At 49.9% G+C, this 57671-nt stretch carries 51 protein-coding genes (2 of these 51 only partly in view); 40 read left to right on the top strand and 11 right to left on the bottom strand.

What is annotated here, in order from left to right:
* Positions 1-520, bottom strand: partial view of a TonB-dependent receptor gene (locus KJS94_RS16285; RefSeq protein ID WP_214448376.1) — the 5' portion only. Its footprint begins 2204 nt before the window's first position; 520 of the gene's 2724 nt are visible here — the first part of the coding sequence; it begins with the start codon at positions 518-520; its stop codon lies beyond the left edge, outside the window.
* A gap of 24 nt (positions 521-544) precedes the next feature.
* Complete coding sequence (locus KJS94_RS16280) at positions 545-1462, bottom strand: SAM hydrolase/SAM-dependent halogenase family protein (RefSeq protein ID WP_214448377.1); 918 nt, start codon at positions 1460-1462, stop codon at positions 545-547.
* A gap of 166 nt (positions 1463-1628) precedes the next feature.
* Here KJS94_RS16280 and KJS94_RS16275 point away from each other — a divergent pair, with 166 nt between their 5' ends.
* Together KJS94_RS16275 and KJS94_RS16270 are read left to right on the top strand one after the other, a co-directional pair.
* A complete protein-coding gene (locus KJS94_RS16275) occupies positions 1629-2900 on the top strand; it encodes a DEAD/DEAH box helicase (RefSeq protein WP_214448378.1) in 1272 nt (423 codons plus the stop codon).
* A gap of 5 nt (positions 2901-2905) precedes the next feature.
* Positions 2906-3709, top strand: coding sequence for an N-acetylmuramoyl-L-alanine amidase (locus tag KJS94_RS16270; protein ID WP_214448379.1), 804 nt, complete (start codon positions 2906-2908; stop codon positions 3707-3709).
* Positions 3710-3905: 196 nt separating this feature from the next.
* Here the strand turns inward: KJS94_RS16270 and KJS94_RS16265 are convergent, their stop codons facing one another.
* Positions 3906-7097 (bottom strand): VPS10 domain-containing protein, encoded by a 3192-nt coding sequence (locus KJS94_RS16265; protein ID WP_214448380.1) that lies wholly within the window; start codon positions 7095-7097, stop codon positions 3906-3908.
* A gap of 855 nt (positions 7098-7952) precedes the next feature.
* Positions 7953-11303 carry a methylmalonyl-CoA mutase family protein gene (locus tag KJS94_RS16260; protein WP_214448381.1) on the bottom strand — a complete coding sequence of 1117 codons (3351 nt, stop codon included), beginning with the start codon at positions 11301-11303 and terminating at the stop codon, positions 7953-7955.
* Between the two features lie 136 nt (positions 11304-11439).
* Between KJS94_RS16260 and KJS94_RS16255 the strand changes: the two genes are divergently transcribed.
* The 7 genes from KJS94_RS16255 to KJS94_RS16225 all read left to right on the top strand — a co-directional run bounded on the left by KJS94_RS16255 (position 11440) and on the right by KJS94_RS16225 (position 18813).
* Positions 11440-12438 (top strand): DUF2157 domain-containing protein, encoded by a 999-nt coding sequence (locus tag KJS94_RS16255; protein ID WP_214448382.1) that lies wholly within the window; start codon positions 11440-11442, stop codon positions 12436-12438.
* On the top strand, positions 12416-13591 hold the full coding sequence (locus tag KJS94_RS16250; protein ID WP_214448383.1) for a DUF1129 domain-containing protein: 1176 nt from the start codon (positions 12416-12418) through the stop codon (positions 13589-13591). The genes KJS94_RS16255 and KJS94_RS16250 overlap by 23 nt, the downstream gene beginning before the upstream one ends.
* Before the next feature lie 48 nt (positions 13592-13639).
* Positions 13640-14209 (top strand): hypothetical protein, encoded by a 570-nt coding sequence (locus tag KJS94_RS16245; protein ID WP_214448384.1) that lies wholly within the window; start codon positions 13640-13642, stop codon positions 14207-14209.
* A gap of 95 nt (positions 14210-14304) precedes the next feature.
* Positions 14305-15258 carry a hypothetical protein gene (locus KJS94_RS16240; protein WP_214448385.1) on the top strand — a complete coding sequence of 318 codons (954 nt, stop codon included), beginning with the start codon at positions 14305-14307 and terminating at the stop codon, positions 15256-15258.
* Positions 15239-16786: a vanadium-dependent haloperoxidase gene (locus KJS94_RS16235; protein WP_214448386.1), complete on the top strand. Its 1548-nt coding sequence runs from the start codon at positions 15239-15241 to the stop codon at positions 16784-16786. Before KJS94_RS16240 ends, KJS94_RS16235 begins: the two co-directional genes overlap by 20 nt.
* Positions 16787-16805: 19 nt before the next feature.
* A complete protein-coding gene (locus KJS94_RS16230) occupies positions 16806-18131 on the top strand; it encodes a vanadium-dependent haloperoxidase (protein ID WP_214448387.1) in 1326 nt (441 codons plus the stop codon).
* Between the two features lie 157 nt (positions 18132-18288).
* Positions 18289-18813 (top strand): hypothetical protein, encoded by a 525-nt coding sequence (locus tag KJS94_RS16225; protein ID WP_214448388.1) that lies wholly within the window; start codon positions 18289-18291, stop codon positions 18811-18813.
* A gap of 622 nt (positions 18814-19435) precedes the next feature.
* On the opposite strand, the gene KJS94_RS16220 is transcribed toward KJS94_RS16225, so the two are convergent.
* On the bottom strand, positions 19436-20149 hold the full coding sequence (locus KJS94_RS16220) for a hypothetical protein (RefSeq protein WP_239804197.1): 714 nt from the start codon (positions 20147-20149) through the stop codon (positions 19436-19438).
* Positions 20150-20505: 356 nt separating this feature from the next.
* Between KJS94_RS16220 and KJS94_RS16215 the strand changes: the two genes are divergently transcribed.
* The 10 genes from KJS94_RS16215 (at position 20506) to KJS94_RS16170 (ending at position 31406) form a co-directional block, all read left to right on the top strand.
* Positions 20506-21324, top strand: coding sequence for a penicillin-binding transpeptidase domain-containing protein (locus KJS94_RS16215; protein WP_214448390.1), 819 nt, complete (start codon positions 20506-20508; stop codon positions 21322-21324).
* A gap of 200 nt (positions 21325-21524) precedes the next feature.
* On the top strand, positions 21525-22523 hold the full coding sequence (locus tag KJS94_RS16210) for a VWA domain-containing protein (RefSeq protein ID WP_214448391.1): 999 nt from the start codon (positions 21525-21527) through the stop codon (positions 22521-22523).
* A complete protein-coding gene (locus KJS94_RS16205) occupies positions 22520-23146 on the top strand; it encodes a tetratricopeptide repeat protein (protein ID WP_214448392.1) in 627 nt (208 codons plus the stop codon). The genes KJS94_RS16210 and KJS94_RS16205 overlap by 4 nt, the downstream gene beginning before the upstream one ends.
* A 171-nt stretch (positions 23147-23317) precedes the next feature.
* Positions 23318-25348, top strand: a complete 2031-nt coding sequence (gene ispG / locus KJS94_RS16200) for a (E)-4-hydroxy-3-methylbut-2-enyl-diphosphate synthase (RefSeq protein ID WP_214448393.1) — start codon at positions 23318-23320, stop codon at positions 25346-25348.
* A 142-nt stretch (positions 25349-25490) separates the two neighbouring features.
* Entirely contained in the window at positions 25491-26453 is a 963-nt protein-coding gene (locus KJS94_RS16195; protein ID WP_214448394.1) for an aldose 1-epimerase, read from the top strand.
* A 24-nt stretch (positions 26454-26477) separates the two neighbouring features.
* Positions 26478-27242, top strand: a complete 765-nt coding sequence (locus tag KJS94_RS16190; RefSeq protein WP_214448395.1) for a hypothetical protein — start codon at positions 26478-26480, stop codon at positions 27240-27242.
* A 5-nt stretch (positions 27243-27247) separates the two neighbouring features.
* Positions 27248-27928, top strand: a complete 681-nt coding sequence (locus KJS94_RS16185; RefSeq protein ID WP_214448396.1) for a lysoplasmalogenase — start codon at positions 27248-27250, stop codon at positions 27926-27928.
* Between the two features lie 22 nt (positions 27929-27950).
* Positions 27951-29552, top strand: a complete 1602-nt coding sequence (gene nadB / locus KJS94_RS16180) for an L-aspartate oxidase (RefSeq protein WP_214448397.1) — start codon at positions 27951-27953, stop codon at positions 29550-29552.
* A gap of 87 nt (positions 29553-29639) precedes the next feature.
* Positions 29640-30566 (top strand): lysophospholipid acyltransferase family protein, encoded by a 927-nt coding sequence (locus tag KJS94_RS16175; RefSeq protein WP_214448398.1) that lies wholly within the window; start codon positions 29640-29642, stop codon positions 30564-30566.
* Positions 30567-30740: 174 nt separating this feature from the next.
* Positions 30741-31406, top strand: a complete 666-nt coding sequence (locus tag KJS94_RS16170) for a response regulator transcription factor (protein WP_214448399.1) — start codon at positions 30741-30743, stop codon at positions 31404-31406.
* A gap of 103 nt (positions 31407-31509) precedes the next feature.
* Here the strand turns inward: KJS94_RS16170 and KJS94_RS16165 are convergent, their stop codons facing one another.
* The 4 genes from KJS94_RS16165 to KJS94_RS16150 all read right to left on the bottom strand — a co-directional run bounded on the left by KJS94_RS16165 (position 31510) and on the right by KJS94_RS16150 (position 34889).
* Entirely contained in the window at positions 31510-32916 is a 1407-nt protein-coding gene (locus tag KJS94_RS16165; protein WP_214448400.1) for an MBL fold metallo-hydrolase, read from the bottom strand.
* 210 nt (positions 32917-33126) lie between these two features.
* On the bottom strand, positions 33127-33468 hold the full coding sequence (locus tag KJS94_RS16160; protein ID WP_214448401.1) for an ArsR/SmtB family transcription factor: 342 nt from the start codon (positions 33466-33468) through the stop codon (positions 33127-33129).
* A 109-nt stretch (positions 33469-33577) separates the two neighbouring features.
* Positions 33578-34252, bottom strand: coding sequence for a tRNA (adenosine(37)-N6)-threonylcarbamoyltransferase complex dimerization subunit type 1 TsaB (tsaB, locus tag KJS94_RS16155; RefSeq protein ID WP_214448402.1), 675 nt, complete (start codon positions 34250-34252; stop codon positions 33578-33580).
* 1 nt (position 34253) lies between these two features.
* Positions 34254-34889 carry a 3-hydroxyacyl-CoA dehydrogenase family protein gene (locus KJS94_RS16150; protein ID WP_214448403.1) on the bottom strand — a complete coding sequence of 212 codons (636 nt, stop codon included), beginning with the start codon at positions 34887-34889 and terminating at the stop codon, positions 34254-34256.
* Positions 34890-34953: 64 nt separating this feature from the next.
* On the opposite strand from KJS94_RS16150, the gene KJS94_RS16145 reads away from it, so the two are divergent.
* Positions 34954-35337, top strand: coding sequence for a RidA family protein (locus KJS94_RS16145; protein WP_214448404.1), 384 nt, complete (start codon positions 34954-34956; stop codon positions 35335-35337).
* 98 nt (positions 35338-35435) lie between these two features.
* On the opposite strand, the gene kbl is transcribed toward KJS94_RS16145, so the two are convergent.
* Positions 35436-36623, bottom strand: a complete 1188-nt coding sequence (gene kbl / locus KJS94_RS16140) for a glycine C-acetyltransferase (protein ID WP_214448405.1) — start codon at positions 36621-36623, stop codon at positions 35436-35438.
* Between the two features lie 157 nt (positions 36624-36780).
* Between kbl and KJS94_RS16135 the strand changes: the two genes are divergently transcribed.
* The 10 genes from KJS94_RS16135 to KJS94_RS16090 all read left to right on the top strand — a co-directional run bounded on the left by KJS94_RS16135 (position 36781) and on the right by KJS94_RS16090 (position 46134).
* Positions 36781-37005 carry a hypothetical protein gene (locus KJS94_RS16135; protein WP_214448406.1) on the top strand — a complete coding sequence of 75 codons (225 nt, stop codon included), beginning with the start codon at positions 36781-36783 and terminating at the stop codon, positions 37003-37005.
* Between the two features lie 134 nt (positions 37006-37139).
* Positions 37140-37625: an RNA polymerase sigma factor gene (locus tag KJS94_RS16130; RefSeq protein WP_214448407.1), complete on the top strand. Its 486-nt coding sequence runs from the start codon at positions 37140-37142 to the stop codon at positions 37623-37625.
* Between the two features lie 24 nt (positions 37626-37649).
* Positions 37650-38729: an anti-sigma factor gene (locus KJS94_RS16125; protein ID WP_214448408.1), complete on the top strand. Its 1080-nt coding sequence runs from the start codon at positions 37650-37652 to the stop codon at positions 38727-38729.
* Positions 38730-38755: 26 nt separating this feature from the next.
* Positions 38756-39592: an outer membrane beta-barrel protein gene (locus KJS94_RS16120; protein WP_214448409.1), complete on the top strand. Its 837-nt coding sequence runs from the start codon at positions 38756-38758 to the stop codon at positions 39590-39592.
* 160 nt (positions 39593-39752) lie between these two features.
* Positions 39753-40160 carry a DUF4332 domain-containing protein gene (locus KJS94_RS16115; protein ID WP_214448410.1) on the top strand — a complete coding sequence of 136 codons (408 nt, stop codon included), beginning with the start codon at positions 39753-39755 and terminating at the stop codon, positions 40158-40160.
* A gap of 39 nt (positions 40161-40199) precedes the next feature.
* On the top strand, positions 40200-40691 hold the full coding sequence (locus tag KJS94_RS16110) for a BON domain-containing protein (RefSeq protein WP_239804196.1): 492 nt from the start codon (positions 40200-40202) through the stop codon (positions 40689-40691).
* Positions 40692-40701: 10 nt separating this feature from the next.
* Positions 40702-41076 carry a LysM peptidoglycan-binding domain-containing protein gene (locus KJS94_RS16105; RefSeq protein WP_214448411.1) on the top strand — a complete coding sequence of 125 codons (375 nt, stop codon included), beginning with the start codon at positions 40702-40704 and terminating at the stop codon, positions 41074-41076.
* Positions 41077-41251: 175 nt separating this feature from the next.
* Positions 41252-41809, top strand: coding sequence for a L,D-transpeptidase family protein (locus KJS94_RS16100; protein WP_214448412.1), 558 nt, complete (start codon positions 41252-41254; stop codon positions 41807-41809).
* A 703-nt stretch (positions 41810-42512) separates the two neighbouring features.
* Complete coding sequence (locus KJS94_RS16095) at positions 42513-44675, top strand: T9SS type A sorting domain-containing protein (RefSeq protein WP_214448413.1); 2163 nt, start codon at positions 42513-42515, stop codon at positions 44673-44675.
* Positions 44676-44862: 187 nt separating this feature from the next.
* Positions 44863-46134, top strand: a complete 1272-nt coding sequence (locus KJS94_RS16090; RefSeq protein ID WP_214448414.1) for a 1-acyl-sn-glycerol-3-phosphate acyltransferase — start codon at positions 44863-44865, stop codon at positions 46132-46134.
* 37 nt (positions 46135-46171) lie between these two features.
* Here the strand turns inward: KJS94_RS16090 and acs are convergent, their stop codons facing one another.
* Complete coding sequence (gene acs / locus KJS94_RS16085) at positions 46172-48085, bottom strand: acetate--CoA ligase (RefSeq protein ID WP_214448415.1); 1914 nt, start codon at positions 48083-48085, stop codon at positions 46172-46174.
* A 114-nt stretch (positions 48086-48199) separates the two neighbouring features.
* Here acs and KJS94_RS16080 point away from each other — a divergent pair, with 114 nt between their 5' ends.
* The 10 genes from KJS94_RS16080 to KJS94_RS16035 form a co-directional block, all read left to right on the top strand.
* Positions 48200-48628 (top strand): IS1/IS1595 family N-terminal zinc-binding domain-containing protein, encoded by a 429-nt coding sequence (locus KJS94_RS16080; protein ID WP_214448416.1) that lies wholly within the window; start codon positions 48200-48202, stop codon positions 48626-48628.
* A gap of 103 nt (positions 48629-48731) precedes the next feature.
* Positions 48732-50132 carry a hypothetical protein gene (locus KJS94_RS16075; RefSeq protein ID WP_214448417.1) on the top strand — a complete coding sequence of 467 codons (1401 nt, stop codon included), beginning with the start codon at positions 48732-48734 and terminating at the stop codon, positions 50130-50132.
* A gap of 47 nt (positions 50133-50179) precedes the next feature.
* Positions 50180-51727, top strand: coding sequence for an MFS transporter (locus KJS94_RS16070; RefSeq protein ID WP_214448418.1), 1548 nt, complete (start codon positions 50180-50182; stop codon positions 51725-51727).
* Positions 51728-51745: 18 nt separating this feature from the next.
* The gene (locus tag KJS94_RS16065) at positions 51746-51991 is read left to right on the top strand and encodes a DUF6814 family protein (RefSeq protein WP_214448419.1); all 246 of its coding nucleotides are present in this window, start codon (positions 51746-51748) and stop codon (positions 51989-51991) included.
* A 64-nt stretch (positions 51992-52055) separates the two neighbouring features.
* Entirely contained in the window at positions 52056-52271 is a 216-nt protein-coding gene (locus KJS94_RS16060; RefSeq protein ID WP_214448420.1) for a hypothetical protein, read from the top strand.
* Entirely contained in the window at positions 52264-54975 is a 2712-nt protein-coding gene (locus KJS94_RS16055; RefSeq protein WP_214448421.1) for a sensor histidine kinase, read from the top strand. The genes KJS94_RS16060 and KJS94_RS16055 overlap by 8 nt, the downstream gene beginning before the upstream one ends.
* Entirely contained in the window at positions 54968-55342 is a 375-nt protein-coding gene (locus KJS94_RS16050; protein WP_214448422.1) for a response regulator, read from the top strand. The genes KJS94_RS16055 and KJS94_RS16050 overlap by 8 nt, the downstream gene beginning before the upstream one ends.
* A gap of 281 nt (positions 55343-55623) precedes the next feature.
* Positions 55624-55980, top strand: coding sequence for a hypothetical protein (locus KJS94_RS16045; RefSeq protein WP_214448423.1), 357 nt, complete (start codon positions 55624-55626; stop codon positions 55978-55980).
* A gap of 94 nt (positions 55981-56074) precedes the next feature.
* Complete coding sequence (locus KJS94_RS16040; RefSeq protein ID WP_214448424.1) at positions 56075-57652, top strand: SulP family inorganic anion transporter; 1578 nt, start codon at positions 56075-56077, stop codon at positions 57650-57652.
* Positions 57649-57671 carry the 5' portion of a carbonic anhydrase gene (locus tag KJS94_RS16035; RefSeq protein WP_214448425.1) on the top strand. 610 nt of this gene lie beyond the right edge of the window, so 23 of the gene's 633 nt are visible here — the first part of the coding sequence; it begins with the start codon at positions 57649-57651; its stop codon lies off the right edge, out of view. The genes KJS94_RS16040 and KJS94_RS16035 overlap by 4 nt, the downstream gene beginning before the upstream one ends.

Below are 57671 nucleotides of genomic sequence, written 5' to 3'. Positions count from 1 at the left end.
GTCCGCGCAGGGTAGCTGGGTCAATATGTTCGGTACCATCGGAGGCCGACTGGCGGTTACTCTGGAAAGAAGGCGCCATATAGGTCAGGGCCTGGTTCAGGTCATATTGGGGAAGGATGCGGGCTGCATTCCTGAAGTCGATCACATCCACCGGAACGGCGGTCTTGAGGTTGGTACGGTTCGCGCGGGTACCCACCACCGTTACTTCATTGAGCTGGTTATTGAATCGCTCCAGCTGGATCACCAGCAAGGGGTTCTCCGGGTTCACAATCTGGTCGAACTCCCGGTAACCCACAGCCGAAATGGTAATGGTCCTTCCCTGTGCTATGTCCAGGGGCAGGCTGAACTGGCCATTGTTACCGGTGATGGTTGCAGTCTTCTGTGTTTTGGCGGTTACGGTGGCGCCTACTACCGGCTCACCACGTTCATCTGTCACCCTGCCATTGACGGTGATGGTCTGTGCCGATAACACGCAAGGCGCTACCAGCAAGGCCCCCAGGGCAATTAATCTTGGTCGCATGCTGTTGGTTTTATGATTGCTTGATTATGGTTTAGGCTTTTTTGTAACGGTCACTTTCCACAGGGATCCACTCGACACTTTATGCTGCGAAGCAAAATTTCCCTGGTTGATGCCAAAGGAAAAATTGAGCAGGCTGTTGACATAGGCTACCGGTTTTCCTGGCGCTACTGCAGAAAAAGTAGTAGCAAAAGGCATTACACCTTTATACACCAATTTGTTGTCCACGGTAATGTTCACCTCCACCTGGTCCCCATACTGCAGGCCATTCTCCCGCAAAAGGCCAAGGGGGATATTGGTCCAGACATTTCCATACTGCACATCCAGTACGGGAATATTACCGGTAAAGCTGCCATTCTGGTACTGTGCGGCCTGGTAAGGTATCCGCACCACATTGGGTGGCAGCGCAGGTCCAACCTCATCATAACGGATCACCCCTGCAGCCAGCCGCGCGCCGGTGTAGGCATAAACATCACGACCATGGAAGGTGTAGGATTCGGACGACCCTTTCAGGCGGTTCCTGGTCTCATCGATCCGGCGGAGGGAATCGATGCCTATGGCATCGGCCAACAAGGTGAGGGTACCATTATCAGGGGTCACAATGAAATGACCGGACCTGGTTTTGGCTACCACTGACTTTCGTTCAGAACCCACTCCCGGGTCCACCACGGAAACGAAGACCGTTCCTTCCGGCCAATAGGGCAAGGTCTGCTGCAGGCGGTAAGCCGCTTCCCAGATATTGTAGGCAGGGATCTCATGGGTGAGGTCAAAAAACCTGATATCCCGGGATACCCCATAGGCCACCCCTTTCATGGCGGCTACTGCCCCCTCTTTCACCCCGAAATCTGTCTGGAAGACCAGTGCGCCGTTCTGCGCATAGCCATTTACGATTGTTACCAGCAACAGTAATGGTGCCAGTAAAGATTGCTTCGCTTGCTTGCCCATCTTCTACTTTTGAGTGGGCAAAACTACTACAGAATTCCTTTATTAAGTCTATTTGTTTTATAGACTTATAAAATTACTTCTCCCACAACCGCCGCTCTATTGCCATTCCATCGTTCGCTTTTCCTATATTCCCTATCTTTACCCATCTCCTAATTAAATCAGATAAGTGAAGTTTAGCGAATTGAACCTTGATCCGGAACTGATGGAAGGCATAGATGCCACCGGATATGTTACCCTAACCCCCATCCAGGAACAAGTAATGCCCCCCATTCTGGAGGGGAAAGACATCATCGCCTCTGCCCAGACCGGCACCGGCAAGACGGCAGCATTCCTGCTTCCCATACTCAGCAAGCTGATCGCGCACCGCCATGAAGGCCATATCAGTGCCATCATCATTGTGCCCACCCGCGAACTGGCCGTCCAGATCGCCCAGCACGTGGAAGGCATTGCCTATTTCACCCCTATCAGCTCCATTGCCATATATGGCGGTGGTGATGGCAATGCGTTTGTAACCGAGAAGAAGGCCCTCACCAATGGGGTTGATTTAGTGATCTGCACGCCGGGTAAGATGATCGCCCACCTCAATATGGGCTATGTATCGCTCAAGCACCTGCAATTCCTGGTGTTGGACGAGGCTGACCGCATGCTGGACATGGGCTTCCATGACGATATCATGCGCATCATCCGCCAGATCCCCGAGAAACGCCAGACCCTCCTCTTTTCTGCCACCATGCCGGAAAAGATCAGGTCCCTGGCTAAAAAGATCCTGCACCAGCCGGTGGAAGTGAATATCGCCATTTCCAAGCCGCCGGAGAAGATCGTTCAGAAAGCCTATGTGGTATATGAACCCCAAAAGCTTCCCCTGATGACCAACCTGCTGAAGGAACTTAGTTTTCGCAGTCTCATCATTTTCTGCTCCCGCAAGCAAACGGTGAAACAACTCACCCAGTCGCTCAAAAGGGCCAAGCTGAATGTATCCGAGATCCACTCCGACCTCGAACAGTCAGGCCGGGAAGATATCATGCTGGGCTTCAAGAGCGGCAGGATCCCCATACTGGTAGCAACAGATGTGCTCAGCAGGGGCATCGATATCGACACCATTGATGTGGTAGTCAATTATGATGTACCACATGATGGTGAGGACTATGTGCACCGTATTGGCCGAACGGCCAGGGCCGAAAAGGATGGCGTGGCCATTACCCTGGTAAGCGACAAGGAGATCAACCGCTTTGCCCGCATTGAAGCGCTGATCGGTAAAGAAGTGGAAAAGGCGCCGGTGCCGGAAGCATTGGGACCTGCACCTGCCTACCAACCTTCCCAGCGAAGGTCGCGCCCACAAGGCCAGGGAAGCCATGGAGGTCAGGGAGGCCAGCAAAAACGCAGGAACTTCAAACCCGGTAACAGGACAGGACAGCCAAAGGGTAAACCCCAACAGTGACCATTATGCGAAAAATAGTTGTTAGCATCGTCCTCCTGGCGATGGTGGCTATTGCCTGTAGCCCTAACCCCTATGCCCGCACCAACAAAGCCTATCGCAAACAGGCGAAAACCTATGCGGGAAGATTGAGGGAAATGCCTCCGGCCAATTCCATGGATGATGCCGCCTATTGGGTGGGCACCACCAATTTTTCCATGCGCAAGCCCAATTATGTGGTCATTCACCACACTGCCCAGAACAGTTGTGAACAGACCCTGAAGACCTTTACCCTCACCCGCACCCAGGTGAGTGCGCATTACGTGATCTGCAGGGATGGTACCATCCACCACATGCTCAACGATTACCTGAGGGCACACCATGCAGGTTTGGCCAGATGGGGGAATAATACAGACCTCAACTCCTCCAGCATTGGCATTGAACTGGACAATAACGGCTTCGAATCCTTCGATGAACGCCAGGTCAACAGCCTGCTGCGTTTATTGGACACCCTGAAGGTCCGCCACAATATCCCCGCCGCCAATTTCATTGGCCATGGTGATATTGCCCCCACCAGGAAGAACGACCCTAACTGGCGATTCCCCTGGAAGCAGCTGGCAGATAAAGGCTTCGGGCATTGGTACCGCGATACCACTGGATTGGTCGTACCTGAATACTTTGACCATTTACAGGCACTGAAGATCGTAGGCTTCGATACCAAAGACAGCAGTGCGGCCATCCTTGCTTTCAAAAGGCATTGGTTACAGGACACTATCCCAGGAATGACCGAACCGGCCAAAAAGATCCTTTATAGCCTTCAACAGCAATATTGACCTCAGGGATAAACAAGACGGGAGCAATTCATTTGTAACCGACTATACTTTTCCACCAACACTTGAGAAGTGATGGTAAACTTTTGGGAAGCACACTAAGTTGCTACCTCCCCAAATGAAAAATGGTTTGGTGTAAGAAGCAGTGATGGTTGTCACCACTGCCCTTCCACCAAACCATTGCTATTTCTATTTCAGCTTACTTAGGCAACAACACCTTATCCATGTTCAGGCTCCTGCATAATGCATTGAATGCGGTCAGGTCCTTGCTGATGATCTCGTTGTATCGGTCCTTGTAAGGCTTCCACTGACCCTGCAAGGCAGCCAGCTGCGCCTTTTGGCCTTCGGTCACATAGGGGATGTTCACATCCATCTCCCCTTTCAGGAAGATATAATCGGCACTGATCTTATTGACGAAGTTGATGATATCATCATTGCTTTCCGCCTTATTCTGTACCACATCATCTTCCCAACTGTTGATCTTCCTGAGGATAGCCTTGCCCTGCTTATACACTTCCGTATAGTTGGCATCCTTCTCCACCAGGTCAAGCAATTGACCCAGCTGTGCTTTTGCCTTGCGCATCTTCAGCACTGATCCATGGATCTCACGGATATCCTGTTCAACCGCCTGCAATACCTGGTGCTGTTGGGCATATTCTGCCGGGGTCGCTTTGATCCTTGAATCGGCCAGCACCTTGAAGTTTACCGTTTCGCTTTGTCCGCCTGCCTGGATGGTCACGGTATAATTTCCCGGCGGCACCTTATGGCCTTCATAGCTTCCTTCAATGAATACGGTGGGCACACCCGGAAGGATAGGATAGCGAAGGTCCCAGAAGAAGCGGTTCAATCCTGCCTTACGGGAAAGTGTTGGCTCAGGTGATGGCCCACCAGGGAAGCCTGTATAATCCTTATCGGCAGTATCAGCAAACTGCCTCACCAATTCTCCCTGTTCGTTGCGGATGGTGAGCAGCACCCTTTGGCTATCTGCCAATGCAGGCAACTGGTAGTACAAGGACAAACCTGAAGCAGCATTGATCCCACTGAACAGGTTGGATGGTCCATGCTCATCGATCTCCCCATCCAACTGGCTTCCCCCGCTCACCCGGTAAGCATCTTCCGGCTGGATCAGTTTCAGGGTCTTGGTACCGGCCAACTGATCCGCATAACGCAAGAGGTAAAGATCATCGAGTATCCAGAAAGAACGGCCCATGGTAGCTGCAACCAGGTCACCCTTATGAACCTTCAGGTCGGTAATGGGGGTAACGGGCAGGTTCAACTGCAGTTGCTTCCACTGGTTGCCGTTGTCATAGGAAATATAGAATCCTGTCTCTGTTCCGGCATACAATAATCCTTTGCGCACATCGTCTTCCCTCACCACACGCGTATAGGCACCGTTAGGAATGCCATTATTGATCCTTGTCCAGGTCTTGCCATAATCGCTACTGCGGTAAATAAATGGCGTAAAGTCATTCTCCTTGTACTTTGTACAGGCGATATAGACCGTTGCCTTATCATGCGGCGATACTTCAATGCTGTTCACCAGGCATTCGGGCATACCGGCAGGGGTGATATTGGCCCAGGTGGCCCCACCATCCCTCGTTATATGCACCAGGCCATCATCGCTACCTGTATACATCACGCCTTTTTCATGGGGCGACTCCACCACATACGATAAGGTCGCATAGTTCTCTCCCCCGGCGCCTTCATTGGTATAAGGCACCCCACTGATGCCCATCTTGCTGGTATCATGCCTGGTCAGGTCGGGCGAAACAACTGTCCAGCTCTTGCCCATATCCGTTGTCTTGAAAAGTCGGTTACCGGCATGGTAAAAGGCATTGGGTTCATGCTTCGAATAAATGATCGGCGCGTTCCAGTTGAAGCGGTACTTCATGTCTTTGGGCTGCAGTGCCTGGTATTGGATGGGCGCCACCATCACCCCCTTGCCTTCCCTGATCTCCTGGTCCAGCAATTCAATGGTACCCTGGTAGCTTCCGCCCATAACATACTTAGGGTTATCAGGGTCGAATGCCAGGAAGGCACTTTCACCACCGGCGGAATAGGACCAGTCATTCACGCCAATGGTATAGCCATTGAGGCTCCGGCTCGCGATCATCACGGAAGTATTATCCTGCTGCCCACCGTACACATAATAAGGGAAGCGGTTATCCGCATTCACGCGATAGAATTGCGCCGTAGGCTGGTTATCCTGGCGGCTCCAGATCTGGCCTCCATTGAAACTGATGGCAGCGCCACCATCATTGGCCACGATCATGTTCTTGCTGTTCTTAGGATTGATCCACAACTGGTGGTAATCACCATGGGTGCCACGGATATTGGTCCATGTCCTTCCCCCATCCGCCGATTTCAATCCGGGTGAATTGAACACATAAACAGTGTTCTCATTCAGCGGGTCGGTAGCGATCTCAATATAGTACCAGGCGCGCTGGGTCAGGCGATGGTCTTTGCTGATCCTATTGAAACTATTCCCGCCATCATTGCTCACAAATAAACCACCCTGCTCTTTCTCTGTATCACTCTCCACCAGCGCATATACTTTTTTGGAATTTGCCCTGGATACTTCAATGGCCATCTTACCCTGTTCCTTAGGGATGCCATTTTCCAAACGCTTCCAGGTCTGGCCGCCATCTACAGACTTATACAAACCACTGCCGGGGCCTCCACTCTTAACCTGCCAGGGTAAACGACGATGGTCCCACATAGCAGCATAAAGGATACGAGGATTATTCATATCCATGCTCAGGTCGGCACAGCCGGTGTTCTCATCGATATAGAAGATCTTTTTCCAGGTCTGCCCGCCATCGGTGGATTGGTAAATACCGCGGTCAGCGGAAGGTCCATGCAGGGCGCCTTGTGCTGCCACATAAATGACATCGGGGTTGTTGGGATGGATCCTGATCGCAGCAATATGGCGGGTCATTTCCAATCCCATCTTCTTCCAGGTATCACCGCCATCGGTCGACTTATACACCCCGTCGCCATAGGAGGTCATAACCCCACGCGGGGCGTGTTCCCCCATTCCTACGACCACCACATTGGGATCGGATTCCGCAACGGCGATCGCGCCAACAGAACCTGTAGTGAAGAATCCGTCTGAGATATTCGACCAGCTCATACCGGCATCGCGGGTGCGCCATACGCCACCGCCGGTGGTACCCATGTAATAGGTCTGGGGATCATTCACCACACCGGCAACAGCCACGGAACGGCCACCACGGAAGGGACCGATATTGCGCCATTTAACAGGCTTGAGCCATTGGGAATGATCAGGTGCCGGGGCAGGTGTTGCCGCTGCCGGCTGCCGGCCTTTTTTCGGTTGTGCCCCGGCCGTTAGCGCCAGGGTCAAAAGGGAAAGAGGGATCAGGGATTTCATACCTTATGTGATTTGGGCTATGAAGCTAGGGAAAAATGGGGAGGAGAGGATGAGAAGATGTGGAGACCCGCCTGCGCTTAAGCTCCGGCGGGCGAGGAGTGATTCTTACGTTAACCATAATACCTAACCGATGATTTCTTACGCTGATGATTTAGAATCCAGTATTTTTCTTTACCCCATCAGGGTCTCCCGAAGGGGACCCTGATGTATAAATGGCGAAATGATTTATGCATCCACCTGCTATGCTCATCTTCCAACTACCCGTTGGTCAGAAGACACAACGGGGGTGACGGGGGGCTATTACATATTATCACCACATAGGACTTCTCTTAGAGAGTCCCCGATTGATCTCAACCCTACCATTCATCAGGGTCCCCTTCGGAAGACCCTGCTGAGGTGAAAAGGCAAAATAGTTAATTCATCCACCAGATAAGCTCATCTTCCAACTACCCGTTGGTCATAAAACACAACGGGGGTGACGGGGAGTGTTAAATCTTTTCACCCTATAGTGGTACTCTTCAATAGTCCCCAATGAATTTTCATCCAACCATTCATCAGGGTCCCCTTCGGGAGACCCTGCTGAGGTGAAGATGTGGGTACACGGTAGCCCCGTCGTCCCCCACTGAAATAAAAAAAGAGCGCAAAGGATGTTCACCCTTTGCGCTCTTCCCGTATCCTTCACCTGCCGATGCTAAAGCTAAGGCAGGCAAAGCGTTACATATGCAATGGTTGGGCACCCCTTCTGGTTGGCGTAAAAATCACACCTTGTCTGCCGTAGCTTCAGCGAAGGCAGATTTCCACATGTTCACATTTCCACATTTCCACATGTGCCCTCGCAGCGCAGCGCAGAGGGCCTTACATGTTCCTCCTATACTGCCCACCCACCTCATACAACGCATGCGTGATCTGGCCGAGGGAACAATACTTCACCGTCTCCATCAATTCCGCGAAGAGGTTACCGTTATTGGTAGCCACTGCTTTCAACCGTTTCAAGGCTGCTTCACGCTTTTCATCGTTGCGCTTCCAGAAGGCATGCAGGTTCTGGATCTGCTGCTCCTTCTCTTCCTTCGTGCTCCTGATCACTTCATTGGGAATGGTGGTGGGTGAACCTTTCTTATTGAGGAAGGTATTCACGCCAATGATCGGCAGTTCACCGGTATGCTTCAGCATTTCATAATGCAGGCTTTCTTCCTGGATCTTATTGCGCTGGTACATCCTTTCCATGGCACCCAGTACGCCGCCGCGTTCCGTGATCCTGTCGAACTCAGCCAGTACCGCTTCTTCCACCAGGTCGGTCAACTCTTCAATAAGGAAGGAGCCCTGGATGAAGTTCTCCGTCTTTGCACTGCCCAATTCCCTGTTGATGATCAACTGGATGGCCATGGCCCTGCGAACACTCTCTTCCGTAGGCGTGGTGATCGCTTCATCATAGGCGTTCGTGTGCAGCGAGTTACAGTTATCATAGATCGCATACAAGGCCTGCAGGGTAGTGCGGATATCATTGAAATCGATCTCCTGGGCATGGAGCGACCTGCCCGAGGTCTGGATATGGTATTTCAATTTCTGGCTCCTGTCATTTCCCTTGTATTTCTGCTTCATGGCCTTGGCCCAGATCCTGCGCGCCACACGGCCGATCACACTGTATTCAGGGTCCATGCCATTGCTGAAGAAGAAGCTGAGGTTGGGGGCAAAATCATCGATATGCATACCCCTGCTCAGGTAATATTCCACATAGGTGAAACCGTTGGCCAGGGTGAAGGCCAGCTGCGTAATGGGATTGGCACCCGCTTCCGCAATATGGTAACCACTGATGGAAACACTGTAGAAATTGCGCACTTTCTGCTGGATAAAATATTCCTGCACATCACCCATCAGCTTCAGTGCAAACTCGGTGGAGAAGATACATGTGTTCTGTGCCTGGTCTTCTTTCAGGATATCGGCCTGCACCGTACCACGTACCTGGCTCAGTGCTTCCGCCTTGATCTGCTCATACACTTCCTTCGGCAACACTTCATCACCGCTCAATCCCAGCAAACGCAAACCCAGGCCATTATGTCCTTCCGGCAAACGTTCAGGGGCCGCAGGGTTGTAATACACGGGTTTGGGCAGGTGGGCATATTTTGCCGCCAGCACTTCATTCACCTTATCCCAGTAATTATTGGCCTCGATCCATTTCTCACAGGCCTGGTCAATGGCCGCATTCATGAAGAAGGCCAGCAGCATCGGTGCAGGGCCATTGATGGTCATGCTTACAGAAGTGCGGGGATCACAGAGGTCAAAACCGCTGTAGAGTTTCTTGGCATCATCAACGGTAGCGATGCTTACCCCGCTGTTCCCGATCTTACCATAGATATCCGGGCGATAAGCGGGATCCTCACCGTAAAGGGTAACCGAATCGAAGGCGGTGGAAAGGCGCTTGGCCGGCTGGTCATGCGATACATAATGGAAGCGCTTATTGGTTCTTTCGGGTCCGCCTTCACCGGCAAACATGCGCGTTGGGTCTTCTCCCTGGCGCTTCAACTCGAATACGCCGGCAGTATAGGGAAACTCACCCGGCACATTCTCCTGCAATTGCCAGCGCAGGATATCACCCCAATCCTTGTACCTGGGCAGTACCACTTTCTTGATAGTAGTGCCACTAAGGGAGGTGGTGGTCAGGGGTTGGCGAATCACCTTATCGCGCACCTGGTATTCAAAGAATTCCTTGTTGTATTGTTCAAGCTTCGCCGGCCAGGAGTCGATCAGGGCCTTGCATTCCGGATGCAGTTGCGATTCGAATTTTTGACGCAGGTTCAATAATTCCGGGATATGGCTGGTTTCCTTCTCACCGATCACGCCATTGACCTGGTATAACTTTGAAGCAATGGTACATTGCTCCTTCACCCATAGGTCGTAGTTGCGGTTATTATCGGCTATCTCAGACAGGTAGCGTACCCTCCTGGGCGGGATGATCTGCGATTTGGTAGTGGTATCGCTGGTATGGGCATGCAGTTCGATGGAACCAAACTGTACTCCTGTCTTCTTCTCAATGGTCACCAGCAACTTTTCGAACAGTTCATTCACGCCGCTGTCATTGAACTGGGCGGCAATGGTGCCCACGATCGGCAACTCTTCATCCTTTGCTGTCCAGAGGCCATGGTTGCGCTTGAATTGCTTGCGCACATCATGCAGCGCATCCAGTGCACCACTCTTGTCAAACTTATTGATCGCCACTACATCGGCGTAATCGAGCATATTGATCTTCTCCAACTGTGAGGCTGCACCATATTCGGGGGTCATCACGTAGAGACTAACATCGCAGTAATCAAGAATGGAGGCATCGCTCTGGCCCACTCCTGCACTCTCCAGTATCACCAGGTCGAAGCCGGCAGCCCGGCAAATTTCAATGGCATCCTGCACATAGGCGCTGAGGGCGGTATTATCATCGCGGGTGGCCAGGGAACGCATATAGGCCCTGGGGGAACTGATGCTGTTCATCCTGATGCGGTCGCCCAGTAATGCGCCACCGGTCTTCTTTTTGGAAGGATCCACGGAAACAACAGCAATGGTCTTATCCGTGAAAGTATTCAGGAAGCGACGAACGATCTCATCGGTCACAGAAGATTTACCCGCACCACCTGTACCGGTGATGCCCAGCACAGGCGCTTTGGTGGCAGTTTGCACTTCCCCAGTTTCCAGCTTCAATCCATTCTCGGCATTGGTGATCTTCCTGGCAATGCTGCGCACATCCTTCACCTCACCAAGGGTCATGGGATTCGCATACTGGCCATTGCCATTGAGGGAGAAGTCACATTGCCTGATCACATCCTCGATCATCCCTTCCAATCCCATATGGCGGCCATCATCGGGACTATAGATCCTGGTGATGCCATAATGATGCAGTTCCCTGATCTCTTCGGGCAGGATGGTTCCACCACCGCCGCCAAAGATCTTGATATGCCCGCAGCCATTCTCTTCCAGCAGGTCTTTCATGTATTTGAAGAACTCCACATGCCCACCCTGGTAGCTCGTAATGGCGATACCCTGGGCATCTTCTTCTATGGCAGCTTCCACGATCTCATGCACAGAACGGTTATGGCCCAGGTGGATGATCTCGGCTCCCTTTGACTGCATGATGCGGCGCATAATATTGATCGCAGCATCATGTCCATCGAACAGGGAAGCAGCAGTGATGATACGGACTTTATTGGTCAAAGAATACCCCATAATACAAGCAATTTCAATTGAAGGCCAAAGGTACAACAGCCAACCCAAACACGAACAACTGTTAGTATGGAATCCCTTTCAAGGCTGGGCCAAAGAAGATATATTTACAAAATCATTTATAATAACCTTAACCTACATGTCGCAAAACTTTTTTGAATCCATGCACCGGCAGGGGCTGGTCGGTGAGGAATCAATGGGGAAGGTCCGGCAATTCTACAGCCAGCCCAGGCTCAGGATCCACAATGAACTTCGGCTGTTATTATACCTTGGGGTACTGCTGGTGAGCGGGGGTACCGGAATACTGATCTACAAGAATATCGACACCATCGGGCACCTGGCCATCATTGGGCTGGTTGGACTGGCATCGCTGGGCTGTTTTGGCTACAGTTTCAAACATGCCCCGCCCTTTCAGTGGCAAAAGACCGAATCACCCAGTGTGCTTTTTGACTACCTCCTGCTACTGGGCTGCCTCCTGCTGCTCATATTCTTCGGCTACTTGCAATACCAGTACCAGGTATTTGGCACCCGGTGGGGATTGGCCAGTTTCATCCCCATGTGCCTGCTCTTCCTGGCAGCCTATTATTTCGATCACCAGGGGGTACTCAGCATGGCCATTACAAATATGGCTGCCTGGCTGGGCATTACGGTTAACCGGGCAACAGCATATGGGATCACTGAGCTGAACGACAACAGGACCATCCTAACGGCAACGCTCATGGGCATATCACTGATCGTGGTGGCCCACGTATTGGCAACCCGGAAATACAAGCCCCATTTCTCCCCTACCTATCACCAGTTTGGGACACATATCAGTTATATCGCCCTGCTCGCGGGCCTTTTCCACTTCGACAGGATCTACCTGCTGTGGATGTTGGGCTTGCTGGCCCTGGGCGCCTATCATTATTTCAAGGCCTTCCGCGAAGGCTCCTTCTACTACCTGGTGGTCACCGTACTCTATCTGTACATTGGCGTCAGCTATGTGGTGTCCGCTAAAATATTGGGCAGCCTGTCGAACGATGTCGGACTGATCTATGCCAACCTCTTCTATTACCTGGGCTCGGCCGCACTCCTTTCAGGTTTGCTCATAAAGCTCAACAAGAAAATGAAACAACATGATCGCCTATCCAGTCAATGATTGCCAAAACCTATTGGTCAGGGAAATGGTGGACAATGCCGTAAAGCAGGAACTGGTCAAGCCATTGGAGGCGGCCAATATCAAATTGCGGTATCCCGTAAGGCTCTACACACCCAACGTTTTTATCCGCGTCGGACTGGCTATCCTGACCGTGGTGATCGTGAGTGCAGCTTTTGGATTGATGGGAATGCTAATGGGGTTTGACAGCTTGGGGAAGGCTTTCCCTTTCATATTATCGCTCCTCAGTTATCTAGGACTGGAATGGCTGATCAGGAACAAATACCATTTCAAGTCGGGTGCCGATGATATGCTGTTGTATATGGGATTGTCCTACCTGCTGCTATTCTTCAGCATCACCTTCGGGTTTGAAAGCTCCCAGGCACAATTCCTTACTGGTATCCTTTCCTTCCTGGTATTTTCGGTTGCAGCCTACCGTTACCTCGACAGGCTTTGTGCGGTGGCCGCATTACTGGGACTATTGTATAGCCTGGGAATGCTTCACCTCGTAATCATGCCGGCCCTTCGCAACTTCCTGCCCTGGACAGTAGCGCTGGTCTTTGCGGCAATATTCTTCCTGGCAAGGAAACTCAGGGGGAGCAAGCATTCCCTGTTGCACCAGGACGTATTGTACTGGACTGAAGCAGCAGCTGCACTGATCGCCTATGCCGCACTGCATTACTTCTTGGTGGAAAGGCTCAGTTTAATGCTTAACACTGTTAATGGAGCGAACAGTCTTGATGAGCATGCAGTGCTTCCCTTGGGCTGCTTGTATTGGGCATGGGCCGGGATCATTCCTTTTCTTTTCCTTTATTTCGGGATAAAGCAACACGACAGGCTCCTGATCCGGTTAGGGATACTGACCCTGGTTGTGCTACCGATCGCCATCAGGTATTATTACCAGATGTTTTTACCCGAGGTGGCGATGCTGGTGTATGGCACCTTACTCATTGCCATCACCTATTTCATCATCCGTTACCTGAGGCAGCACAAGACTGCATTCACCTATGAACCGGGTGGGGACCAGGCCGACCTGCTCCAGGCAGAGAACCTGCTCATCGCAGCCGGATTTGCCGGAACAGGGCAAACCGCCGCACCAGATACCCGGTTTGGGGGAGGCCAGTTTGGCGGTGGTGGCGCCGGTGGGGAATACTGATTTCCGGCATTTCCGGTTTGGCCATATGGATATTATCCTTACATTTAGATGTTGAAAAAACTAGCTGCCATACTTGTAATGGCCCTCTTCCTGTTCAACTGGGCAGGGTACCGGGTATATTTCTCCTATGTGGAGAAACAGGTGAATGCCCGTATGGAAGCGGATTTCAACAACGACAACTACGATGAGCAGGACCTCATCACCATCAAACTCCCGGTTTCCCAACTCCCCTATTATACCAACTCCCCCATCTTCGAAAGGGTGGATGGCGAGGTTTCGATCGGGGATATGCATTACAAATATGTCAAGCGCAGGATCTACAATGATTCATTGGAAGTGCTTGCCTTGCCGAACCCTGTAGCGAAGCACATCACCAATGCAAGGGATGAATTCTTCAAGATGGTCAATGACCTGCAGCAGGCCAGCTCTTCCGGCAAGACCAAGGCCCCGAAAGCCAACCTGCAATTCAAGAACCTGTTATCAGACTACTACGTTGACAATGAAATAAAGCTTCCTTCACCAGCAGTGCAAGAGCTTACTGCTGCATTTCCTTCCATGGATATTCAGTTGAAGGACATCAGGCTCCGCACGCCTGAACAGCCTCCCGACCAGGCATGATCTTTCCTTTACACAAAAATTGACCGGATCAATGCTGCATGGGAAAGGACGAACCTTTCCTGATTCGCTTATTTCATTATTTATCGCAAACAAACATGTTATCACGCATATTGAAAACTGCGTGCGGCCTGCTGGCATTCAGCCTTAGCTTTATGTCGCTGCACGCGCAAACGCCAACTGACGGCTTCACGATGAGCAAGGGAGAGCTTTGCCTCGTAGGTGCTTACGCACAGAGTTCATGGAAAGAGTATTGGGAAGGAACCCGCCTGAGGGAGAACCTGAATATCGGGACCTTCACTTCCAAAAGGATAATGCCCATGGCCGGCTATGGCATTACCGACCGATGGAATGTATTTGCAGGCTTGCCTTATATCAGCAACAGTTCCGATGCCGGGACCATGATGCCGAAAGAAGGCTGGCAGGACATATCCCTCGATGTCAAGTTCAAGGCTTTCGACAACAAGAACAAGAAACTCCGGCTGATGACCTTTTTCACAGCCGGCGGTTCCACACCTGTCAGCAATTATGTGCCCGACTTCCTTCCCTATTCAATTGGATTAGGCGCCACAACGGCTAAACTGGGCGTAGTAGAGCAGGTAGAACACCAATCAGGTCTTTTTGCCACCCTTTATACAGGTTACCAGATGCGCAGCAAGATCGATGTGGAGCGCAGTTCCTATTATACCGACAGGCAGTATTACAGCAAGGAAATGGCGGTGCCCGATGTATGGGAAGGAAGTGTGCGCATTGGCTACAACAAAAAGCTGGGAAGGATCCATGCCGCATACAACTGGAACATCAGCACCAGCGGTACGGATATGAGGCGCAATGATATGCCTTATCCGGGAAACAAGATGGACGCCCAAACCATTTCAATCGGTGGCCTGCTCTGGATACCCCCCGTAAAAGGCCTTGCCGTGCATGCCATGGCAGACCAGGTGATCGCAGGCAGGAACATGGGTAAGGCCTTTACCTGGATGGCCGGACTGCAGTATGTTTTCAAACCTTTCCAAAAAAAGCAAAAAGACAATGAGACCAAGCAACAATAAGCTATTCGCACTGTTGGCCGGCGCCGGTATTTTTATGGCAGCCTGCTCCAAGAATGTAGAAGAAAGGGTAACACCTACCTTTGAACCCACCACCACAGAATCCAATGGCGGCAACTGGAAGACACTGCTGATCGGCAATCCCGAAAGCATTGCCATTCCTGCACCCGCAGACATCAATAGCAATGCCTACCAACAGGAACTGGCCGATATCAAGGCAGCCCAGGCATCCTTATCCGACGAAGAGAAAGAGCTGATCAACCAATGGAAAGGCAGCGGACTCATCAAATGGAATGAGGTGGCAAGGGAAATGGTAGCAGCTTACAACCTTCCTCCTGAAGCCAACCCGGACGGCACCTACCCCGTTCCCAGTGCTACTAACCCTGGCGCCTACCCGAAGTTTCCTTTTGCCAATCCTCCCTATGCCTCAAGGGCCTATGCTTACCTCCACGTTGCCCTATATGATGCACTGGTTACCTGCTGGAAATACAAGTTCCAGTACAACAGGAAATCACCCAGTGTAAACGACAACAGCATCAAGGCACTGGAAACCGTGCAGCAGGACCTGCCCTCCTATCCGTCAGAGGACGGCGTGATCAGCCAGGTAGCCTACCGCATGCTGAAAGTGATGTTCCCTAATGATACCCTGAAATTTGAGCAGCTGCGCGACAACCAGCAGCAAGCCAAAATATTATCCGGCGTGGCAAGTCCTTCTGACGTGGCTGCCGGAGAAGCCATTGCCAATGCAGTGGCCGACAAAGTACTGGCCCGTTACCGTACCGATGGCATGGGGCAGGCAGTGGGTAACCCAACCCTTTGGGCACAACTGGAAGTGGATGCTGTTGCCCATGGCACATCAACCCCATGGAAGAGCATGGAAACCCCAGCCCGTCCACCCATGTTGCCTTTCTTTGGCAATGTAAAGCAGTGGCTTATCAGCACCGCACAACGCGACTCCCTCCGTCCGCCACCACCACCAGCCATCGGCTCACCTGAGTACCAGAAAGCACTGGACGAAGTGTTGCATTACAGCAAGAACCAAACCAGTGAAACCTGGCGCATTAACCAGTTCTGGGCCGATGGGGCGGGTACCTATACCCCACCCGGTCACTGGAACGAGATCGCCTGTAATTCCATTGCGGCCAACCAGTTCAGTGAACTAAGGGCTGCCAGGGCTTTAGCCTTGATGAATATGGCCATCCAGGATGCCGGCATCAGCTGCTGGGATGCAAAGACCTATTATTTCTATCCAAGGCCTTCCCAAATGAACACAGCCATCAAAACAATTGGCCTTCCCAATTTCCCCTCATACACCTCAGGGCACTCAACCTTCTCCGGTGCAGCTGCCACGGTTCTAGGCTATGTCTTTCCGGGGGAAAAAGCGAAGTTTGAGGCGATGGCCCAGGAGGCTAGTCTTTCCAGGATCTATGGCGCCATTCACTATCGTTTCGATTGTGAAGCAGGCCTGAAATGCGGCAATGCCATTGGATCTTTTGCAGTGAAGCTTGGACAAAATGATGGTGCAAACTAATTGATAGAAATAACCCAATATGCGAATAGTTTTTGTATTACTGGTTTCATTAGTAGTGTTAGGTTCCTGCCAACAAAAAGGCGACTACAAGAAAGGCATACATGACCCGATCCTTTTTGCCAGGACCGTTAAGAAGCTGAACAATGTGGTGCTGGAGAACAACTTCCCACCCATGATCGCCAGCCGTAACTATGTCTATGCATCCATTGCAGCCTATGAAGTAGTGGCAGCGGGTGCCCCCCGGCAGTTTGAAAGCCTTGCCGGCCAGATCAGCCATATGCCGGCAATGCCAAAACCGACCGATACGGCCAATATTGATTTCCCAATGGCTGCTATGTTGGCCTTCACCAAGGTGGGCAATGCCGTAACCTTCCCTGAAGGCAGCCTGATGGGCTATTACGAAGAATTGCTGAATATGGCTGATAGCCTGGGGATGCCTTCCGCTATCCAGGAGGGAAGCAAGGCCTATGCAGACACCGTGGCAGCTGCCATTATGAAATGGTCCAAAGGCGATAACTACGCCCAAACCAGGTCAGCTACCCGTTACACGGTAACCTCCGAAGATGGAAGATGGGTACCCACTCCGCCGATGTATGCACAGGCTGTGGAGCCCCATTGGATGGAGATCAGGACCATGGTGCTGGACAGCGCTTCCTCCTGTAAGGCAGCTATGCCTCCGGCTTTTAATATCAGCGACAAGAACAGCGCTTTTTACAAGGCCATGATGGAAGTGAAGCAGGTGGGGGATAGCCTGACAGAAGAACAAAAGCATATCGCGGACTTTTGGGATGACAATCCATTCAAGTTGAACGTCAGCGGACATGTGATGTTCGCAACCAAAAAGTTCTCCCCTCCCGGCCACTGGATGAATATTGTAGGCATCGCAGCGAAGAAATCCGGAGCAGATTTCAATACTACCGTTGCCGCATATACGAAAACAGCCATTGCATCATTTGATGCTTTCATCAGTTGCTGGGAAGGGAAATACACCTACAATTATATCAGGCCCGAAACAGTGATCAACAAATACGTATCACCCGATTGGAGGCCCTATATCCAGACGCCTCCGTTCCCCTCCTTCCCCAGTGGCCATGCCACGGTATCCGCCGCGGTGGCGGAAGCTATGACCAGCATGTTTGGGGATAACCTCCGCTTCACGGACACGTCGCTGCTGGAGTTCGGCATTGCCAACAGGGAGATCACTTCTTTCCGCAATGCCGCTAAAGAAGCAGCTATGTCAAGACTTTACGGCGGTATCCACTTCCGGTTCGACAACGATCTGGGCGCGGAATCTGGAAAAAAGATCGGGGAACTGATCGTCAACAGGCTGAAGATGAAAAAATGAGCCATTGACGGGCAACAAACCAGGCATTGAGCAGTCACTATAGGTTTTACTTGTCGTTTGTTTTTAGTCGGTTTATTGACCAGGGCTGAACCACAAAAGGTTCAGCCCTTTTTAATTACCTGTTTAACACCCATCTTTGTAAACATCAATCATAAAAATGCGCTTCACATTTCTCCTCTTACTCACCCTGGCAGGAAACAGGCTCCTGGCCCAGCAAACAAATACAGAATTCCCTGCCACCTGGACCGGAAAATGGAAAGGCACCATGACCTGGTACCAGGGTACGGCCAAACGCCAGGATGTACCCATGGAGCTACATATCCTCCCAACCGACAGTGCCGACCAATTCACCTGGCGGCTCATCTACGGCACCAACCAGTCAGATTACAGACCCTATATCCTGAAGCCTTACGATAAAACAAAAGGCCATTGGCTGATCGATGAAAAGAACAGCATCGTAATGGACCAGTTCCTCATCGGGAACAAGTTTTGCGGCAGCTTTACCGTCAGCGGCAATACCATCATGAACAATTATTGGCTGGAAGGCGATAGCCTTATGGTGGAATTCTACAACATCCAGGAGAAACCCATTGCCATCACTGGCGGCGGCGATACTACCATTCCCAAAGTAAAAAGCTACGGGGTACGCAGTTACCAAAAAGCGGTATTGAAGCGGTATTGATCAAAATGCTGTAATTCTCCCCATCAGAGATTGGGCCACGAAGGCTCGAAGGCACTAAGTTACACTAAGGCGTCTTTGTGTTCCTTTGAGCCTTCGAGCCTTCGTGGCCCCACTTCCACCCCATCAGGATCCTCTTCTAAACAGACAGAATGAATTTTTCACCCCATCAGAGTCTCCCGAAGGTCCTACCGTGTACCTGCATCTTAAGGTGCTATTTCCTCGTTTGGAAGGTGAAGCAATTAAACAATAGCTATTGCCCTGAACAATGGTTGGCGTTTTGAGACCCGGAGGGTCTCTTTGTTTGTAGCATAGCATCGATTATCGGTTAGGCTCCACGAGCCCCGTAGGGCGCTCTTTATTTGTATTCAATCACCCTGCTGTCGCTACAAATAAACAGCACCCTACGGGGCTGGATCACATCACTACCACCTTGCTGCAAAGAAGCAGCCCCGCTGGGGCTGGGCAGCATCACTATCCCGTCTACCCTTTAGCAGACCGCGCTGAGGTGTTAAGTAAGTGAAAAGATGTGGGTAGACGGTAGCTCCCGAAGGGAACCCTGATGTGCAAAAGGAAGGAAGTCCATCGGGAACCTCTTCGTGGGAGACCACGCTGGGATACAAGGTCAAAGGACACGGGGCTTTAATCCCCTTAAACCCATATCCACAACTTTTTCTTTTTTAAGGGGCTCCCAAAAACCATTAGGATAAGTATCTACCCATTCAAAACTTTTATTGGTACTAAAGGATGCCTCGATCACAATGTCTTTGGTTTCCTTGCCGGTGATCACCAGCTTGCCGGGTTCAAATGCCGCTGTTACCACACAGGAACCCTGTGGAATGGGGGATGTCTGGAATAATGGGTTAACAACGGTTGTGCTTCCTTCCGGGGCCTCTCCGGAAGAAGTTATGGGTTGCGGGATGCCTAATGATGAAAAATCTGCTTCGAAACCCCAGAAACCTTGTTTCCTGTTTCCATTAACGCTGATCACCCCATTCTTCACCTTAAAGCTTTCAATATAGTTGTTGAATCCTACGAAACTGGCCAGTGTACCGGTAAAAGTCCGGTTGATGGAAACCCCACTAACTGTTGTGTCTAAGCGAAATGGGAGTTCAAAGTTCTGGTAGGCAAGGGATATTCGCAGCCATTCATAAGTGCCAGGGGGTACTTGCTTCAAAGGAATGCTAAAGAAAATTTCCCCATCCCCTGCAAAAACCGATTGCTTAAAATCAATGGCATTGCTGCCACCTGCCGTTGTTTCAGGTGCATGGTAAACAACCGCCCCGGTCCCCAACAGCGTAAAAGCAGAGGGTGCCAGTTCTATGTAATGAGCGCTCATTTTATTCATTCTAGGGCTAAGCGCTGCATTCCCGGGAGGAATGACGGAGGGTTGGCCAATGTTGTTCAGCCGGACCTGGGTGGAATCAAACCTATACCTGAAAACAAGGCTGGGAACCTCACCAACCATGCAACAATCCTTCCCCTCCTTACTACAGGCACCAAGCACAAACATTAAAAGAATCATCAATACAAAGTTTTTCTGGCGATTCATGTCAGCCTCTTTATTGTTCCAACGTAAAAGGGTAAGCAAATAGTATAAGCAATTCAGCCCATTTTCTCTTTAATACCCAAGCTGGCGAAGCCCCTCCCTTTGTGTCCCCAAACCGCAATATATTTGCGCTTCAAATCCAGCATATGCGTTTCCTGATCGGACTTTCTATAGTGCTTCTTGGCCTAACCGCCTGTTCACCCAATAATGTCAAGGAAGATAAAAGTCTTGAACAGTTCTTCACCGACAACAAGGTAACCGGTGTGTTCGGCCTCTTTGACAATGGCCAGGGCAACTTCACCATTAGCGACAAGAAGCGATTCAGGGACAGCGCCTACCTGCCGGCATCCACCTTCAAGATCGTCAATTCCCTGATCGGCATTGAAACCGGCCGGGTAAAGGATGATAGTACCGTCATTCCCTGGGATGGGAAGGTTCGTTCCATTGAGAACTGGAACCAGGACCTGAGCATGTACCGGGCCTTCCGTTACTCAGCCGTTCCCTGGTTCCAGGAATTAGCCCGAAGGATCGGTAAGGATACCATGCAGCGCTGGCTGGATACCCTTGGCTATGCGAGCCGCTATGGAAGGGCCACCATCAATAAGATCGATACCTTCTGGCTGGACAATAGCATCAAGATAACTCCCGATGAGCAATTAGGGTTGGTCAAGAAACTCTATTTCGACCAGTTACCCTTCCAGCGCAGGACACATGAGATCGTGCGCAGGATGATGCTGTTCGAGGACAATGCCAACTACAAGCTCAGCTATAAAACCGGCTGGGGAAAGAACGAGAGAGCCGAAAACACTGCCTGGATCATCGGCTGGATCGAGGAAAACAAGCACCCCTATTTCTTTGTCCTGCAGGTTAGCTCAAAAGACCCTGACGCCAAAATGGATGTTATCCGCATGAATATCCTGAAAGGCATCCTGAAGCAAATGGGCTTCATGGAAGGAAAGAAGTAATGGGCATGAAGACGGCGTTGCAATAACAAGGTTCCCACCCGTATAAAGAAAACAGTTAGTTCCCTTCGCGGCATGATGGAATGCCAGGTCCATCAATGGGAGCGGTTGAGCACTAGGATTGTACCTTGAAGCCGTTTACCGTCCAAAAAACATTGGCTTCATTTTTGCCTTTCTCCCGTTATATTGCAAAAAAGCCATCCTTGTTTCGATTTGAACATATCTACTTCCTGCCCGCGCTTGGCCTGGTGGCCATCCTGGCAGGACTCTTTATCTACCTCAACAGTTGGAAAAAAAAGACCGCTGCCAGGATCGGCGAACCGGAATTGGTAAAAGCCATTACAGCCAATTTCTCACCGGCAAAATTCAGGCTAAAGGTCATACTGGCCCTGGTTGCCCTTGCCATGATGGTGATAGCCATTGCCAACCCACAAACCAGGGGCAAGCAGGAAAACATCAGGAAGCAGGGCCTGGATGTCATGATCCTGATGGACGTGAGCAAGAGCATGCTGGCCCAGGACGTGAAACCTAACCGCCTGGAAAAATCCCGCCAACTGGTCAGCAAACTGATCGACGAACTCAAGGATAACCGTGTAGGATTGATCTGGTTTGCCGGAAGATCCTACATGCAGATGCCATTAACGGCCGACCTCGCAGCAGCACATATGTACTTGCAGAATGCAGGTCCTGATGCCGTTCCCACACAGGGAACCGTTATCGCAGAAGCACTGAAGATGGCCGGCACCGCCTTCAATGCAAAGGAAAAGAAATACAAGGCCATCGTACTGATATCAGACGGGGAAGACCATGACCCGGAAGCCCAGAAGGTTGCCCGCAGCCTGGTAGAAGCGGGAGTCATGATCAATACAGTGGGGGTAGGATCACCCGAAGGCAGCACCATCTTCGATCCTGAGACCAATGATACCAAAAAGGATGCCCAGGGCAGGACCGTTGTCAGCAAATTGAATGAACAGGAACTGAGGAACCTGGCCAGCACCGGCAATGGCGTCTATGTTTTCCTGCAGGACCCTGCCGCGGCAGCCAATACCATCCGCAAGCAATTGGGAACAGTTGAACAAAAGACCCTGGAGGATAGTTCCTTCATCCAATACGAAACCTATTTCTATATCTTCCTGGCCCTGGCCTTACTGGCCCTTTTGGCTGAACCATTCATTGCCGACCGTAAAACACCCGCCCTATGAGAGCCTGCTTATGTTTCCTGGTCCTTTCCTGTTGCAGTGGTACCATTTCCTTTGCGCAGCAAGGCAATGCTGAACTGATCGAAGGCAATAAATTCTACCGGGAAGGCCAATACGAAAAAGCCATCGGGTCCTATAAGAAAGCGGCAGAAAAATCCCCCAATGATCCCAGGGTCATTTACAATAGCGCCAATGCCTTGCAAAAAAAGGGTGATGCAAATGCAGCCCTGGAAGGCTACCAGCAATTGATCGCAGCTAACAAGGACAAGTCGGTGACCCAGCAAGCATGGTACAACAAAGGGGTTGTGCACCAGCAGAACAAACAGTTGGAGGAAAGCATTGCAGCCTGGAAAGAAGCCCTTAAACTGGATCCCGAAGACAAGGAGGCTCGTGAGAACCTCCAGAAAGCACTGAGGGAAAAGAAAGAGCAGGAACAAAAAAAGCAGGACCAGCAACAGCAGCAGAAGGAACAGAAACAACAAAAACAACCTGAGCCACCACCAAGTAAGCTGAACCAGAAACAGGTAGAGCAATTATTGAAAGCATTGGAGCAGAAAGAAAAGGATGTCCAGAAAAAAATGCAACAAAAGAACGCTTCCCCCAGGCAACCGGAAAAAGACTGGTAATCCATACTCTATCTGCAGAAGGACGTCTGTCATACCCTTCATTCATATGCAAAATAATTCCAATACCTACCAGCAATGGCAGTTATTGCCAGTTGGAATAAGGCCATTCAAACATCCTCCTGCTTTCTTTGTTAATTTGCAGCCTTGAGTCCTAAAAATCAAGCACCCCTTATGCAGGCTTATTGCGAATCGTTGACCAGCTATAAAAGACTGATCACCAAAGAAGTTAAGATCGGCGACCTGTTGCTGGGAAATGGTCACCCCATCAGGGTCCAGACCATGACCACCACCGACACGATGGATACCATTGCCACCGTAGAGCAGACCATCCGTTGTATTGAAGCCGGTGCTGAACTGGTGCGCATTACAGCCCCCAGTAAAAAAGAAGCCGAGAACCTCCTCAATATTCGCAATGAACTCAAGAAGCGTGGTTATGCTGTCCCACTCGTTGCAGATATCCACTTCACGCCCAATGCCGCCGAAATTGCGGCCAGGATCGTGGAGAAAGTGAGGGTGAACCCCGGCAACTATGTTGACAAGAAGAAGTTTGAACAGATCGAATACACCGACGCCGAATATGCGGAGGAAATAGAACGTATCCGCGAAAGGTTTACCCCGCTGGTAAAGATCTGCAAGGAATACGGAACGGCCATGCGCATTGGCACCAACCACGGCTCCCTGAGCGACAGGATCATGAGTCGCTATGGCGACACCCCCATGGGAATGGTGGAAAGCGCCATGGAGTTCCTGCGCATCGCCAGGCTAGAGAGCTACCACAATATCGTCCTGAGTATGAAGGCCAGCAACCCACAGGTAATGGTGCAGGCCTACCGGTTGCTGATCCAGCAAATGGACCAGGAATTTGGAGAATGCTACCCCTTGCACCTCGGTGTTACTGAGGCCGGCGACGGTGAAGATGGAAGGATCAAGTCTGCCATCGGTATTGGCTCGTTGCTGGAAGACGGTATTGGCGATACCATACGGGTATCCCTAACCGAAGATCCCGAATTCGAGATCCCGGTATGCCGTGACCTGGTGAAGCGCTATGCCAACCAACCCGCAGCCCAACCTGAAAAAGAGCCCAGCAGGGTTCCGGCAATAGATGCAGGCAAGCTGCCTTATTCCCCCTTCACCTATCAAAGAAGGGAAAGCATGGCCATTAAGAACATTGGTGGCAAACAGGTACCGGTCGTGATCGCAGACCTTAGCAGGATCGATTCCATCACCCCCCATCACCTGGAGAGTATCGGCTACCATTACGATGAAGCCACTGACAAGTGGAGCATCGGTGATGCCGCTGCAGATTATATTTTCACCGGACACCAGACACTCAACTTCTCCTTACCGGGCACCCTGGGCGTCATCTGTTACCCTGAAACATGGGAACAAGCCATGACCGGCAAAACACCTTCATCAGGCCAATACTATCCCATCTTCCAGGATAGCGGGTATTGCAATGCCAGTATCAAGGATGAAGCACTCAACTTTGTGATGGTAGATTGCTACAATGATGACACCCCTTTCAATGACACTCCCTACCTGGACAAGCTGGCCAATGACCCTGCGGTTGTGCTTTGCCTGAGCAGTACCAACCAGAATGCGATGCAATCCGTTCGGCGCATGTTCATGGAACTGCAGGCCAGGAAGATCAATAACCCGGTTGTATTGATGACGGATAGCAATCACCATACACCCGATGAGCACCTGATCCATTTCGCAACGGAGACCGGCTCCCTGCTACTGGATGGTTTTGGCGATGGCATATGCCTGGGATATTCCTCAAAGGCAACCATGGATACCATCAAAGTGAGCGGACGTACTTACCTGGAAGTAAAGGACATCTACCAGTTCACCAACAATACGGCATTCTCCATCCTGCAGGCCACACGTACGAGGATATCAAAGACAGAATATATTTCCTGCCCGAGTTGCGGCAGGACGCTTTTCGACCTGCAGGAGACCACTGCAAGGATCCGCGCCGTGACCAACCACCTGAAAGGGGTGAAGATCGCCATCATGGGCTGCATCGTGAATGGACCAGGGGAAATGGCCGATGCGGACTTCGGCTATGTAGGCAGCGGCCCGGGCAAGATCACCCTTTACAAAGGAAAGGAGATCGTCAAACGAAATGTGGAAAGTGAAGTAGCAGTAGAGGAACTGATCAACCTGCTCAAGGAAAATGGGGCATGGGCAGAACGCTAAACCTGCATAAAACTATGGCTACAATAAAATAAAAAAGGATGGGGAGCACCCATCCTTTTTTATGCGCTATCACGCCAATGCCTGGTGGGATTATTGCCGCTTGGGGGTATATTTACCAGAATAAAGCAGAACCCTAGTCACTATGTCATTTTCCATTACCACCTCCGAACGCAAAGGCATCCACCTTATCCAACTTCATAACGAAAAGGAAGCTGTTACAGCTGCCATTGCCATTGACCATGGCGCCATGTTGGATGCATTGACCGTATCATGGCATGGCCAATCAATGAATATCATCGATAACTATGAAGATAGTGCAGCCATTGCCCAAACCCTGTCACTGAGCTACAAGAGCAGTAAGATGTCGCCTTTTGCCTGCAGGATCCCCAATGGACAATACACCTGGAAGGGACAGTTATTTGAGTTCCAGAACAAATTCATTGACGGCAGCGCCATTCACGGGTTGTTATTCAATAAACCATTCCAGGTAAAGGAGACCACAGTAACCGATTACCATTGCTCTGTATTGATGGAATACGAATACCATGCAGATGATCCCGGTTATCCCTTCCATTATAGCTGCAACATACGTTATACCCTTTTCCCCAACAGGACCCTTCAATTGCAGACAACAGTTACCAACCTTGACCAACAGGACCTTCCGATGGCTGATGGCTGGCATCCCTATTTTACGCTTGGCGATACTGTAGACGATTACCTCTTGCAGTTCCCTAGTGAAGGCATGGTGGAGTTTGATGAAAAACTCATTCCAACAGGCCGCATCCTTGACTATGACCGATTCAATGACCTGGCCAAATTCGGTGATACCAAACTGGACAATTGCTTCCTGTTGCAGGAGGGACAATATGCTAACGCCTGCCAACTCGTGAATCCTAAGAATGGATTGCATCTGACTATTTCCACTGACGAAAACTATCCTTATCTCCAGATCTATACCCCTGACCACAGGAAAAGTATAGCCCTGGAAAATCTCTCCGGCGCACCCGATTGTTTCAACAATAAAATGGGCCTTGTTTTATTGCAGCCTGGAACATCCAAACAATTTACCACACATTATAGGGTAGATATCAAAGGGAACGCTTAACTTGACAAGACTACAATTGCGATTATGAAACACCTGAAGATTTTTATCGGGGCGCTGGTGGCCCTGTTCTTTGTCTCCTGCCTGGAGATCAGTGAAGAAGTGGAACTGAAACCTGATGGTTCCGGACAGATCACTGTCGACACTGACATGAGCAAGATGATAGAAATGTTGAAATCATTCGCCTCTGAAGAAGACCTGAAAAAAGAAGGAATGGAAAAATCCATGGACACTACCATCATGATGAGGTCCTACCTGGATACGGCAAGCGATGTAAGCCCTGAAACAAAGGAACTGATGCGCGATGGGGTACTGAACATGAAAATGAACATGCAGGAGAATATCTTTAAGTTGAACATGAAAGTTCCATTTAAAAATGCCGCGCAGGTGAATAAGCTCATGGAGGCCATGAACCAGAACAATTTCATGAATAACGCATTCAAGGGACTTGGTGGCGGTGCGAATGGCCAGGGTGGAGGGGAAAGCTCCGGGATCGACAAACTTGGAAGCGTGTACGATGTTAAGCTTACAGACAGCAGGTACAGCCGTACCCTCAATAAAGCGCGTTACGATAGCCTGATGGCTGATCCCAAACTGGCCGAGGTAAAAGGTATGCTGGGCATGATGGATGAGATGATGTATACGCTTACGGTGAAAACCCCCAGGCCGGTAAAATCTGTCAGCAACCCTAAGGCTGTCATTGCCGACAATAAAAGATCAGTAACGCTGAAAGGGGGATTGATGCAAGCTATTGACAGTCCCCAGAACCTTGAATTGGTTATCGAATATTGATCCATATGAAAGTAAAAGGCTGGCTCTATCTTTTTGGGATTACCCTGGTCGTTCATCTTGTAGCCATAGCAACCGATAGCACACTGGTTCGGTTCATAACCAAACCACTGCTCCTGGCATTCCTGATGGCTTATTTCATAGCTGCCAACAAGCAGTCTCCCCTGCTGAGGAACTGGGTCCTTTTAGGCCTCTTCTTTTCCTGGCTGGGCGATATCTTTTTGATGAACGAAGGGGATAAATTCTTTCTGGCCGGCCTTTCTTCTTTTCTCATCGCTCATATCCTCTACATCATTTTCTTTCTTCGGGTGCGCAAGCAGGTTAGTCCTGCGAAGCCATGGAATATCATTGTATTGGTGGCGCTCAGCCTCTATGTAGGCATCTTCTATTTCTTCCTGGCCAAAGGACTCAATGAATCCATGAAGGTACCGGTCTTCGTCTATGCGCTCACGATAGCCACCATGCTGGCTTGCAGCCTTCATGCATTTGGCAGGGACTGGAACAAAACGGCCTTGTATTGCGGACTAGGCGCAGCATTGTTCGTATTATCAGACAGTGTCCTGGCCATCAACCAATTCCTAACGCCATTCAAAGGTGCCGGCCTGGCCATCATGGCCAGTTATGCCCTGGCCCAGTATTTTATCGCCACAGGTACAACACAATGGCTCACTACCGGGCATAAGCCCTAATTTTGCTGACTTATTGCAGCACATGATACAAACCGACTTTCTGGTGATCGGTTCGGGTGTAGCCGGACTGACCTATGCCGTGAAAATGGCCGAAAGGTTCCCTGACAGGAAGATCATTGTCGTGACCAAGGCCACAGCAGATGAAACCAATACCAAATACGCCCAGGGTGGTATCGCGGGTGTAACCAATTTCGAGACGGACAGTTTCGAAAAGCATATCAACGATACGCTCATTGCCGGTGATGGACTTTGCAATGACCAGGTGGTGGAGATCGTAGTGAAGGAGGGTGTGGACAGGATCAGCGAACTCATCCAATGGGGCGCTCAGTTCGATAAGGATGGCCAGGGTGAATATGCCTTAGGCAAGGAAGGCGGACACAGCGAATACCGCATCCTGCACCATAAGGACGTAACCGGCCAGGAGATCGAAAGAGCGCTCATCGCCAAAGTGCAGCAATTTCCCAATATTGAGTTCATCAAGCATTGGTTTGTGCTGGATCTCATCACCCAGCACCACCTGGGTTACCTGGTGACCAAATCAACTCCCGACATCCAGTGTTATGGGGTGTATGCCCTGAATACAGAAACCAACCAGATCGAAAAGATCCTTGCCAAAGTAACCCTGTTGGCTACAGGGGGCAATGGCCAGATCTATCGCACCACCACCAATCCATCCATTGCTACAGGTGATGGGGTGGCCATGGTATACAGGGCAAAGGGAAGGATCGAGAACATGGAGTTCATCCAGTTCCATCCGACAGCCTTGTATGAGCCCGGTACAGGTGGCCAGGCCTTCCTGATCACGGAGGCTGTAAGGGGTGATGGCGGCATCCTCCGGAACAAGTTCGGCGAAGCCTTTATGGAGCGCTATGATGAACGCAAGGACCTTGCCCCCCGTGATATTGTGGCCAGGGCAATTGACAGTGAGATGAAGATCACGGGTACAGAATATGTGTACCTCGACTGCAGGCATATGGGCAAGGAAAAGTTCATCCATCATTTCCCTAACATCTACGAAAAATGCCTGTCGATAGGTATCGACATTACCCAGCACATGATACCGGTGGCACCAGCGGCCCACTACAGCTGTGGCGGGGTGAAGACCGATGAATGGGGAAGGACCAGTATCCTTAACCTTTATGCCGCGGGCGAATGCGCATCCACCGGTTTACATGGCGCCAACCGATTAGCCTCCAATTCATTGCTGGAAGCCATGGTCTTTGGCCACCGTGCCTACCAGGATGCCATGGAAAAGGTGGACAGGATCTCCATTCCTGCCAATATCCCGGATTGGAATGCAGCCGGCACCACACAACCCAGGGAAATGATCCTGATCACCCAAAGCCTGAAGGAACTGCAATTGCTGATGAGTGACTATGTAGGTATTGTCCGCACGGATGTCCGCCTGGGCAGGGCCATGAAAAGGCTAGACCTGCTTTGGGAAGAAACAGAAGAACTCTACCACAAGAGTACTGTATCGCCCCAGCTTTGCGAGTTGCGCAATATGATCACAGTAGCTTACCTGGTAGTGAAGGGCGCCCAGTTCCGCAAGGAAAGCAGGGGACTTCATTTTAACACGGATTACCCGGGCAAGAGCGAGTTGATACAAAACATTGTATTATAGGACCAGGGAAAAGGGGTGTTTTTCTCCCACCCCTTTTATTGGAAATACCATTGTCCCCATCATACATTTGCTGAAGAACCGAAGAATATGTACTACCTCATTTACGGCTTCCTTTACCTGCTTTCCCTGCTCCCCATGTGGGCGCTTTACTTATTGGGGGATTTCGTTTACCTGGTACTGTACAAGATCTTCGGTTACAGGAAGAAGGTAGTGCTCCAAAACCTGTCCGTAGCCTTTCCTGAAAAAACGACTGAGGAAAAGAATAGGATCGCGGCAAAGTTCTACCGCAACTTTGTGGATACTTTTATTGAGACCATCAAACTTTTTTCTGCAAGTGAGGCCTTCCTGAAGAAAAGGGTCCAGGGTGATTTTGAAGTATTCAACCAGCTCTATGAAAGAGGAAGTAAGGCACAGGTACACCTTGGTCATAACTTTAACTGGGAAATGGGTAATGTTGCCTTTAACCTGTACAGTCCATTCCCTTTGTTAGCGGTGTATATGCCATTGAGCAACAAAACAATGGATAGGGTGTTCCGGAAGATGCGGGCAAGATCGGGCACGATCCTCCTGCCGGCCACCGATATGGCAAGGGCATTCCTGCCTTACCGCGAAACCCAATACCTGCTGGGACTCGTTGCAGACCAGGTGCCGGGTAATCCGGAAAAAGCTTATTGGCTGAACTTCTTTGGCAAACCCGCCCCATTTGTGTTGGGTCCGGAAAGGGGAGCAAGACAAAACAACCTACCCATAATTTTTGTCCATATCACCAAAAAGAAGCGCGGACACTACTACGTCCATGCGCATATTGAAACAGAACGCCCACTCGAATTGGAGGAAGGTGAACTGACCAGGCGGTACCGTGACTATCTGGAGACCGTGATCCGTCGCCATCCCGACATGTGGCTCTGGAGCCATAGGCGCTGGAAAAAAGAATGGAAAGACCGCTATCGACACCTTTGGATCGATACATCCCCTGCCCCTGCAGCAGCTACCGGGCAGACAAATCCTGTATAAAACACCCGGCAATCTTGACTTTATAAGGTATTTGTGTTATTTTAAAGTTCTACCCATTAATTCCTCCCAAACCTTTCCTAATGGTAGGCTAGTCAACTGGTAACCCCTACCATTATACGATTTTATCAGCCCACGATCCATGCCCTCTATTATTCATCCAAAAACCATTGGATCATGAAAGAAGTAACCAAGGTGGTCATTGTGGAGGACCATACGCTGATGAGAAAGGGATTGGTAACACTGGTGGAAAGTTTCTCAGATTACGAGATCATGTTTGATGCCAGGGATGGGGAGGAACTCATGAATAAACTTTCACCCAATAACCTACCCGACCTGGTTTTGCTGGATATCAACATGCCTAACATGGATGGCTATGCCACTGCAAGCTGGATTAACAGGCATTTCCCGGATGTAAAATTGCTGGCAGTTTCCATGTATGATACGGAGGCCGCGATCATTCGCATGTTCAAGGCTGGCGTGAAAGGGTATATCATGAAATACTGCGAACCAACAGACCTGAAACACGCCATGGATGCCCTTATCCAGAAAGGGTATTATTACTCCGAAGTGGTAACGGGCAAACTGATCCATACCATCAATATGGAAGAAGAGGAATCCGGTTATTTCCCCAGCAATCCCCTCAACAAGTTGAGTGACCGGGAAATGGAGTTCCTGCAATATGCCTGTACTGAAATGACCTATAAGGAAATTGCATCGGCCATGTACCTGAGTCCGAGGACCATTGACGGTTATCGCGATGCGCTTTTTGAAAAACTGAAACTGAAAACAAGGGTAGGCCTTGTCACTTTCGCCATCAGGAATGGCATAGTAATGATGTGAACAGGTGAGGTGCAATAATAATGATCAGGCGGCCAGGGGTACAGATGGCAATAGGATTTCCATCCATACGCTTGCCCACCTGATCAATTGAACAATTCGATCATTAATTGAGTACAGCGCCTTCCTTCTCTACCGGAATGCCCTTTTGCTCCTTAATGGCATTCCAACCACCCACAATATTGCGCAGGTTATGGAAGCCCTGACGCTTGAGCAGGGAAGCTGCGATCACACTGCGGTAGCCACCGGCGCAATGCACATAAACATTGTGCTCTTCATCTATCGTGGAGAGGGACGCAGGGTCATTCATTTCCGCCAGTGGGATATTGACAGCACCAACAATGTGGCCATCACCAAATTCCGCCGGCTTGCGCACATCCAGTAACAGGAGTTTATCATCATGTGGAAGGTCCATGGCGAGTTCATCCGCCTCAACATCAATTACCAGGTCGAAGGCTTCACCAGCCTTTCGCCAGGCTTCATAGCCTCCTTCCAAATATCCGATCACATTCTCGAAACCAACCCTGGTCAATCGTATCAATGATTCCTTCTCCTTTCCTTCTTCTGTTACCAGCACTATTGGCTGGTTGAAGGGAAGCAGGCTTCCTGCCCATTCCGCAAACCTGCCCTCCAGCCCTATACTGATCGCACTGGGAATAAAGCCTTCAGTAAATACATGGGATGGCCTTGTATCCAGTAGGACAATGCCATCTTTCCCCAATAATTCCTTAAGGGAGGCAACACTAATGGGCTGCATACCCTTTTCCATTACCTTATCCAATTCGGTATATCCTTCTTTATTGATGCGGGCATTGATGGGAAAATATTGAGGCGGGGCAGATAACCCATCAGTAACCGCTTTGATGAAACCTTCCTTGTCTTGCTGCTTTAAAGCGTAGTTGCTGGCCTTCTGCTCACCAATGGTACTGAAAGTTTGCGGACCAAGGTTCTTACCGCAACTGCTTCCCGGCCCATGAGCAGGATATACCAGGACCTGGTCAGGCAGTGTTGCCAGTTTCAGGTGCAGGGAATCATACAGTAAACCAGCCAACTCTTCCTTGCTGAGGCTCCCGCTGAAAAGGTCCGGGCGACCAACATCACCAACGAACAAGGTATCCCCGGTGAACACGGCATGGGGTGCCCCCTTTTCGTCCCTTAGCAGGTAACAGGATGACTCCAATGTATGGCCGGGAGTATGCATCACTTCTATGGTCAGCTTCCCGAGTTGAAACTGCTGACCATCCCTGGCTACCGTAACCGGGAAAGCGGTTTGGGTTCCCGGTCCGTAAATGATAGGCGCGCCGGTGATCTTCGATAGGTCGAGATGACCACTGATGAAATCAGCATGGAAATGGGTTTCGAAAATGTATTTGATACTGGCCTTCCTTTCCGCAGCAAGGTTCAGGTAGGCCTCTACATCCCTTAGGGGATCGATGATCGCCACTTCACCATCACTTTCGATATAATAGGCCGCCTCACTCAGGCAATTGGTATATAACTGTTGGATGTACATAGTCTGTAAGATTCCGGGCAAAATTAATGGATAGTCAGGGCCCAACCTACGCTAAAGCTTCGGCGGATACATCCTCCTTCGCTGAAGCTTTTGCAAATGCAATACTCCAGCGCTGAAGCTTTTTTTAAAATAAAATCCGCCTGCGCTAAAGCTTTGGCGGATGAAAAAGGCTGCCACCATGGTGACAGCCTTGAAATACATTGGGAACAATTAGCTGATAATGTCTTCCACGCAACGACTGATCTCAGCAATGCGGGGCTCATTCAGGCGATAGTAAATGAATTTACCATCGCGCTCGGTCTTCACAATACCCGCCCTGCGCAAAATAGCGAGGTGCTGGGAAGCGACAGATTGCTCGAGGCGTAACCTAACATAGATTTCGGTTACAGTGAGCTTCTCGTTCTCTTCCAGCAACTTCATGATCTGCTGGCGAAGTTTGTGATTAAGAGCCCGCAGCGTTAATGCTGCCTTCTTTACATGTAAGAAATCAACTTTCATTTCGGGGCCTTCTACCTCGTTGATCTTGAGGTAATTTCCTGCTACTGTGTTCATGTCTGAAAATTGGATTTTAGAGTCCTTTAAATTCAGTGAGCCTTGACCTTGCATAACACATGCAAATAAGTCAATATGCAAATTTACATTTCAAAAATTAAAATACCTATCATTTTGCTTTTGCAGTGGTATAAAAAGCTTTCAGGTAATTGGGTTCGGCATAGGCCAAATCTGAAAACCTTTGCCTGGCGTGCATTTCAGCGGACAGCCCTACAAGACTCTGAGGGTTTACACTTAGATAAAGAAAGCTGGCATGTACACTTTTTAACAAGTCCTTATATTTCCGGGAACCGGAACCAAAAAATGCCACGGAATCCTTTTCCAGCCACTGCCCGAAGCTATTCTCCTGCAGGATGATGGCTGAAGGTGGCATCAAAGCATTGAGTTGGCGGTCAAAAACAGCGGTAAAAACCTCCATCCTGCGGGCATCGATCATGGGGCACAAATAGGTTTGCCCTACCCCCTGTTGGAGGGCATCATAGGCCATCAGCTCCAGGCTGTCCAAACTGATCAGTGGGCAACCCAATACATAACAAAGCCCTTTAGCAGTGGCCATTCCCACCCTGATCCCGGTATAGGAACCAGGACCGGCCACCGTACTGATAGCATGGATATCCTTAAAAGATTTTCCATTGGCTGCCAACAAGTCCCCGATCTGACGATGGATCCATACCGCATGGTCCTGTTGTTGCGCATTTTCGGCTGAAGCCAAAAGAACAGGGCCTTCGGCCAGGGCAACCATTGCTCTTTCCTGGGAGGTATCTATAGAAAGGATAAGGGCCATCTTAACTATGGGATTGGGTTAGGAGACTGGGTGCTGGTTGGTAGCGCTCATGGATGGCAGTTAGCTGATGCAGCAAGCTAATGACCCGGCCGTGTCCGATGAGTCCGGCCCATTCAAAAGGCCCAAAGGGGTAATTGGTACCCAATTTCATGGCAATATCGATATCCCCTGCTGAGCTAACACCTTCGCCCAGTGCATGGTAGGCTTCGTTGATGATGCTGCAAACGATCCTTGCCCTTACCAGTCCGGGCTGGTCCGGCACTTCCATGAGTTTCAGGCCGGCGAGGTCGGCAAACTCCTTTACCACCGCAGGTAACTGATCCTCATCGGTACAGCACTCCAGCAAACCGGTCTGTTCAAAACCGGTCCAGCCATTATAACGGACGAAGCCATGAAGTTCCGAACAGGTGTATTCCACACAATTGACCATTACTGTCGCGGGTAACAAGCCCTCCAGCGCTTCAATCCGTTGGGGAGAATACTCGAAACGGGTATCTATAAAGAGACCTGCTCCTGACTGCAGCCAGGAATCCCAATCGTCATAAAACTCCACATGGATGGTTTCCGGGTAGGTACGGGAGAATAGTCCTTTTGAAGGATCGCCAAGGATGGCTACATATATCGGCATTGGCTGCATTCGCCAAAATTACAAACTGTTGGGGAAGACATCCGTCTTCGCGCATATCCATTATTTTTGGGTCATGGAAAAAACAATCATTACGACTAGTGGCGCACCGGCACCCATCGGGCCTTACAGCCAGGCGGTGAAGGCCGGCAATATGCTTTTCATTTCCGGGCAAGTGCCCATCAATCCCGCAACAGGTACCATCGAAGCCACCGATGTGGCAGGGGAAGCGGAACAGGTGATGAAGAACCTGGAAGCCGTCCTGGCCGAAGCAGGATATGGTTTTGCCGATGTGGTAAAGACGACCATTTTCCTTACTGATATGAGCTTGTTTGGAACCGTGAACGAGGTATATGGAAAATATTTCAGCGGAAACTACCCTGCGCGTGAAACCGTTGCCGTTAAAGGCCTTCCAAGGAATGTGAACGTAGAGATCAGCATGATCGCAGTAAAAGGCTAAGGGAAAGGCTGAACAATAATTATTGTCTCGAATTCAAAAGGGGAACGCTGCAAGCGCTCCCCTTTTAGTATCTGTTTGACCGATCTTTGTTCTGTTCATCACTTTATCACCCCAAGCTCCTTACCTACCTTGGCAAAAGCAGCGATGGCCTGGTCGAGATGGTGCTGCTCATGCGCTGCACTCAACTGCACCCTTATACGGGCCTGGCCCTTGGCTACCACTGGATAGAAGAAGCCGATCACATAAACGCCTTCTTCCAGCAGCCTGGCAGCAAACTGCTGGGCCACTGTAGCCTCATACAACATGATCGGGACGATGGGATGGTCACCGGGCTTGATATCAAAACCAGCCTCGGTCATGTGTTTCCTGAAATAGCGGGTATTGAATTCCAGCTTATCACGCAACTCGGTGGTCTGGCTCAGCATATCCAGCACAGCAATAGACCCCCCCACAATAGCAGGGGCTACGGTATTACTGAAAAGGTAAGGCCGACTGCGTTGGCGCAACATTTCAATGATCTCCTTGCGGCCACTGGTGAAACCACCGGATGCTCCGCCCAGGGCCTTGCCCAGCGTACCGGTAATGATATCGATGCGGCCCATTACCCCCCTGTATTCGTGGGTGCCGCGGCCGGTCTTGCCAAGGAAGCCGGATGAATGGCATTCATCTATCATTACAATGGCATCGTACTGGTCGGCCAGGTCACATATCTTGTCCAGCTGGGCAATAGTTCCGTCCATGCTGAAGGAACCATCGGTAACAATGATCCTGCTCCTGGCACCGGATGCATCCTTCAGCTTCTGCTCCAGGTCCGCCATATCATTATGCTTATAACGGAAACGCTGGGCTTTGCAAAGCCTTATCCCATCAATGATGGACGCGTGGTTCAGCTCATCGGAAATAATGGCGTCCTGCTCATTGAACAAGGGTTCGAATACCCCGCCATTGGCATCGAAAGCAGCAGCATAAAGAATGGTGTCCTCGGTTCCCAGGAACTCCGCCAGTTTTTGCTCCAGTTCTTTGTGGATATCCTGGGTGCCGCAGATAAAGCGGACACTACTCATTCCATAACCATGGGTATCAATGGCTTTATGCGCAGCCTCAATTACCCTGGGATGCGAAGAGAGGCCGAGGTAGTTATTGGCGCAGAAGTTCAACACTTTCTTCCCATTAACCATGATTTCAGGCCCCTGCTCACTGGTGATCACACGCTCCGACTTGAAGAGGCCGCCGGCCTTGATATCTTCCAGTTCGGCAGCAATGCGTTGTACAAATTTCTCGTTCATCGGCAAGAATTTTAGTCGGCAAAAATAAGGAAGAATAACAGCTGTTAGTCTGGCAGGGCAACCGTTTGACCCTAATTTATTTAAGCATTTTTAACGTTTGGCAGGCAACCCCTGTAACCAAAGCGCAGTACTTTGCGTCATATTCCAAAACCGACTTATGAAGTTCAGGCAAATTTTCAGCGGACTGGCCCTTTCCTCGCTCCTTCTACTGGGTGCAGCAGTGGTCCATTCCCGCCAGACAACCGGGAGCACTACCGTTCCCCAAAAAAAATGCTGTGAACGCCAGAAGGCCTGTCCCGAGCAAAAGCGGACAGTTCCCCCTATGGAAGAGTCGATCATCTGGGAGACCATGTCCGACAACTTGTTGTCTGCCAGGTTATAAGACAAATACTTACCTTTATAAACAGAATACCAGCCCTATAGGCTGGTATTTTTTTTGGGCAGCTTGTAACATTTCCGGGAACAGACCGTATAACTATTACAACCAGCCTATAAAAATTCAAGCATTCACTGCTTATGACAGAGAAAGAATACAATGAATGTGTGCGACTATACGCGGATAACGTTTATCGCTTCATCCTGAAAAACCTCAGGCATGAAGAGGATGCCCGCGATGTGGTACAGAGCGCATTCGAGAAGATGTGGCAACGCCGGGAAGAGGTAGACTATGACAAATCCAAAAGCTACCTGTTCACTGTAGCCTATCACCAGATGATCGACCACCTCAGGAAGGTGAAGCGGATCACCCTGAAGGACGAATTCAGTGAACAGGTGGCGATCTCCCATAAGCCGGTCAATAACCTCAAAAAGGTATTGGAAGAAGCGCTGTCGAGATTGAGTGAAACGCAAAGGAGCCTGGTGCTGCTGAAGGATTATGAAGGCTATTCCTATAAAGAGATCGGGCAGATCACCGGTCTGAGCGAAAGCCAGGTAAAAGTTTACCTGCACCGGGCAAGGATCCAATTGAAGAACTACCTTGTGAAACCCGAGAATGTGCTGTGAGCAGTTACCCTAAAATGAAAGATCATGAACATTAACCGCCATAATTACGAAGAATTTTTCCTGCTGTACATCGACAATGAGTTGTCCGATGAGCAAAAAGCAGCAGTGGAGGCCTTTGTAGAGCAGAACCCCGATCTCCGGCAGGAACTGGAGATGTTCAAGGGTGCCGTCCTGCCCAGCGACCATGAAGCGGAATTCCTTGACAAGGAGATTCTTTTCCGTACCCAGGACCAGGACAGCCTGGTCAACCCGACCAATTATGAATCATGGTTTGTTCAATATGCCGATGACGAATTGAACAACGAACAAAAAGCAGCTACAGAAGAGTTCGTGTATGCACATCCTGAATACCAGGCGGAATTTGAACTGATCCAGTCGGCAAAGCTAAGCCCGGATATGGGCATCACTTTCCCGGATAAGGCCAGGCTTTATCGTTCCGAAAATGAACGCAAACCGGTAATCGGTATCTGGGTGCGCTATATGGCTGCGGCTGTGGTACTCCTGGTGGCAGGCCTGCTTTGGCTGAAGCCCGGTAATAATGACCAAACCAATGATGGGGCTTTGGTAACCATTACAGAAGAAACCCCTGGCCAAACAACCAGCCCGGTTACCAAACAGCCAACAGAAGAAGGCACTGTGAACAAGGAAGAAAATATTTTGGCAGGTAAGAGTAACCTAAATGGGCCTACTAACGTTACACAACAAACGAACACTAAGGAAAACAGGAAGGAAATTGTAACATATGCACCACAGCAACAGCTGCTCGCCAACAACGATCACGCAAAGGAAATGCAGGCGAAGGGTATGGAGGAAGTGAAGGACGCCACAGTAGAACCAATCGTTGGAGATGTTGCGGTTAACGAGAAGCCAAACAGGAATCCTGACCAGCCTGTATATGTAGAAACCAACAACACCCCCAATGTGGTGTATGTAAACAATGCAGCGGACGACGATTATATCTATGTGTCTAACACCAATATCAGTAAGAAGACCCCATTACGTGGCATATTCCGGAAAGCCGGCAGGTTCATCGACCACAATAACCCACTTTCCACTGAGCGTAAAAAAGGCGGTGTGTTCACTGCCAGCAAAGAAGCAGAATAATCACTTATCATAAGAAAAATTAGGCTATGCTAAAGAAGACTACACTCTTGGCCCTGGTATGTTTTGCCGCTACGATAGGCAGGGCCCAGACAGACACCACCCAGGTAACACCCCCAGCAGGCGATACCATGCGAATTGGCAATATCATCATCCTGAAGAATGGTGGACCGAACCGCGGCAGCGATATCAATGTCAACATTTACAAAAAGGGCAGCCAGAAGTCCTCCAATGTTACCACCAATTGGTTGTTGTTCGACTTCGGCTTCAATAACTATGTTGACAATACCAATTATGGATCGGCAGCAGCCCAGGCATTTGCCCCGGGAAGTAATGAGAATTGGTTCAACCTTCGCAACAGCAAATCCGTGAACGTGAACATCTGGTTCTTCATGCAGCGCTTGAACCTGATCAACCACGTGGTCAACCTGAAATATGGTCTCGGACTGGAACTGTATAACTTCCGCTATGAAGAAAATATCCGGTTCACCAAAAACCCGCCATCCGTTTACAAGGACGAGGAGATCCAATACAGCAAGAACAAACTGGCCACTGATTACGTGACTGTCCCCTTGATGCTGAACTTCAATTTCACCCCCAACAAACCCAATGACCGTTCCTTCGGACTGAGCGTGGGCGTGAGCGGAAGCTATCTCTACTCGTCCCGCCAGAAATATGTAAGTGATGAGACCGGGAAGGATAAGACCAAGGGCAACCTGGGACTGAACGACTGGAAACTGGCCTATATCGGCGAAGTGCAACTGGGACCGGTGAAACTTTATGGCTCCTATGCCACAAGGAGCATGTTCAAGGACGGCCTCGACCAAACACCCTACGCAGTGGGGTTAAGGATCGGCAACTGGTAAGCAGCCATGAATCCCCATAACAAGGTCACCCGAAAGGGTGGCCTTTTTTATTGCCCCCCTGATCCCCGGTCGTAGTTGCCACATTATATTAAAATTAATTTTCATTCAATAATGCTTTCCATAAGGCATTATTGTAAATTGAATAAAATTTTTCCTGAATATGAATTACCCTGTTATCGACATTGAAGGAATTGGCGAGACCTATGCCCACAAACTGGAAAAATTAGGCATCAAAACGACCACTGACCTGCTGGTGAAGGCAGGAACCAAGGCGGGGAGGGAAGTATTGGCAGCATCAACGAAGATCCCGGAATCCCTGATCCTGACCTGGGTGAACCATGCCGACCTGTTCCGCATCAACGGGGTAGCAGGGCAGACAGCAGAATTGCTGGAGGCGGCCGGGGTGGACAGTGTGAAGGAATTAGCCACCAGGAACGCAGAGAACCTCCATACCAGGCTCCAGGAGGTAAACAACCAGTTTGGCCTGAGTGGCAAAGTGCCATCTGTTGATGCATTAAAGGATATGATCAGGCATGCTGCAGGCCTCGAACAAAAAGTTTTCCATTAACACAGCATAACCATTAACCAAATCCAAAAACAAACAAGTATGCGACGGATCAACAAGACATGGGCCCTATGGCTAATCATGGCCATTATGGTCGGCTTTCTTGGCTGTAAGCCCAAGGACAGCGACATCGAGAAAAGCATTGCTACCGCAATTGCCTCCTATCCTGGAGTGAGTGTCACTGTAAAGGACGGGGTAGCCACCCTAACCGGGGAAGCGGCTGATGAGGCCACCCGTGCAGCCATTGAAGCTGCTGCCAAGGCAGTAAAAGGAGTCAAATCAGTATCGAATAGCCTGACCCTTCCACCCCCACCGCCCCCTCCCGCACCAGTTGTTATCAACCCCGATGAAGCCCTCCAGAAATCCGTAGGCGACCTGTTAACCGGTAGCACTTATTCAAAGGTGAAGGCCGACATCAAGGAAGGTGTGGTAACCCTTACGGGTGAGATCAAAAAGGCAGACCTGCCCGGCCTGATCCAGAAGCTCAATGAAATGAAGCCTAAGAAAGTGGAAAACAAATTAGTCATCAAATAAAAGCAGCACTATGGCACTACAGGGTAAATACAAGGCAGTAATGGATGCAGCCAATGCGGGCGGAGTGACCAACCTTCAAGTGAGGGAGCAGGATGGTGTTCTTTATGTGGACGGAGTGGCACCCAGTGCTGCTGTAAAAGAACAGGTATGGCAGGCCTATGAATCAGCCAACCCCGATTTCAGGGACAGCGACATGGTACTGAATATTGCCCTGGCGGAAGGGGCGGAGGAAATCTATACAGTGAAGGCCGGCGATAACCTCACCACCATCGCCAAAAAGTTCCCCGGCCTCAGCTGGCGGGATATTTATGAAGCCAATACCGACAGGATCAAGAATCCTGACCATATCCAGGTCGGATGGGAATTAAAGATCCCAAGAAAATAATGATTATCAATTTATTAACAAGGTCCTGCCAGTTTTGGCAGGACTTTTTCATTTTCTATCCACATACAAAATAAGCGGCTGTGGATTGCGTTAATGAGGACGTATCCGACCCCTTAAAAGCTAAACCTGGATGAAACCCGATTATCCGGATGAGGTCTTTTAAAAAATGAAAACCATGAAAATTAAGCGCTTATCCCTACCACTGTTGCTTTTACTCAGTGCCGGCCTATTTTCATTTTCCGGCCACCATTACCGATCCATCAGGAAGAACCGATTCAATTCGGAACTGAACGGCAAGCCTAGGATAGAGATCGACAAAACCGATTACGAACTCAGTATTTTTGATGATGATGGCTGGTATGCCACTTACCCGGTAGTCTTTGGCAACAAAAGCCTGGACGATAAAATGGTAGAAGGCGACCGGAAGACCCCGGAGGGGGACTATAAGATCGTGTCCAAACGCCCTCATGAAAAGTGGGGACAGATCATGCTGATCGACTACCCTACCGCCGCTGATTATGCCAAGTTCAATGAAAGGAAGCGGAAAGGGCTGATCCCCAAAAATGCCAGGATCGGCAACGGCATTGGCATCCATGGCACCTGGCAAAGGGATGATATGGCTGTGGATTACTTCCAGAACTGGACCAATGGCTGCATCAGCCTCAAAAGAAGTGAGATGGAAGAGCTCTATAAGATGATCCCGATCGGGACCAGGGTGAGTATCCGAAAGTAACCCATCACATTAATTATTAACATTATATCGAATTTTTCCGGCCATATGCTTGCATATGGCTATTTTTGTGGTATCTTAGGAACAGATATCCTTTAGCCTATCCATTATTCTGGTTGGAAAACTGCCTATCCAATCCTACCTGATTACCACCTGTATATCAGGCTTTTTCATTTGTATATATACCAAACCAGATACCATGAGAAGAATTCTCCATTTCTTTGTCCTATTTTTCTTGTCTACCCTAGTTGCACAAGCTCAACCCTTGTATTGGGTGGCTCCCGGTGCTACCGGAAACTTTAATGCTCCCGCTAACTGGTCTAATACTCCTGGTGGAGCAGGTGGCGCAGGTATTCCAAGTGTCACTAGGGCAGCAATTTTTGACGGCACCAGTGACGCGAATTGTAACTTAAATATTCCTTTCGTTAATCTACAGGCGCTAACTATTCAAGCTGGTTACACTGGCACTATCATTCAAAACAATAGCATACTGTTTGTAAATAATGCCACCGCGATTGATGGGGGAACGATTACAGCCACAGGAGGATCTTCCATATTTAATGGGTCTTTCACCATGAGCGCTGGTGTGTTAAACTTGGGATCAGGGTCGCACAGCCTTTTAGGTGTCTCTACCATTACAGGAGGCACAATTAATGCTGCAGGATCTATTCAGATAGATGCCAACTTTAATTTAAGTGCTCCTGCCGTGTTCAATCCTGGCACTAGTTCAGTTACCTTTAATGGGCTAAATAATACAACCATTAATATCAATGGGGGAGGCAACGGCACTATTTCCTTTTATGATGTGATACTGGACAAGCCGAATTCGCCAGGTGGAGACAACATGAATATTGCTGCAGGAGATCAGGTCACTGTACTCAATAATCTTACACTTACCAATGGCACATTGGGAACTGGTACTGGTATATTGCAGGTGAATGGAAACATAGATATTCAAACAGGCTTTTTAGGAGCACTCGTTGACCTTATTATTGGCGGAAATGGCAATTCGATCATCAATGTTGACGCTCCATTTAAACAGGCTGGAAACGGGAATATCACCATAAATAAAGCCAACGCAGCCAGCACGGTTTCCTTCGTAACCAATCTGCCTTCCAACAATATTGTATTAGGACCTTCAACTACAGCCGGAGCTCTAACCATCAATAGCGGGCTTGTTAACTTCCCGGACAATGACAACTTCCTCCTGAATTTTGTGAATTTCTCTGTTAACGCCCCCGGTGCATATAATGCCGGGACCGGAACAGTAACCTTGGAAAGGAACAACGCCCAAACCATTTCCATCAATGGGCCATTGACCACTGGCACCCTCAATTTCACCAATTTGGTGGTAAACAATACCTCAGGAGGTGGCAACGTCAATCTTGAGATCGGTGATGCAATTGTTGTAAGTAACAATCTTACCATAAGTGCCGGAAGATTTAATACCCCAGGTGGTTCCGCTATAAATAACTCTACTATTCAGGTAGGTGGAAATATCACTTTGAATGCAGCCGCTACCGCGACGACAGCTGCGATCAGGCTGCTGTTCATTGGCGGCAATAACCAATCAGTATCCCTTGCGGCTGGCACGGAAAGCCACTTCAATGGCCCAATAGAAGTGACCAAGTCAGGAGGCAATATTACCTTGTTAAGCCCCATGATAGTTGACCAGGGAGGCCAGACTTTTACCTTTGCTTCAGGAATCATCAATTCCACAACGCAAAACTATCTTCAGTTTGGCCAGAACACAACCTGGTCGGGGGCCAGCAATACCAGCCATGTTAACGGTCCGGTTCGTAAGAGTGGTACAACAGCCTTCACCTTTCCTGTGGGCAACGGAGTCTACCTTGGCGCCATCCACATGAGTGGAAATACAGGGTTCAATGATCCCCTGATTGCCGCCAGGACCTATCAGGCCACCTATATCAGGCAGAACCCCCAGGATAACTGGCCTAATACCAACCAGCCACCCACATTTGGAAACCCTCCTCAACTTATTACCATCAGCACTTGTGAATACTGGCTTTTGGATGAACAGGATAATATCATCCCTCCTTCTTCTACAGACCCCACTATTCCCTACACATGGCTTTCATATGATAATGTACGCAGTTGTGGGGTTACTGATGCTACCTTCATTGGGGTGATGGGTTGGCTGGGCAGCGCCCGCTGGAACAATTTCGCCAATGGTGGATTGACTACCGTAAATGGTATCAATTATGTTCGTTCCAATGTAAGGACCTTCAATGTGCTGGAAAACTTCCAGGCACCAGTCTTTACACTAGGCACGGTTCGTCCTGACCTCAACCCGCTGCCTGTTCGTTGGTTGAGTTTCAATGGACGTTATTTCAACAGTGGTGTTGACCTGAGCTGGAGCACTGCTGCAGAACTGAATAACGACAAGTTCACTGTTGAGCGTTCTGCTGATGGTGTTAGCTTCAGCGCTATTGGCGAAGTGAAGGGTCGCGGCAACTCCAACGTTAATGCTACTTATGCTTTCAGGGACCAGAAACCCTTGAATGGCGTAAGCTACTACCGTATCCGCCAGACCGATTTGGATGGCAAGGAGTCTTACAGCGATGTCATCAAGATAACCATCTCCAATGGTAATGCAGGCGGCTTCAGGGTATTCCCGAACCCATTGAATGGCAATGCCCAATTGGTACTGGAAAATACTGCATGGACCAACAAGAAGGTTACGGTTACCGTGTTTAACGCGCTTGGCGCCATTGTTCGCCAGGAGCAGGTAACTTTCGGAGCGGATAGCCGCGCAAGGCTCGACCTGAGCAACCTACAGGGTGGTTCCTATTTTATCCGCACCCAGTTCAACAACCAAAAAGAGGTCCTGCCTTTTGTGATCCAATAAGAAGGACTTCACCTAATAAAAAAAGCCCCGGCACCATGGTGCCAGGGCTTTTTTCTTGCAGCATAAGTCACATTTAGCGATACAAACAGTTCAGGTAAAAAAGGAGCCCATATCATTGTAAAGAACAACCGCAACACCAGCAACAACTAAATAGCCTTATCCCTATATTTATACCTTTTAGGGAAGCATGATCTATCCGTTAGTCAAACGCCTGATGAAGAGGGCAATGGGGGCATTCTACCAAAGAATACTCCACCATAACCTGGACCTGGTACCTTCCAGGGGCCCTGTCCTGCTCGTTGCCAACCACCCTTCTTCCCTGATGGATGCCGCATTATTGGGCATATTGATGAAACGTCCCATTCATTTTTTCGCGCGTGGCGACATATTTGTCAACCCCATCGTTAACCGCATCCTGAAAAGTCTGCACATGCATCCCGTGCACCACCATGAAGGCGGGAGAAGTACTTTGAATAAGAATGACGAGTCCATAGAAATAGCCATCAACCTATTGGCTAAAGGGGAAGTGGTATTGTTCTTCCCGGAAGGGGTCAGCCATGTTGATTATTTCCTGCGGCCATTCAGGAAAGGCGCTTTCAGGATCGCCATGCAAGCTGTATCCAGGCATCAGTTGCCATCCTTACCAATAATACCCATAGGCATCAATTACAGTCACCCCACCAGGCTCTTCAGTACTGTATGGGTCCAGGCCGGTCATCCAATTGATGCCGCAGCCTATACAGGGATATATGCATCCCAACCAGCCTCAGCCATCAAACAATTAACAGAAGCCAGCTATGCCGCAGTGAGGCAACTGGTATTACATACCCAGCCGGAGGAAGCAAAAGGCTTTGCAGAAACCCTGCACCTGGTAAGGAATGAAATGGGCCTGCTTCCTGCAGCCGCACAGATCGAAACAGAAAAAACCGTAGAGCAACAAAGCCCTGGACTAAACGTACTACAAACCGAATTGGATGCCTATCATCAATCATTGCAATCCACCAGGCTCAGTGACCATGCACTGGCATTGGCCTCCCATCAACAATTGCCTACCTCAACCTTATGGTTGGGATTGCCGAGTGCTGTGCTGGGTTGGCTCTTGCATGGCCTTCCCTTACTTACGGCAAGGGCGATAGCGGATAAGAAAGTGTACCGCGTCGACTTTTATACATGGGTATTAGTAGCAGCTGCTGCCTTGCTGAGCCTGGTCTGGTATCTCCTCATCTTTTTGGTGGGCATAGCCCTGGTCGGCATCAAAACCACAGGGATCATCTTATTGATCACCTGGATCTGTGGCTGGTACAGCTGGCAATACTACCGCTATTATACCTTATGGCGGGAACAAAGAAGGGCACTTAAGGTCAATAGCCCCCTGCTGGCCTCACTGAAAGAACAACGCAAAGCCTTGATGGAACGCATTTACCAAGTCACGGGTATCCAAAAAAAATCCGGGCATTGACCCGGATTTTTAATTGGCGGCCGATAACAGCCATCCTTTATAACTTGCCATTCTTGATCTCATCCACCACACCCGGGTCAAGGAGGGTGGTAGTATCCCCTAGTTTATCCAATTCACCTTCGGCGATCTTCCGCAGGATCCTGCGCATGATCTTCCCACTCCTGGTCTTGGGCAACCCACTCACAAACTGGATCTTATCAGGCTTGGCGATAGGACCGATGATCCTGCTCACCGTTTGGGTGATATCCTGTCGACTCAGGTTTTCATCGCCATGTGTACCCTGGTAAATAACGAAAGCGTAGATGCCCTGTCCCTTGATATCATGGGGATAGCCAACCACGGCACTTTCCACCACGCCGGCATGCATATTGATCGCGTTCTCCACTTCTGCAGTACCAATGCGGTGACCGCTCACGTTCAATACATCGTCCACCCTTCCGGTGATACGGTAGAATCCTTCCGCATCGCGGTAACAGCCGTCGCCTGTGAAGTACATATTGTCATAGGTGGCGAAATAATTGGTCCGGCAGCGCTCATGGTCGCCATAGGTGGTCCTGATGATGGAAGGCCAGGGGAACCTGATGCAGAGATTGCCGCTAACATCATTGCCCTTGATCTCTTCTCCCTTTTCGTCCACCAATACCGGCTGGATGCCCGGTAATGGAAGGGTGGCATAGGAAGGCTTGGCAGGCGTAACACCAGCCAGGTTACTGATCATGGTGCCTCCTGTTTCGGTCTGCCACCAGGTATCCACGATCGGGCAACGACCTTTACCAATATTCTCATCATACCAATGCCAGGCTTCCTCATTGATGGGCTCTCCAACGGTGCCCAATACCCGAAGGGAGGACAGGTCCTTACCCTGTACGGGGCCGAGGCCAAATCCCATCAGGGAGCGGATCGCCGTAGGTGCTGTATACAGGATATTCACCTTGTACTTATCAACGATATCCCAGAAACGCCCCGCATCAGGCCAGGTGGGAATACCTTCAAACATTAGGGAAGTGGCTCCTGCACTAAGGGGGCCGTAAACGATATAACTGTGTCCCGTGATCCAGCCGATATCTGCCGTACAGAAATGCACTTCACCAGGCTGGTACTGGAACACATTCACGAATGTGTAGTTGGTATAGACCATATAGCCGGCACAACTATGCACCACCCCCTTGGGCTTACCTGTTGATCCGGATGTATAGAGGATGAACAGCGGGTCTTCCGCATCCATTTCTTCGGCAGGGCAATCCGGATTGCCCATGGTCTCTACCTTCTTGATCTCATCTTCCCACCATACATCCCGGCCTTTGATCATGGACACCGGGGTGCGGGTCCTGGTCAATACGATCACCCGCTTCACAAAACGGCACTGGATCAGCGCGTCATCGATCACGCTCTTCAAAGGGATCTCCTTATTGCCCCTGAACGCCCCATCACAGGTGATCACGAATTCAGCATTCGCATCCATGATACGGTCGGCTATGCTCTGCGCGCTGAAGCCCCCGAAGATCACCGAATGGATAGCGCCGATCCGCGCACAGGCCAATACAGCAACCGCCAGTTCAGGAACCATACCCATATAAATACAAACCCTGTCGCCTTTCTTCACCCCATTGTTGCGCAGCACATTCGCAAACTGGATCACTTTGTTGTGCAGTTCGCGATAGGTCAATACACGATGGTGCTCTTCCGGGTCATTGGGCTCCCAGATAATAGCAGGTTTATTGCCCAGGGATCCCAGATGTCGATCAAGGCAGTTCTCAGTAATGTTCAACTTACCACCAATGAACCACTTCACTTCGGGATCCTTGAAATTCCATTCAAGTACGCGATCCCAGCGCTTGCGCCAATAAAAATGGGAAGCAATATCGGCCCAGAAACCTTCCGGGTCATCCACACTTTTCTTATAGGCTGCTTTGTACTGGTCATAATCTTTGACCTGGTAGGGGTATGACATATGGCAATTGTTTTCTGCACTAAAAGTAGAAAAGATTGGGCCCGCAGCAGAATCTAATTCTGCTAATTTGGTATATTTATGCTAATTAAGTATAGTATATTAATATTTATCGCCATGAAACAGTTGCAATGCCCGCGCTGCAAAAGTGAGTCAACGGCCAAAAGCGGCGTCGTTAAAGGCCGACAGCGCTATCACTGCAAGTCTTGCAACTACTATTTTACGGTCCTGAAGGAAGGCAAGAACATCGATCCTTACTATGTCATAAAAGCCCTCCAACTGTATATCGAAGGGGTTTCCCTGAGGGAGATCGAGCGCATCATGGGCATCAGCCACGTGAGTGTAATGAACTGGGTAAGGAAATACCACATCAAGGCGCCGGAAAACTATGAATACCGGCCGACCTACAAAGTCCTTACCCATGCGGAATTGCTGGATTTTTTCAGGGAGCGGGAAGCCCTTCGCAACGCAGGTTGCATGATCACGGAACTGGGTGACAAGTTCATGGTCATCAAATGGGAAAGATTCCGCAAAAATACCCTTTGAAAACTATACTGCTTTGCAAAGGTATACCAGCAACTACCGCTGAACCCTGACGATTGATAAAATTTGGGAAGCGCTTGTTTCAGCCACCTAAAAAAACCACCGCATGAAACGGACACTTCCCCAACGATTGCTAGCTGCGGCAATATGCAGCCTGATGGCCTTCTCTGCGGCCAGGGGCCAGGGATCAAATGACTACGGCACCGGCCTCAAAATGAAATTCAATGAAGATGGCTCCAAATTCCTCAGGATGATCTTCTGGGCGCAGATCTGGGCCAGGGTCAACGAACAAAACCCGGGCACTGCCATCAACGGCGAACCCTCCCAATCTGCATGGGACATTGGCGCCAGGAGAATCCGCTTCCTGGCCCATGCGCAAATTTCACCCCGTTACCTGATCATTGTGCACGCCGGCATCAACAACCAAACCTTCACAACAGGCGGGGGATCGGGCACCAATGGAACCGGTGGCTATGGCCAGGGGAAGAAACCGCAGATCTTCTTCCACGATGTATACAATGAATACGCAGTGATCCCTTCTGTGAACCCGAAGACCAAAAAAGCCAACAGGAACACTTTATACCTGGGGGCCGGCTTGCATTACTGGTGGGGATTGAGCAGGATGACATCGGCCAGCACGCTGAACTTCCTCATGATCGATGCACCGGTATTCAACTGGCCCCTGATCGAGAACTCTGACCAATTCGCTCGCCAGTATGGCATCTATACCAAGGGCGTGCTAGGCAAGCTCCACTACCAGATGCACCTGAACAAACCTTTTGCGACCAATACAACACCTACTGCAGGAGGCCCGGCTGTGGACAACAATGGCAATGCAAGGGCTGCCGTTGGCGGCTACTACGATTACCAGTTCCTTGACCAGGAGTCGAATGTGCTTCCCTACCGGGTAGGCACATACGTAGGTACAAGGAAGGTGCTGAACTTCGGTGCTGGTTTCTACCACAATAGCGATGGTACGAAGTCCCAATCGACCGAAGGCAATATTTCCTCCCACGACATTAACCTCTTTGCTGCCGACGTATTTGCTGACCTGCCTGTGGGCAACATGGCAAAGAACATGGCCATTACCGCCTATTCCGTATTTTACAAATATGATTTCGGACCAAACTACCTGCGCGCCGTGGGCATTATGAATACCGGCACCATTGACCCAAAATTCACTGGCACCCTGGCCAAGGAAGGACCGGGCAATAGCAGGATCCTGCTGGGCTCAGGGAATATCTGGTACACACAAGCCGGCTTCCTGTTGCCAAAAGGTCGATCCGGCAAACTGAGGATCCAGCCCATTGCAGCCTATGCCATGAAAAACCTGGATGCACTGGAAGCAACCGGTCATTACTGGGATATCGGCAGTAATTTTTTCCTGGATGGACACAATAGCAAACTGACCCTGCAATATTCCAGCAGACCCTTGTACAACCCTGCCACCAACAAGGTGATGGACCGTAAGGGGGAAATGCAGATCCAGTTCCAGGTCTATCTCTAAACACCATCATAACAATTCCCCTTCAAAACGATAAACAACTTGTCATCATGAAACAACCCAACCAATCCAAAGGCATCTGGAAGGTGATCGGCGCTTCTTCCGTCGGCACCCTCATTGAGTGGTACGACTTCTACATTTTCGGAAGTCTTGCAACGGTAATCGCCAACCAGTTCTTTCCCAAGACCAACCCTACTGCAGCCTTATTGAGTACCCTGGCCACTTTTGCAGCAGGCTTTATTGTAAGGCCCTTCGGCGCCCTTGTGTTCGGAAGGCTGGGCGACCTGATCGGCCGCAAGTACACCTTCCTCCTCACCCTGGTATTGATGGGTGGCTCCACTTTTGCCATTGGCCTGGTGCCGGGCTATGAGACCATTGGGTTTGCCGCACCGATCATCGTGTTGATCCTGCGCTTACTGCAAGGATTGGCTCTCGGTGGGGAATATGGTGGTGCGGCCACCTATGTGGCAGAACATGCCCCGGAAAACAAACGCGGCTATTTCACCTCCTGGATCCAGACCACTGCTACGCTCGGACTATTTGTTTCCCTGGGTGTGATCCTGCTTACCCGCCATAGCCTGGACCCCGATCTCCCAACCTCCATTAAGAAATTCAACGACTGGGGCTGGCGGATCCCCTTCCTGGTATCTATCCTGCTGGTGATCGTTTCAATCTATATCCGAATGAAAATGAAGGAATCCCCTTTGTTTGCCAAACTAAAATCGGAAGGAAAGGTTTCCGTTAACCCACTCAAGGAAAGTTTTGGCCACAGGACCAACCTGAAGATGGTATTACTGGCCTTGTTCGGCGCTACCATGGGACAAGGCGTGGTATGGTACACCGGCCAGTTCTATGCGCAATCCTTTATTGAAAATGTATGCAAGGTGGATTTTGACCAGAGCCGCACGATGATCATCTGGGCCATTGTTTTTGCCACACCATTCTTCGTGGTATTTGGCGCATGGAGTGATAAAGTTGGAAGGAAATGGATCATGATGACAGGCATGTTGTTGGCCATCTTCTCCTACCGACCCATCTACAAACAATTCATGGAACTCACCAATGTGGCCGAAATGCAAAAGACACTGCTGGCTTCTGCTGATGCCCCGGTGGTTAAGCGCAACCTCGGCCCTAACCAATCAGACTCCCTTGTCACTACCAGCATCATTAAAACCCTGAACAATGGGATCAGCTTCAAGGAAGTGAATGTAGACACCCTTTATTCCGCCACCCCTGGCCAGGTAGGAAAAGCCACAACAAGCTATGTGGAAAAGAAACTGGACAACAACACCTATTGGAAATTCGTTGGGCTGATCTTCCTTCAGATCATCTTTGTAACGATGGTGTATGGCCCTATCGCAGCCTTCCTGGTAGAACTCTTCCCCACCAAGATCAGGTACACGTCCATGTCGCTTCCCTATCATATCGGCAATGGCGTTTTCGGTGGGCTAACCCCATTCATCGCAACCCTGCTGACCACTATGCATACCAGTGACAAGTTGGTGGGACTCTGGTATCCCATCATCATTGCGGCGGTCTGCCTGGTGATCGGAACGCTTTATGTAAGCAATAAGATAGACCCTAACGTTAATGACTAATCGTAAAAATCAAACAAAATGAATCAGCTAAAAAAATACCTGGGAATAGTTTGGATATTGTTGGGTCCGGCAGCCATTTACTACCTGGTAAAGACAGCTGCCGCCGAGGTCAGCAAGAACCCGGTGATCGATACGAAGATCCAGTGGGGCGTATTCGTGATCATCTTCATCCCAATCGCCATCGGAATGATGATATTCGGGTATTATGCCCTGCAGGGAGAATATGACCACCTGCCGGAAAGTTCTTCCGAGATCAATGACTGATGACAACTTTGGACAAATAGCATAGTTTGGCTAACTTCCATTGCGCCAACTATGCTATTTTTTTATGAACCCAAACAGGAAGCAACAGCAATACATCATTCTCTTTGTAGCCTTGTTGCTGCTGTTCAATTTCCCCCTGCTGTCCATTTACAACAAGGCCTCCCTGGTTAACAAGGTCCCACTCTTGTACCGGTATGTCTTTTTAGCATGGCTGGCCTCGATACTGTTATTGTTTGCCATCACCGAAACCAGGAAGGAAAAAGAGAGGCGTGATGAATAATTGGATCATCATAGCAGCTGCGCTGGCTTACCTCATACTGCTATTCCTGATCGCCTGGTATGCAGAAAAACGGCAAAAGAGCGGAAGGAGCCTGATCAATAACGGCTATGTTTACGCGCTTTCATTAGCTGTTTATTGTACTGCCTGGACCTATTATGGCAGTGTGGGAAGGGCTTCAACACATGGACTGGAATTCCTGACCATCTACCTGGGGCCAACCATCATGTGCGCTGCCTTCTGGCCCGTCCTGCGGAAGATCATCAGGATCTGTAAAACACAACGCATCAACAGCATTGCGGATTTCATTTCCACCAGGTATGGCAAGAACTTCTCCATCGCCAGCCTCGTCACCATCAGCTGCGTGGTGGGCATTATCCCCTATATCGCCATTCAGCTGAAGGCGATATCCGCCAGTTTTGAACTCCTCAGCGCGGGCAACAACCCGCAGGCCAGCCCGGTAAATGACACCACCTTCTATGTAACGATCGCCCTTACCCTCTTCATCATCTTTTTCGGGACCCGATCAGTAGACGCATCTGAAAAACATGAAGGATTGGTAGCTGCTATTGCAGCAGAATCAGTGGTGAAATTCCTGGCTTTTATCGCTGCTGGCATTTTTATTACCTATGGCATCTTCAATGGTGCAGGGGACATATTCAGCCGGGCAATGGAAAGAAAAGAGTTACAGCACCTGTTCACCCTGGGAGGTGAAGGTGCAGGACCATCAAGCTGGTTATCCACCCTGGTCCTTTCCATGTTTGCCATCATCTTTCTCCCCAGGCAATTCCAGGTAGGGGTGGTGGAAAACCTGCGGGAGGTCCACCTGAAAAAAGCCATCTGGCTGTTTCCCTTATACCTCTTTGCCATCAATATTTTTGTGCTGCCCATTGCCATTGGCGGCATGCTACTGGGCACCGGTTCAGATGCAGACATGTATGTCCTGAGCATCCCCCTCGCACATGGCCAGCAATGGCTGAGCCTCTTTATTTTCATCGGGGGATTCTCCGCAGCAACAGGTATGATCATCGTGGAAACCATAGCCCTTTCCACCATGGTTTCCAATAACCTGGTGATCCCGCTGCTATTATCCCGCTCGCTGAGCGTGGGCAGCCAGGGTTCCCTGCAGACCACCATTCTCTGGGTAAGAAGGATCTCCATACTGTTGATCCTTTTGATCGCTTATGCCTACGACAAGGCAGTTGCAGAACAGTTCTCCCTGGTATCCATTGGCCTGGTATCTTTTGCAGCCGTTGCCCAGTTAGTACCGGCCCTGCTGGGAGGGATCTACTGGAAAGAAGCATCCAAGGCTGGCGCCATAGCCGGTTTGGTTACAGGCTTCCTCATCTGGACCATTACCCTTGTCATTCCTTCCATGGTGAATGCAGGCCTACTACCTGATGCCATCATGCAAGAAGGGATATTTGGGCAAGGCTGGCTCAGGCCCTATTCATTGATGGGCCTCAAAGGCCTTGATCCTATAACCCATTCCCTTTTCTGGAGCCTGTCCCTCAACACCCTGGTCTTTACCCTCACCTCCATGTACACCCGAAGATCAGTACAGGAAACCTACCAGGCGGAGATTTTTACCGACATCTTCGAGCAATCCAGGTATGCCGATAACAAGGTGGTCTGGAAAGGCAATGCCAGTGTACGCGACCTGAAAGGACTGTTACAGACTTTCCTGGGGGAAGAACGGGCGGAGAAGATCCTCGTCAACTATGCCAACCGCCACAAGATCGACCTCGCCGTGAAGCGGGCAGATCCCAGGCTCACCAACTTCACGGAAAAGATACTTTCAGGGGTAATTGGTTCGGCCTCGGCGCATATCATGGTCACCAGTGTGGCCAAGGCGGAAGAGCTGGGCATTGAGGAAGTGGTGAACATGCTGAGGGAATCCCAGCAGATCATTGAACTCAATAAGGAACTGCGGAAAAAATCCAGCGAGCTGGCAAAAGCCGGGGAACAACTGCAGGCGGCCAATAGCCAGCTCAGGGAAATGGATGCCATGAAAGATGAATTCCTCTATACCGTGACCCATGAGTTGCGCACACCGCTCACCTCCATCCGTGCGTTGGCTGAGATAGTGCACGATAACCCCGACCTGCCCGATGAACAACAACAACACTACCTGGGGGCGATCGTGAAAGAAACCGAAAGGTTGAGCCACCTGATCACGCAGGTACTTAACCTGGAGCGCTATGAATCGGGCAGGCAAAAATTGCACATGAGTTCAGTTAACCTCACCCAACTCATCAGGGACGTGGCGGATGCAACCCTGCCCCTGATAAAGGAAAAACAGGTTGAACTGAAACTACACCTTCCCGACAGTATGCTGCTGGTGGAATGCGACAAGGACCTCGTCAGCCAGGTGATCTATAACCTGCTGTCCAATGCCATCAAGTTCACTCCCGAAGAAGGAAGCATCAGCATCACCACCCGCCATAATTATGATGAGGTGCAGGTATGGGTGGCAGATACCGGGAAGGGGATCCCGGAAGACCTGCATGAGCTCATCTTTGACAAATTCTTCCAGGCCAGGAACCAGACCCTTACCAAACCGCAAGGAAGCGGGCTGGGGCTGGCCATCTGCAAAAAGATCGTGGAATTACACCAGGGCAAAATATGGGTGGAAAGTAAACCGGGACTAGGTTCAACCTTTATCTTTACATTACCATCCACAAAAACCTTTTTCCTGAATGGATAATAAACAGAAGATCCTGGTTGTTGATGATGATCCCTACATTCTGATGTCGCTGGAATTCCTGATGCAGAAGAACGGCTACGACGTAATGGTGGCCCGCAATGGAAAGGAAGCGATGGAATTACTGGAACAAGGACCCGCATTGGTTTTATTGGATATCATGATGCCGGATGTCGACGGCTATGCCATCTGCAAGCACATCAAATCGACCCCGGAACTGAAGGATATCATTGTGGTCTTCCTCAGTGCCAAGACCAAGGAAGCCGATATCAGGAAAGGTTATGACCTCGGCGCGTCCCTCTATATCAGCAAACCATTCTCCACCCGCGACCTGATGAAAAAGGTAAAGGAATTGCTGGAAGCAGCATGACCCCCAACTCCACCTACCAGGATCTTCCCTGAAAGAAGACAGCATTGGCATTCTCGCCAAATTCAAGTAAATTATCCTTGGAAAGAAGATAAGTACAATAGAGGTGGATGGAAAGCTGTGCAAAGTTGACGGGGCAACTCACCCCATCCATCCTGTTGTGGCAAAACAGTCAATAGTTCCCCAAAAGACCGCCCTGCAAAACATTCCGCTACTCTTTTTTTGTTAAATCATTGAATATTCTACAACAATTGGTTGTAGAACTATAGCTTTGCTGAATACCCATGGTTGCCAAACGCCATATATATAACCCCAGGCTATTTAAGATCAAATGGCTGATCGCGGCGGCGGCCATCCTTTTTACTTTCATCCTCGGCCTAAGCCTGGTATCCCTTCCCTTTACGACCAAGCAGAACAGGAGCATTGTCCTGAATACGGTTGAAGAAGAGGCAAAAAGCGGTGGCGGCAGTGGCATCAATGAAGAGCATCACAGTGGCAAGCCCATCCACCACCAGTTCATGGATTATGCGGCCATGATGGAAATACTGAAAGTAGCTGAAAAGCAATTCATCGTCCCCCACTCCATTGGGTTCATATCCTCCAAGCACGCACAGCGCTTCTCCCCTCCTCCCGAAGCCTGACCAACCCTTCTTTCCTTTTATTGACCCTGGCAACAATCGGGCTTTGTTACTGCCCAGCGTGCCACCCTATTTCTAACATGACAAATTTCTTTGTATGCGTCGACTGCAACATTATGTTAGCAACCTGTCGTCTGACTTTCCTGCATCCGTAGTAGTATTCCTCGTTGCCCTTCCCCTTTGCCTGGGCATTGCCCTTGGCTCCAACGCCCCGCTTTTCTCCGGTATCATTGCAGGGATCGTTGGCGGTATAGTCATTGGGATTTTCAGCGGTTCCCATTTGAGCGTGAGTGGACCGGCCGCCGGACTAACCGCAATTGTAGCCGCAGCCATCGCCAAACTTCCCCATTTTGAAGCCTTCCTGCTGGCAGTGGTCATTGCCGGCGCTTTTCAATTGGCCCTGGGCTACCTGAAAGCAGGTGTCCTTGGCGATTACGTCCCTTCCTCCGTGATCAAGGCAATGCTGGCAGCCATAGGCCTGATCCTGATCCTCAAACAGCTTCCCCACCTGGTAGGTTATGATGCGGATTTTGAAGGGGACGAAAGCTTCCGCCAGCCTGATGGCGAAAACACTTTCACCGGAATCTTTACCGCCCTCAATTATTTTATGCCCCTGGCGGCAGCGATCGGGCTTGTTTCCCTGGGGATCATGGTCTTTTGGGAAAAGTTCCTGGCGGCCAAAAGCAAGTTTTTCCAGTTGGTACCGGCACCACTGATCGTCGTTTTGGCAGGGGTTGGGATCAATGCCTGGTTCCTTCAAAACATGCCCGAATATGCCCTGCAAAGCAAGAACCTGGTGAAGATACCAGTGGCAGAGTCCTTCCAGGGTTTCCTTTCCTTCTTCACTTTCCCTGACTGGAAGCAATTGACCAATATCCAGGTCTGGGCCAGCGCCCTAACCCTGGCCATCGTGGCCAGCCTGGAAACCCTGCTCAACATTGAGGCAGCAGATGAACTAGACCCCTACCAACGCGTTACGCCTACCAACAGGGAGTTGAAAGCCCAGGGGATCGGCAATATGCTATCGGGCTTGCTGGGTGGCTTACCGGTTACCTCGGTGATCGTAAGGACCTCGGCCAATGTCAATTCAGGCGCCAAGTCAAAGATGTCCGCCATCCTGCATGGCATCCTCCTGCTGCTTTGTGTGGCCTTCATCCCTAAAATACTGAACCTTATTCCTTTACCCGCCCTTGCGGCCGTTTTGATCTACACGGGCTTCAAACTGGCCAAACCCTCCATTTTCAGGGAATTTTACACCAAGGGATTCGACCAGTTCGCCCCCTTCCTTATCACCATCCTGGCCATTTTATTTACCGATTTATTGATGGGAATCATGATCGGATGCCTGGCAGGGCTTTTCTTTGTAATGCGAAGCAATTTCAAATCAGCTGTATTTGTGGTAAACGATGAGAACCGTTACCTGTTCCGCTTGCGCAAAGACGTATCCTTCCTGAACAAGCCGATCATCAAAAGGAAATTGGAAAAAGTGCCGGAAAACGCCTACGTGCTGATCGATGCAACAAGGGCCGACTTTATCGACAAGGATGTGATAGAAGTGATCGAAGATTTCATGAAACACGCCCATCTCAAGAACATCAACACAGAATTGAAGAAAAGCCTGTATAAAGAACAGGGATTCAGCAAATACCATAACCAACAAAATATACCAGCATGAATGCATACGAAAGATTATT

Source organism: Flavihumibacter rivuli, assembly GCF_018595685.2.
Lineage (GTDB): Bacteria > Bacteroidota > Bacteroidia > Chitinophagales > Chitinophagaceae > Flavihumibacter > Flavihumibacter rivuli.
The sequence above is the reverse complement of the archived record's forward strand: the minus strand, read 5'-3'. Positions and strand labels throughout refer to the sequence as shown.

Coding starts and splice junctions, on each gene's coding strand:
- KJS94_RS16280 (WP_214448377.1), bottom strand. CDS start 1,462: ATGGGCAAGCAAGCGAAGCAATCTTTACTGGCACCATTACTGTTGCTG.
- KJS94_RS16270 (WP_214448379.1), top strand. CDS start 2,906: ATGCGAAAAATAGTTGTTAGCATCGTCCTCCTGGCGATGGTGGCTATT.
- KJS94_RS16265 (WP_214448380.1), bottom strand. CDS start 7,097: ATGAAATCCCTGATCCCTCTTTCCCTTTTGACCCTGGCGCTAACGGCC.
- KJS94_RS16260 (WP_214448381.1), bottom strand. CDS start 11,303: ATGGGGTATTCTTTGACCAATAAAGTCCGTATCATCACTGCTGCTTCC.
- KJS94_RS16255 (WP_214448382.1), top strand. CDS start 11,440: ATGTCGCAAAACTTTTTTGAATCCATGCACCGGCAGGGGCTGGTCGGT.
- KJS94_RS16250 (WP_214448383.1), top strand. CDS start 12,416: ATGATCGCCTATCCAGTCAATGATTGCCAAAACCTATTGGTCAGGGAA.
- KJS94_RS16245 (WP_214448384.1), top strand. CDS start 13,640: ATGTTGAAAAAACTAGCTGCCATACTTGTAATGGCCCTCTTCCTGTTC.
- KJS94_RS16240 (WP_214448385.1), top strand. CDS start 14,305: ATGTTATCACGCATATTGAAAACTGCGTGCGGCCTGCTGGCATTCAGC.
- KJS94_RS16235 (WP_214448386.1), top strand. CDS start 15,239: ATGAGACCAAGCAACAATAAGCTATTCGCACTGTTGGCCGGCGCCGGT.
- KJS94_RS16230 (WP_214448387.1), top strand. CDS start 16,806: ATGCGAATAGTTTTTGTATTACTGGTTTCATTAGTAGTGTTAGGTTCC.
- KJS94_RS16225 (WP_214448388.1), top strand. CDS start 18,289: ATGCGCTTCACATTTCTCCTCTTACTCACCCTGGCAGGAAACAGGCTC.
- KJS94_RS16220 (WP_239804197.1), bottom strand. CDS start 20,149: ATGAGCGCTCATTACATAGAACTGGCACCCTCTGCTTTTACGCTGTTG.
- KJS94_RS16215 (WP_214448390.1), top strand. CDS start 20,506: ATGCGTTTCCTGATCGGACTTTCTATAGTGCTTCTTGGCCTAACCGCC.
- KJS94_RS16205 (WP_214448392.1), top strand. CDS start 22,520: ATGAGAGCCTGCTTATGTTTCCTGGTCCTTTCCTGTTGCAGTGGTACC.
- ispG (WP_214448393.1), top strand. CDS start 23,318: ATGCAGGCTTATTGCGAATCGTTGACCAGCTATAAAAGACTGATCACC.
- KJS94_RS16195 (WP_214448394.1), top strand. CDS start 25,491: ATGTCATTTTCCATTACCACCTCCGAACGCAAAGGCATCCACCTTATC.
- KJS94_RS16190 (WP_214448395.1), top strand. CDS start 26,478: ATGAAACACCTGAAGATTTTTATCGGGGCGCTGGTGGCCCTGTTCTTT.
- KJS94_RS16185 (WP_214448396.1), top strand. CDS start 27,248: ATGAAAGTAAAAGGCTGGCTCTATCTTTTTGGGATTACCCTGGTCGTT.
- nadB (WP_214448397.1), top strand. CDS start 27,951: ATGATACAAACCGACTTTCTGGTGATCGGTTCGGGTGTAGCCGGACTG.
- KJS94_RS16175 (WP_214448398.1), top strand. CDS start 29,640: ATGTACTACCTCATTTACGGCTTCCTTTACCTGCTTTCCCTGCTCCCC.
- KJS94_RS16170 (WP_214448399.1), top strand. CDS start 30,741: ATGAAAGAAGTAACCAAGGTGGTCATTGTGGAGGACCATACGCTGATG.
- KJS94_RS16165 (WP_214448400.1), bottom strand. CDS start 32,916: ATGTACATCCAACAGTTATATACCAATTGCCTGAGTGAGGCGGCCTAT.
- KJS94_RS16160 (WP_214448401.1), bottom strand. CDS start 33,468: ATGAACACAGTAGCAGGAAATTACCTCAAGATCAACGAGGTAGAAGGC.
- tsaB (WP_214448402.1), bottom strand. CDS start 34,252: ATGGCCCTTATCCTTTCTATAGATACCTCCCAGGAAAGAGCAATGGTT.
- KJS94_RS16150 (WP_214448403.1), bottom strand. CDS start 34,889: ATGCAGCCAATGCCGATATATGTAGCCATCCTTGGCGATCCTTCAAAA.
- KJS94_RS16145 (WP_214448404.1), top strand. CDS start 34,954: ATGGAAAAAACAATCATTACGACTAGTGGCGCACCGGCACCCATCGGG.
- kbl (WP_214448405.1), bottom strand. CDS start 36,623: ATGAACGAGAAATTTGTACAACGCATTGCTGCCGAACTGGAAGATATC.
- KJS94_RS16135 (WP_214448406.1), top strand. CDS start 36,781: ATGAAGTTCAGGCAAATTTTCAGCGGACTGGCCCTTTCCTCGCTCCTT.
- KJS94_RS16130 (WP_214448407.1), top strand. CDS start 37,140: ATGACAGAGAAAGAATACAATGAATGTGTGCGACTATACGCGGATAAC.
- KJS94_RS16125 (WP_214448408.1), top strand. CDS start 37,650: ATGAACATTAACCGCCATAATTACGAAGAATTTTTCCTGCTGTACATC.
- KJS94_RS16120 (WP_214448409.1), top strand. CDS start 38,756: ATGCTAAAGAAGACTACACTCTTGGCCCTGGTATGTTTTGCCGCTACG.
- KJS94_RS16115 (WP_214448410.1), top strand. CDS start 39,753: ATGAATTACCCTGTTATCGACATTGAAGGAATTGGCGAGACCTATGCC.
- KJS94_RS16110 (WP_239804196.1), top strand. CDS start 40,200: ATGCGACGGATCAACAAGACATGGGCCCTATGGCTAATCATGGCCATT.
- KJS94_RS16105 (WP_214448411.1), top strand. CDS start 40,702: ATGGCACTACAGGGTAAATACAAGGCAGTAATGGATGCAGCCAATGCG.
- KJS94_RS16100 (WP_214448412.1), top strand. CDS start 41,252: ATGAAAATTAAGCGCTTATCCCTACCACTGTTGCTTTTACTCAGTGCC.
- KJS94_RS16090 (WP_214448414.1), top strand. CDS start 44,863: ATGATCTATCCGTTAGTCAAACGCCTGATGAAGAGGGCAATGGGGGCA.
- acs (WP_214448415.1), bottom strand. CDS start 48,085: ATGTCATACCCCTACCAGGTCAAAGATTATGACCAGTACAAAGCAGCC.
- KJS94_RS16080 (WP_214448416.1), top strand. CDS start 48,200: ATGAAACAGTTGCAATGCCCGCGCTGCAAAAGTGAGTCAACGGCCAAA.
- KJS94_RS16075 (WP_214448417.1), top strand. CDS start 48,732: ATGAAACGGACACTTCCCCAACGATTGCTAGCTGCGGCAATATGCAGC.
- KJS94_RS16070 (WP_214448418.1), top strand. CDS start 50,180: ATGAAACAACCCAACCAATCCAAAGGCATCTGGAAGGTGATCGGCGCT.
- KJS94_RS16065 (WP_214448419.1), top strand. CDS start 51,746: ATGAATCAGCTAAAAAAATACCTGGGAATAGTTTGGATATTGTTGGGT.
- KJS94_RS16060 (WP_214448420.1), top strand. CDS start 52,056: ATGAACCCAAACAGGAAGCAACAGCAATACATCATTCTCTTTGTAGCC.
- KJS94_RS16055 (WP_214448421.1), top strand. CDS start 52,264: ATGAATAATTGGATCATCATAGCAGCTGCGCTGGCTTACCTCATACTG.
- KJS94_RS16050 (WP_214448422.1), top strand. CDS start 54,968: ATGGATAATAAACAGAAGATCCTGGTTGTTGATGATGATCCCTACATT.
- KJS94_RS16045 (WP_214448423.1), top strand. CDS start 55,624: ATGGTTGCCAAACGCCATATATATAACCCCAGGCTATTTAAGATCAAA.
- KJS94_RS16040 (WP_214448424.1), top strand. CDS start 56,075: ATGCGTCGACTGCAACATTATGTTAGCAACCTGTCGTCTGACTTTCCT.